We start from the raw sequence: 57,286 nt of genomic DNA, 5'->3' as shown, positions 1-57,286 counted from the left end.
GCTGCCTGACGATGCAATACTCGTCAACTCAGCTCGTGGCGCTCTTGTTGATGAAGACGCGCTGCTGCAAGCCATTGAAAGTGGAAAGCTGGCTGCCGCAGGGCTTGATTGCTTTAAGACAGAACCGGGCGGAAATCCAAAGTTCGCAGCGCACGAAAACATCTTCATGTTGCCGCATATAGGTAGCGCCACGACTAAAACCCGGGACGCCATGGGCTTTCGCGCATTGGACAACTTAGACGCATTCTTTGCCGGACAAACACCGCGCGACCTTTTATAGACTAGGAAACTGTAATGGCAAAAATTGCTTTTCTCGGCCTGGGTGTGATGGGCGATCCAATGGTGGGTTAAGATGCGGTTCACCCCGGTATTGCGCGGCGATATTTCTCAATTGGCGAAACACTGCGCCACTAGGCGGGTTTTCGCGCCTGGATCAGCCACGGGTTGGAGAGAGGTTGAGCAGACCCTACATGCCCAGAAACAAGCGTCTAAGACATACGCGTGAACGTAAGGAAACCGACATGAAGAAGACAGCAGTAGTATGCCTGCTTGGTGGCACGTTGCTCTTGGCAGCATGTGGAGCCCCGACAACACCAACTCAGGCTCAAGCACAAAACGACGCCCGATGTGCCGCTGGGATATTGGGGGGTGCAGCCTTGGGTGGCGTCTTAGGCAATCAGGTTGGTTCGGGCACAGGCCAGACCCTTGCAACGGCGGCTGGTGCCGGACTTGGAATGTATGCAGGCCAGTCGGCTTGTAACTGACGAATAGGCACAGAAAGTGGGGTGCTGGTCTTACCTTTGCCTTATCGTGCGCTGAAACATTGCGTCTGAGTGTCGAAAGAAGTCGCTCCGGATTGCTGCCCGCATCGTGGCTTAAGGTGAACTAGAAAGTGACAAATCCAATAATCAAGCCAACGTCTTCTGACGACATTCCGGGTCTCAAAGCCGTGCTGGACAATACAGGGCTTTTCCCAAGCGAGATGCTTCCGGATATGCTGGCACCTACATTGTCAGGGGAAACAGAAGCTCTCTGGCTTACGTGCCACTCAGACGACGAAGCCGTCGGCTTGTGCTACATCGTTCCAGAAGACCTTGCTGACGGAACCTGGAATATGCTCGCGCTCGCGGTGCGCCCAGATTTGCAAGGCAAACGTCTGGGCGCGGCCTTGGTCAAGGCCGCGGAACAGTATTTGAAAGACAAAGGGCAACGTATCTTAATCGTAGACACATCTGGCACTGACAACTTTGCACTCGCGCGCAAGTTCTATGCTCAGAATGGCTATGAGGAAGAAGCGCGCATCCGCGATTTCTGGGCGGAGGGCGATGACAAGATTATCTTCCGAAAGGCCCTGTGACGCAATAGGCCCTCTGCCGCTGATATGGCAAAGGGTACCACAAGAAAGCTAGCAGCTTACGCGCCGTGCAACTTCTTCATGGTCACAGCTTGATGGATAGCACTGCTCCGAATGTGGCCAGTGATCTTAAAGTTGTTTGGCGCCCATTGAAGTCATCGGAACCTAACGCCTGGGGGCGGCCTAATCGGTTGGCTTATTCAATCCGTCAAATCGTGGGTCTGGTGTCGTAGTTTGCCCAGTCACTGCTGGCATCGGCTGCAACTGCACAGCCTGGCGAGTGTATTTTAACACTTTGATCCGATGTGGTCGAAACGCTTGAAGGGTGGATTCCATTAGGTCGAGTTCTCAGGTAATACGTATGGATGGATATCGTCGTCATTACGACCATCATCACTTCTCTTTTTGTTGTAATCGGGGTGGCGGAACCACTGGCCGCGCGATTGCGCTTGCCCTACAGCGTTATCCTCGCTGTTCTTGGGATAGTGATTGGGCTTGGCGCGGCATTCTTTCTTAACACCGACCTGACGGATGCGCTGAACCCGGGCGCGCAAGCGATTATTGACCTGCCGATCCGGTCTAACGTCTTTCTCTATGTTTTCCTGCCAACATTGCTCTTTCAGGCGACGCTTGGCATGAACCTGCGCAGGATGCTGGACGATTGGATGCCCATCCTGATGATGGCGGTTGTCGCGGTGATCGTGGCGACACTTTCCATTGGCTATGCGCTGAGTTGGGTAAGTACGCTGCCACTGGCCGCCTGTCTGTTGATCGGTGCAATTGTGTCGACAACTGACCCTTCGGCGGTTGTCAGCATTTTTCGATCAATCTCCGCGCCGCGCAGGCTGTCGCGAATTATCGAAGGCGAAAGCCTCCTTAACGATGCCGCTGCCATTGCTCTTTTCGGACTATTCATGAGCTTTGTCATGCTCGGAAGGCCCGACCCATTGCTAAGTGAAGCTGTAGGGCAATTTCCGCTGCTAATCGCAGGAGGTGCTTTCACCGGTTGGCTCATGGCGCGCATGGCTGTTTGGGTGATGGCGTTCGTCGACCGCTGGGATATGGCACAAATTTCTATTTCCGTTGCACTGCCTTATCTCGCGTATATCGTTGCGGAACAAAGCATCGGGGCTTCTGGCGTTATCGCCGTGGTGGCCGCAGGTCTTACGCTTAACCTTACGGGTCCCGGTCGTTTGTCACCGGCCGGTTGGACAAATCTTCAAGAAGTATGGGACCTGCTGGCACATTGGGCGGGCGCGCTGATCTTTATTCTTGCGGCATTGCTGATTCCGAGACTGTTGGAAGGGGTGCAGCCGTCTGACTTCGGCCTGTTGGCCGTGGTGGTTCTTGCTGCAGTATTTGCACGGGCGGCGGTGCTGTTCGGCTTGTTGCCATTGCTCACGACAATCGGTCTGTCGCCAGCTGTTGATCGCCCCTATCGCACCGCGATGCTGTGGGGTGGATTGCGGGGTGCCGTGACACTGGCGCTGGCGCTGGCAGTCACCGAAAGCACGCATATCCCGCTGGAGACCAAGCGACTGGTCGGCATCCTGGCCACTGGCTTTACGCTGTTTACACTGATTGTGCAGGGAACAACCTTGCGCGCAGTGATCACAAAACTGGGGCTCGATAGGCTCTCTCCGCTTGATACGGCACTGTCACGCCAAGTGGTCGCCGTCGCCTTGCAATCGGTGCGCGAGGACGTGTCCCGCATTGCAGAAAACTACGACTTGACCCACGATATCGTCAGAAACGAAGCCAAACAGTTCAGTGAACGCCTCGACGAGGCCGTAAACGCTGCTGAAGACAGCGCGCAGATCCTTGATCGTGATCGGATCACACTTGGCCTTATTGCGCTGGCTGGGGCAGAGCGGGATTCCGTGTTGGCCCGGATGCGAGAGCGCACCATGTCATCTGTGCTGAGTGAGAAGATTCTGTCCGACGCGGATCGCCTCATTGAAGGCGCACGGACCGGAGGGCGGCTCGGCTATCAGCGCGCGTCAAACCGGTCCGTCGTTTACGGCAGGTCTTTCCGGATCGCCGTTTTTTTGCACAACCGGCTTCGAATCTCGTTTCCACTCACGCGTATTACAACGGATCGGTTTGAAAGACTGCTCATGCAACGCCTGATCCTGCGGGACCTTGATGGGTTCGTCCGTGGGCGCATACGTCGAATCCACGGCCGCCGGGTTGCGGAATTGCTTGACGACCTGTTGGCGCGTCGATCCGAGGCGGTTGAGGCAGCGCTTGACGGATTGCGGCTCCAATATCCAGGCTACGCCGAAAAGCTGGAACGGCGGTTCATCCGGCGAACGGCGCTGCGGCTGGAAGAGCGTGAATACGCGGTCATGCGCGAGGACGGCCTTGTGGGTGAAGAGCTCTATTCGGTGTTGATGCAGGAAGTGGCGGCGCGACGTGCTTTGTCTGAAGGGCGTCCGGTACTGGACATTGCCCTTAAAGGACGGGATCTGGTCCGGCAGTTTCCACTATTTTCTGATCTCGACAAAGCGTCACTGAGGAAACTCAGCAGAGCATTGCGAACCCGATATGCCAACGCGGGTGACACGATCATATCCAAAGACGAATTCGCGGGGAGTGTATTCTTTATCGCTTCTGGGGCAGTCGAAGTGGAACTCGGCAGACATACTACGCGGTTAGGTCGTGGTGAAATGTTTGGGCAATTGGCCATGCTGTTGAAAAGGCCCCGTCGCGTAAACGTGCGGGCATTGGCCCCCTCGACACTGCTCATGCTCGACGAAGCGCGTTTCCGGCGATTGCTCCGGCGCAGTGAGGCAATGCGGAATTCTGTCAAGATAAGCGCAAACAAACGCATGATCGACCCCGCAGTGTTGGATCTGGATGAGCCCGTAGGATCTTCTGAACAAGAGCACAATTCCTGATAGTCCATCAATGAAAAGAGATTGCGACCCATTCTAGCCGCTTGTAGCAAGTTATTTTTTGCTGGGTTGCGGACGGTAAAACTAGCTATTCGCCGCGTGCGTAAAAAAAGGCTGCACGGACACAAACTGCGCGACTGCCGTTAAAAAATCTGCACAAATACCTAACGAAAACAAAAAGCTTCAGCTTCGGCCATTTCATGCGGATATCTGAGGTTCAACTGACAGATTTTTCAGCAATTAGCTTCAATGCATCACTCACATCGGTCGTATGCTCACCTCCTGTGATCCTCTCTAAAACGGCACTTAGATCAAAGGCGGCAATCTGCGCTTGTTCAAAACGATTGCATTGCTTGATGTAATCTACCGAGACGCGTAGCTCGAGCATTCCTGCCTTTTGCCGCCTCGCAGATTTCAAAGCCTCACGAAACTCTTGTTCGGCCACTTCATTCTCGCACCGCGCAAGCGCATAGACCCGATCCGTCTCAGATTGGGCCCATCCCTCATTGGTTTGAGTTTGGTATTCACGCGCCTGAGTCAAAAAGCTCAATGCACCTTCCCGATCACCGGTTTTGAGTGCGAGTTCGGCAATCAGAGTAAGAAAGAACGGCTTATAGTTTCCCGCCCCGCTTGCCCACCAAGCTTCTGAAGCTTTCAGTAACGAAAGGATCGTTTCCCGGTTTGGCGAAAGATACGCATTCACCCAGCATCGCCAGAGGGTCGCAGTCAAGGACATGAACGTGAATGAGTGTTTGACTGAAAGCGCCTCAAGCTTTTCAACAGCCCCGAGTACGTTATCAGGTTCACGTCTCAGGAGGTAAAGCATGCACAGATAGGTCAGCGACTGCGCAATGCTGTGGGCATGCTCAAGTTCTTCTGCGCCCGCCACCGCTTGCGTCTGAACTTCAAGAGCGTTGTCTGGATCCCCGCGCATCCACATGGCCAAACTTAAAAAGCACGAAGTGATGGCCGCATGGTCCGACCCGTAAATGTACGCAAGGTGGCCATCACGTTTCCGGCTGTAGAGTTCTAACGCCTTGTTCAAATGCTCGTATGCTGAACCCAATTCCCCGATATGAAACAACACGGCGCCCATGGCGCGATGTGCCACCATTTGGTGCTGCGTCTCGCGTGTTGTAGTCGCCAATTCCAGCAATTGCGTGGCAACGTTCTTGGCCAAATCATACTCGGCGCGCACCAAATGAAAGGAATACAAACCGTTCAGAACCGGGAACAGATGATCGGTTTCTTCAACGCGTTCGCACAGGTCGCGAATCCTTGCGTAGACCGAGCCGGTCTCATCCGCTGCAATCCCAGCGGTTGATCGTAGAACGCCTGCTTTCAGAACCTGAATCTCAATTTCCTTGCGGTCTCGCTCAGTGCTTTGTTCCAGTTCACTCAACTGTTCGATCGCCAAGGAAAGCTGCGTGTTCGCCTCTGTATTCGCGGATCGTTGGACAGCACGCTGACCGGCAAGATACCGGTAATTGACGGCCTCCTTACGCATGCCAGCCATAGTGTAATGATGGGCCAGCACTTCTGGGCTGGCATCACCCGTGTGCGTCGAAGTGTCATCAAGTTGTTGCGCTACGCGAGAGTGCAGAACGCGACGTTCCCGCTTTAATAGGCTGTTGTAGGCAGTGTCACGAATGAGGGCATGACAGTAGCTGAAGGTTTCAAAATCTTCAGAGCGAGAAACGGTAACGATGCCTGCCTCTAGCAATAGTTCCAGATTCGCACGCAGCGCTTCATCGCCAATACCGGCCACTTTAGAGATCAAAGGATAGCTGAATTGCGGCCCGATTACGGCCCCTATCTGGGCCACCTCCTTGGCAGAACTCAAACGATCAAGGCGCGCCATAAGTGCATCATGTAACGTGCTGGGCACCGAGTTGGCCGGAGAGGCCCCACCCATCGTGTAAGTGTCTCGGCCTTTGGTTAGAATACCAGATTCAAGGAGATCTTTGGTCACTTCCTCTATGTATAGCGGCACTCCGTCAGATCTCGCCGCGACCGCGTCGTACATCTCGTCCGAGATCACCTCACCTTTGGCGACTTCGTCCACAATGCTCTTCACCTCTTGAAAATCCAACTGCTTCAAAACAACTTTCGTGAGGTTCGATTGCAGCGTCCAGCCCGGGTCGTACTCGGGCCTGAATGTCATGACGACCAGAACCGGAAGGTCGCGAATTCGGTCCACTATTCGGTCCAAAAGCAGCTTAGTCGTTGGATCAATCCAATGCGCATCTTCAAACAAGAATAGAACCGGCTGCTCCTTTGCTTCCGACGTGAGATTGCCTAGCAGCAGGTCTAATGACTGATCCATGAGCTGCTGAGGCGTCAGGTTCAGGGGGCCCAATTGATCCTCGAATGGGATGGACAGAAGGGACGCGGCCAGCTTCAATGCATCGTTGGAATGATCGTCCAGAACAGCGCGGATTTTTTCAAGCTTTGCCTCGTTCGAGTCTTCGGAACGGAGCTTGGCGACATTCTCAAGTTGTCGAATGACAGGATAGAACGCAGTCGCAAAATGGTAGGGAGAACACTGATATCGCATCTGGATGCCCGGCAGATCCGAAGAATTTTGCCTGAATTCTTCCACCAGCCGTGACTTGCCAATTCCAGGCTCGCCCGACACCAACACAACCTGTCCCTGACCACCGCCGGCAAGCGTCCATTTGTCATTGAGGGTCTCTAATTCTGCGGAGCGACCCACCAACGGCTTAAGCAACACATCATCTATTGCCAAAAAACGGCTGACGGTTTGCCGCTCACCCGTCACTTGCCAAGCTTCGACCTCTTTAGCAAAACCCTTGAGCTTGAACGCGCCTCGCAGAACGTATTCGAAGGTATCACCGGCCAACTGATGCGTGCTGGGGGCGACGATCATCGTTCCTGGATCCGCCATTGCCTGAAGGCGCGCGGCCAGGTTCGGTGTCTCACCCATCGCCGTCCCGTCCTCAAACATGTTTTCGCCACGCAGATCACCGACGACAACCAATCCGGTCGCAACTCCGATACGGACGTTAAGTTTCGCGTGGGTGCGAATTTTCGGCATTTCATTCATAATGCGCAGGCCCGCCCGAATTGCCCGCTCTGGATCATCTTCATGCGCGTGGGGAAATCCAAAAAAGACCATAATCCCATCGCCGTAATAGCTGGCAATATGGCCATCAAACGCAGCAACCGACGCAGCACATGTTTCTTTGAAAAGTCGAAGAACATCGGCCAGATCTTCCGGATCGACGCGTTGTGAAATTTCCGTTGATCCGACCAAATCGATGAACATGACGGTAAGCTGTCGCCGTTCCGCGATGATCTCGGGGCCAGTACCGGTGTTGTGTGGGTCTAGGCCTGGCTCTGCATCGAAGCGAACAGCCTTCATGAAACGCCGCCTTGGTCCGAGGGGGAGGCCGATTGTCACAAGGTCATCGTCTGTTAGCTCAGAAAGATCACCATGTTCGATTTCGTGTTCTGCAAAGGCAGCAGCATACTTGGACAAACCATGTTTTATTAGCCAAGACGCTATATCGGACATCTACATTTTTGCTTGCCGTTTCAGCAGAACTATCGCCTGCGCCCTACCAGCATGCTTCCCCTTGTTGGTTTGACCCGTCGTGCAAACGGTGTTTTCTGATCATGTTCTACTCAATGAAGAACTCTGATTCAAAGTAGGTCAAGGATTTCATTGGCGTATTGGACGTTAAGCCGTGTACGGCAACGATCGACTTAGATTGGCGGCCTTGGCAAAATCAACATCGCTTGATGCCATAGAACCCGATCTGTGCCCACACGACAGCGACAGATCTTTTCCGGTTCATGTTTCCCATGGTGGGGCTGCGCCAATCTCTGCGATCAGAAAGTCCATGAACACCCGCACTTTGGGGGATAGCACGTTGGACTTGGGATAGATCAACCACAAAACATTGTCCTCTGCGGCTTCAAAGTTCGGCAAAACCTGTGTCAGCCGGCCTGACTTCAGTTGCTCATGCACACTCCATAAAGCGTTCAAGGAAATACCGGCCCCTGCCAGCGTGGCGCAGACCTGGCTTTGGCCGTCGTCGATAATCAATTGACCTTTGGCAGATGCGGGGTCGAATACAGCACGTTCGCCTGCCGGGCCTGTCAGCGGGCGCGGTTGACGGTTTTGGAAGGCGATCAGATGGTGGTTTGCCAGTTCGGCGGGCGTATTGGGGGTTCCGTGCGTTTCAAGATAGTGCGGCGCGGCGCACAGGATGCGCCGGTCATCGGCCAATTTGCGGCCTTTCAAGCTGGTGTCCACAAGCGGCGCGTTCCTAAGTGCAAGGTCAAAGCTGCCTTCGATCAGGTCGAACTGAACATCAGAAAGGCGCAAGTCCAATGTGAGGTCAGGGTGCTGTTGAAGAAACGTCGGTAGGATCGGCGCGATGTAGAGTTGGGCAAAGCTGCTTGGCGCAGCAAAGCGCAATGTGCCCCGGATCGTTGTCGTCTGCTTGCCCAGGGCCGCAAGCGCGGCATCTTCCTGCGCGATGATCTCGCGGGCGAAAGGCAGGAAATCGGCCCCTTCGACAGACAGCGACACTTTGCGGGTCGTTCGGTGCAATAGTTCAGAGCGCAGGCTCTGTTCCAACTTGGCAAGCTTTGCGCTGGAGACAGCTGGGGCCATGCCCAACGTGCGCCCCGCAGCACTGATGTTGAGCATTTCTGCCGCCCTTACAAACAGTCGGAGCGCATCTGTATCAAGGCTCATTATATCCAAAACCCGAATTATAAATCCTGATATTGGCGGTTTATCTGCAATTTGATCGACATTAAATCCCTTTCGTAGACGCAAAAGGGCCTAGGCAGGAGGCGCAGATGACACGGACAGCCACAGTCAACTACCATGTTCACAAGCCCTATCGGCAAGCTTTTGAACTTGATTCAGGTGGGGTTGCGGGCAACCTGATTTCCCCAGAACTGGCTCCAACGACTGTTGCGCTGGCGGATACCCGCACGAAGGCAACGTCAGTCACATTTGCATCTGATGCCGCAGAATTCACATTGCTGAAATCGCAGGTCCGGGATTTTACCGGGGACTCCTGGAAACAGACATATGATGCGGAACTGACCGGGATGCTTCTGGACAGGCTGAGTGCGCAAGAGGTTGTGATTTTTGATCACACCGTTCGGGTCGACGATCCCGGTGCCACGCGCAAGCCCGCGCGCAACGTCCACAGTGACTACAGCAAGGACGGGGCTGAGCAGCGCCTTGTCGATCTGCTGGGGGCCGAGACCGCAGCTGAATGGGCGCAAGGTCACTTTGCCTTTGTCAATGTGTGGCGTCCTGTTGAACATCCGATTAATTCCGCCCCGCTGGGCTTTGTTCGCCCGTCTTCAGTTGACCCGTCTGACTGGATTCTGCTGGACCTGATCTATCCCGACCGCAAAGGGCAAATCATGGGGTTGGTGGGAAACCCTGACCATGAATGGGTCTATCTTTCCAAGATGACGCCGGACGAGGTTGCGTTTTTCAACATCTACGACAGTCAAGGGCTACCGTCGGTGGCACATAGCGCGCTTGATATGATCGAGGATCCAAACGTCACCACCATTCGCAAGAGCATCGAGAGCCGCACCTTGGTGCGCTATTAAAGGGGTCCCGAGATGTTGGATAAAATGCAGCCTAACGAGTTTGCCCAGATCAATGTGGCCTACAACCGGGTGTTTCGTCCGGGCCGGCTGAGTGTCGGCCTTGTGTTGCCGCTTGAATCCTACGCGGTCGGCGCAGAGCCGACGATGCAGGGCCACTTAGAGGCCGCGCGGAGGGCAGAGGACCTTGGGTTTGCAGCACTTTGGCTGCGCGACGTGCCTTTCAATGTTCCAAGTTTTGGTGATGCCGGACAGGTTTTCGATCCCTTTGTCTATTTGGGTGCGCTGGCAACGTTGACAGACCGGATTGCGTTAGGAACGTCGAGTGTGATCCTGCCTCTGCGTCACCCAGCCCATGTGGCCAAGGCGGCGGCGACCGCGGACGTGCTATCGGGTGGTCGGTTGCTCTTGGGTGTTGCTTCTGGTGACCGGCCCGAGGAGTACCCGGCGATGAGCCAGGGCTTTGACGATCGGGGGGCACGTTTCCGCGATAGTGTTGAGTACATCCGCGCAGTCGGATTGGACTATCCCACGCATGAAAGCGGGCAGGGCACACTGTCTGGCGACATTGATCTGTTGCCAAAGCCGCATGGCACGCGTTTGCCGTTGCTTATCACTGGCGGCAGCCAGCAAACCTCCGATTGGGTGGCACAGAACGGGGACGGTTGGATAACCTATCCACGCAACGCCGCAGCCCAAGGGCGGGTCATCGCGGAATACCGAACACGCACGAAGGCGGCAGGGCAACCGGACAAGCCGGTTATGCAATCGCTCTATGTCGATGTCGTTGCCGATCCCGCTGCACCTCCGCGCCCGATCCACCTTGGGTTTCAGTCCGGAACTGATTTCCTGTGCAACTATCTGCGCGAGATTGAAACCCTTGGCGTCAATCACGTCGCGCTGAACCTCAGGTTCAATCAAGCACCCATCGACACAACACTTGAACGTCTGGCAGACGTTGTGCTGCCAGGCTTTTCCTAAAGGATAAAACTGATGACCAAGACTGTTTTTATCACCGGTTCAACTGACGGCATTGGCTTGCTGACAGCAAAGAAACTGGCCGCTGACGGGCACCAAGTGCTTTTGCACGGGCGCAGCGCATCCAAATTGGAGAGCGCCGCCGCCGAAGTCGGTAGCAATGTCGAAACCTATACCGCTGATCTAAGCGATCTGTCCGGGGTTCGAAAACTAGCCGAATCCATACGCGCCAAACATGACCAACTGGATGTGTTGATCAATAACGCGGGTGTGTTGAAAGCCCCGCAAACGGTGCTTGAGAATGGGCAGGACATCCGCTTTGTCGTGAACACGCTTGCACCCTATCTGCTGACCGAATTGTTGTTGCCGATCATTCCCTCCGACGGGCGCGTTGTGAACTTGTCATCGGCGGCGCAGGCCCCGGTAAACGTCAAGGCCATGCAGGGCAATGTGCCGCTGACAGATATGGAGGCCTATGCCCAAAGCAAGCTGGCTATCACGATCTGGAGCAGGGAATGGGCCAAATTACAACCCGATGGGCCGGTGATGGTGGCAGTGAATCCCGGATCGCTTTTGGCCTCGAAGATGGTGAAAGAGGGCTTTGGCGTTTCTGGGAACGATATGAGCATTGGCGCTGATATACTGATGGATGCGGCCCTGGGCGGGCGGTTTGCTGACGCGTCAGGTGCCTATTTTGACAATGACAGTGGGGCCTTCGCTGATCCACATGCCGCAGCGCTCGACAAAGATCACGCGACCGACGTCATGAACAAAGTCAAGGGCTTGATCGGAAAGACAGGCTGATCCGGGCGGCGCGGCCGCCCCAAACACACATCCACCTTTACCTCCTATCACCCCTCACGCGTGCCGCGTCGAGGCCCAAGAAAGGACTGCCTGATGAAATACGAAAACTTCCAAACTTTTGAGGTTGCCGTTGAAAAAGGTATCGCCACGGTGACATTCAATTTCGGTTCCGTGAACGTGCAAGGCCAGGAAATGTTGGCCGACCTCAACAGCCTGGCCATGCGGCTAGAGCGCGACCGCGACACCAAAGTAGTGATCTTCCAATCCGCCAACCCAGAAATCTGGGTTTGCCATTACGACACCGATCTTCTCAAAGACATGTCGACCGAGGCGGTATCCCGCGAGGATGCACAGCTGTTGGACCTGCAAGCGGTTTGCGAACGGATCAGCAAGGTGCCGCAGGCCACTATTGCCAAGCTGGAAGGGTTCGCACGCGGTGGCGGGCACGAATTGGCACTGGCGCTCGACATGCGTTTTGCCGCGCGGGGAAAGTACAAGTTCATGCAGATGGAGGTCGGTATGGGCATCCTGCCCTGCGGCGGTGGCGCGTCGCGGATGGCACGCCAAACCGGCCTTGGCAAAGCGCTTGAGATCATCCTGAGCGCGCAGGATTATGACGCGGATGATGCAGAGCGTCTGGGCACGATCAACAAGGCTTTGGAGCCGGATGAGATTGGCCCATATGTGACCGCGCTGGCCGAACGGATCGCGCAGTTTCCGGCAGAGTCGATCAACGCCTGCAAGCAGATGGTCTATGAATCCATCGACAAACCCATTCAGGAGGCACTGAAGGCCGAAGCCTATTGGCTTTATCAGGCCACCAGCAAAACCCCGGCTGTCAAACGGTTTGCCATCGCGGATGAACAAGGTTTGGAACACGACATCGAAAATCAGCGTAAGTGGGGCGACCTGGTTATGCAGGTGCAAGATATCAACTGAACCCCCATCAAAATAACTACGTCCAGGCGCCCGATATCTCGATGCGCGCCCCAGCGTGGTGCTAGAAAAGGAATTTCCCAATGAAAGCAATGGTTCTGAATACCTATGGACCCGACGCACAGTTTGAGCCCGCAGAAATGCCAGACCCGGTTGCAGCACCCGGACATGTGGTGGTCCAGGTGGCGGCCACCAGCGTCAACACAGTCGACACGATGATCCGAAGCATGGGGGCAGAACTGCCCCTGTCCCCCGCACTGCCTGCCGTACTTGGCATGGATTTTGCAGGCACAGTTGTTGCATTGGGCGACGGAGTGACAAACTTTGCCCTAGGTGATGAGGTGTACGGTTGCGCCGGTGGTCTGATGGACCTTCCTGGCACTCTGGCCGAGTACATGAACGCAGACGCCCGCCTGATTGCACACAAACCCAAATCGCTGAGTATGCGGGAAGCCGCAGCGCTGCCCCTCGTCGGTATCACCGCCTACGAAGGGTTGACCCGTGCCGGTGTAGGCGATGGGCAGACCGTGCTGGTACAGGGCGGCGCCGGAGGCGTTGGCCATGTCGCAGTGCAAATTGCCCGTAACCTTGGTGCAACCGTGTCCGCAACAGGTCGCGGCGCGGATCAGATGGCTCTGATTGAGGGGTTGAGTGCGCGTCCTTTGGATTTCACAACGCAAAAGGTTGAAGACTACGTGGCTGCGCACACTGATGGCGTGGGCTTTGATGTGGTGTTCGACAGCGTTGGTGGGCCGAACATGACAAACTCGTTCGCAGCGGCCAAGCTCAACGGCCATGTCGCCTCAACCGTTGCGATGGTCGAGATTGATTTGACGCCCGCGCATTTCAAAGGTCTGTCCCTGCACGTCGTCTTCATGCTGATCCCGATGATGCATGATGTCGGGCGGCAAACCCATGGTGACATCCTCAAGACATTGGCGAATCTGGCAGATGCAGGGGGGCTCAAACCTATTGTTGACGAACACAAGTTTGGGTGGGCCGATGTCGGCGCAGCCTATGCGCACCTGACGAGCGGAGCTGCGATCGGGAAAGTGGTTGTAGAGTTGTAATCCGCACCTGTTGAGTTTGGTGCGCACAGGATGATCGTGCGCACCAATCTTAGGTAGATTCCGGACAAGCGTGAAAAACACGATTGTCCTTTTGACCCCTTCAATCGATGTCCAACATCGGCTTTGTGTGCCGACAACTTACCATCTTTGCTGGTGATCTAACGCGCTTGCGAAATCCTTAGCCCTCCGCCTTTCACAAGGAGGTCCACAATTGCGTCGACCCCTTTTCTGCGACGAAGAGACGAGAACAAAAACGGCCGTCCTTTGCGCATTCTTTGCGCATCACGTTCCATAACTTCTAACGAAGCACCAACATGCGGCGCCAAGTCGGTTTTGTTGATGACCAGAATGTCCGATTTCGTAATCGCCGGCCCGCCTTTGCGTGGAATTTCCTCTCCGGCGGCGACGTCAATCACATAGATTGTAAGGTCTGCGAGTTCCGGACTGAACGTAGCCGATAAATTGTCCCCGCCGCTTTCGATCAGAACCACATCAAGATCGGGATGGCGGTCTTGCATTTCGGCGACCGCAGCCAAGTTAATCGAGGCGTCTTCGCGGATCGCTGTGTGTGGGCACCCACCGGTTTCCACGCCAATGATCCTGTCTTGCGGCAGGATCTGCATGCGCATCAGCGCTTCGGCATCCTCCTGCGTGTAAATGTCATTGGTGATAACGCCCACTGAGCAGAAATCGCGCAGGGCTTCGGATAACGCTGCGGTCAAAGTGGTCTTTCCGGCGCCCACCGGACCACCGATGCCAACGCGAAGGGGGCCGTTCATACTGCTCATGTTCGGAACATCCTTGAATACTGTGTTTCGTGTTTCATCGACGCGATGTCTGTCAGGAACGCGGTCGAGTTCAAATCATCCAGGCTGGCCTTTTGCGCCGTTTCGGCAATACGGGCGCATAGCGGTGTCAATTCTCGGATCACTTTCTGAGACGCGGTCTGGCCCAACGGCACAAGGCGTGTTGCGCAAGAGGCCAGGTTGCTTGCAAAGGCTTGCAGAAACATCTTTGTCGTCAGCAAAAGGGGAAGGCCTTGCAAACGCGCGGCCTGGCCTAGTGAGACGGGATAGGAGTACTTTCGAAGGTCTAAATCCCAGACATTTCCAGTCACCGTCCCGAATGCCTGTCCTAGGAACTCGGTTTCTATTTTTCTTTCGGAGGACGCGCAAAAGGCCCGTGCAGTAACGTCGATGCCGATAAGTTCATCTTTATCCGGCGCGTTGTATGCCGAAACAACGAACAGAGCGTCGTTCCAACCAGAACCATGTTCCAGCACATCTGAAATCCAGGCTTGGGTGCATCGTGAATCGGTGACGGTCCCTTCGTCAATTGCGGTCTCTAGCCCGTGAGAATAGGCAAAGCCCCCTACAGGGTAAGCGGGCGACAACCATTGCGTCAGCGTCAGGATGTCGGCGTCAGTGGGCGTGGCCATGAGTCCTGCCATGGCCATAGGCCCCGCCTTCGGGGGTGAACGGTTCATGCACTTCCCGCACCGAAGCCCCGATTTTCAAAAGCATGTCTTGGATGACGTGATCGACTTGGATCAGCAGATGATCCTTTTCGATCTGACAAGGCGTGTGGCGGTTGCCGATATGCCAAGCGACGCGCGTCAGATCCGGGGCGGTTATTTCCAGCAACGCTTCGGGTGCAGCTTGTATTTCTACTTCGCGGCCATCATCCAGAACCAAAGCGCCGCCGTGGTTCAACGACGTCGTTTGCGCCAGATCGACAAGAATCTGTTCGCCACTTTCGCAGGTCAGAACCTTGCGGCGCAAAAAACGGTCATCATAGGTCAGTGACAGGGCGTCCGCAGGCTCGCCGTGTAAATGATCAGAATATTGCCGTGCTGTACAAAGGAGGATGGTCATGCCAACGCCCCCTCTGTGGAACGGGCAGCTGTTACCAGATAGAACCCGCGAAAACGTGTTGTACGATACGGTCGCGGGACAGGCCGCGTTTGCGCAGTTCTTCGTCGCTCAGCGATTGCAGGAACTGGATTTGATCGGTGCGCGATCGTGCTTCGGCCAATCGAGCAAGAGCCGAATAGATCGACGAACCAATCGTCGAGAACAGACCGAATACGGAAAAACCGGAATGCGGTTGATTTTCTGTGTGTGCCATTGGGACCCTCGTATGCTTGCGAGACGTTGGTCCTCCCTTGCGTGATAGTATCCGTCATATTGCACTCGCTTAGTAGTGGGCAATTGGTCATGCCCGGGATGCGCTTGCTGCAATGCAGCGAAGTTTTTAATCAGAACATGAAGTATCGCTGTGCCATCGGTAGAACTTCGGCTGGCTGACAGGTTAGCAATTCACCATCCGCACGGACCTCGTAGGTTTCCGGGTCGACATCGATCTGGGGTGTTGCATTGTTCAGCAACAGATCGCGTTTGCCGATATTCCGCGTGTTGTGCACGGCGACAGTTTGCTTCGCCAAGCCCAGTGAATCACCAATCCCGTCGGTCTGTGCGGCCTCAGAGACAAATGTGATCGCCGAATGCTCGACCGAGCGGCCATAGGCCCCGAACATCGGACGGCTATAGACAGGCTGCGGTGTCGGGATTGAGGCATTGGGATCGCCCATCTGCGCGCAGGCAATCGTGCCGCCCAGCAAAACCATTTCGGGTTTCACGCCGAAAAACGCCGGGTTCCACAGCACCAGATCAGCGCGTTTGCCTTCTTCGATACTGCCGATCTGATGGCTGAGCCCATGGGCGATAGCCGGGTTGATGGTGTATTTCGCGATGTACCGGCGGACGCGCAGGTTGTCGTTGTCCCCGGTTTCCTCGGGCAGCCGGCCCCGTTGTTTCTTCATCTTATCAGCCGTTTGCCATGTACGGATCAGCACCTCGCCCACACGGCCCATGGCCTGACTGTCGGAGGCGATGATGCTGAACGCGCCCATGTCGTGCAGGATATCTTCTGCGGCAATGGTCTCGCGCCGGATGCGGCTTTCGGCAAAGGCCACGTCCTCGGGGATCGATTTGTCGAGGTGATGGCAGACCATCAGCATATCCAGATGCTCTTCGACCGTATTCACGGTGAACGGTCGCGTCGGGTTGGTCGAGGACGGCAGAACATGGTTCTCACCGCAGATTTTGATGATATCTGGGGCGTGACCACCACCTGCGCCTTCGGTGTGGAAGGCGTGGATGGTGCGACCTTTCATGGCAGCCACGGTATTCTCGACAAATCCGGATTCGTTCAGCGTATCGGTGTGGATCATCACCTGAACATCCATCGCATCGGCCACTGACAGGCAGCAGTCGATGGCGGCAGGGGTCGTTCCCCAATCCTCGTGCAGTTTCAGCGCGCAGGCCCCGGCCTTGACCTGTTCCTCCAGCGCCGAGGGTAGTGAGGCATTGCCTTTGCCCGCAAAGGCAAGGTTCATCGGAAAGGCATCCGCAGCTTGCAACATCCGACCGATATGCCAAGGGCCGGGGGTGCAAGTGGTCGCCAAAGTACCATGTGCCGGGCCGGTACCACCGCCAAGCATTGTCGTTAGGCCGGAATGCAAGGCGTCTTCGATCTGTTGTGGGCAGATAAAGTGGATATGGCTGTCGAACCCGCCCGCCGTCAGGATGCGGCCCTCGCCTGCAATTGCCTCGGTTCCTGGGCCAATGATAATGTCCACGCCAGGCTGCGTATCCGGGTTTCCGGCTTTGCCGATCTTGGCGATACGCCCGTCCTTCAGCCCTACATCCGCTTTGTAAATTCCGGAATGATCTACAATCAGTGCGTTGGTGATGACCGTGTCAACGGCCCCCTCGGCGCGTGTGGCCTGAGATTGGCCCATCCCGTCGCGAATGACTTTGCCACCGCCGAACTTGACCTCTTCTCCATACACATCTTCGCGGTGTCCGGTTTCGCTGAACCGTGCAGCTGTTGCGCGTTCCACGATCAGATCTTTTTCAACCTCTATGATCAGATCGGTATCCGCCAATCGTACTTTGTCGCCGACCGTTGGGCCGAACATAGAGGCATAATCACCCCGACTGATCTTGCCCGGCATCTTTCAAAGCCCCCATGATGTGCATATTGAAACCGTAGATGTGCCGGCGCCCCTCAAATGGCACCAACATAACTTCGCGAATTTGGCCCGGTTCAAAACGCACAGCGGTGCCTGCGGGGATGTCCAGCCGCATCCCCAAGGCCGCGTAGCGATCAAAATCCAAGGCAGAGTTTGCTTCGGCAAAGTGGTAGTGGCTACCGACCTGAACTGGCCGATCACCAGTATTGGCGACAACAACAAGACGGCTGCTGCGACCGGCGTTGAGCGTCAGTGACCCTTCGGCAGGTATGATCTCACCTGGGATCATTTCGGCAGCTTCAAGATCACGGTGATGGCGATGACGGCGATCAAGGCCAACCCAGCTGCCAACGCGGCGTAATCGCTGCCGTGTGCATGAACATGAGTGTCCGTGTGGGCCATGGCCGGACCAGCCAGAATAAGAGCGGGAAAGAGCATGCGGTTCATTTGTATCTCCTTTGGTAATCAGCGAATGGGGTTGTGGACTGTTACAAGCTTGGTGCCATCCGGGAAGGTGGCTTCGACCTGTACCTCGTGGATCATCTCGGGCACGCCTTCCATGCATTGGCCTCGGGTGATCACTTCGGCCCCGGCTTGCATCATATCGGCGACCGAACGACCATCGCGCGCGCCCTCGACCACGGCATCGGTGATCAGGGCGATAGCCTCGGGGTGGTTCAGCTTGACGCCGCGGACCAACCGTTTTCGGGCGACCTCGGCTGCCATGGCAACCAGCAGTTTGTCTTTTTCACGAGGGGTCAGGTTCATGTCAGAGCATCCAGCATCGGGGTAACGTGTCTTTGTTCAGTCTGCGCAAAAGCGGCATCAACGCGCTCCGAAGGGCAAAGCTGCTTTTGGCCAGAACACGGATAACCAGCAGGTCGTCCCGGATAAGGGTTGCACCGGCGGTTTCGGGCAGCATTTCGCGAACAGGGTCCAACTGACCTGCGGCGGACCTTGAGGCAAAGACGATCAGCGCCATCGCCCCTGCGCCATTTGCGGTATGCGGCTTGGACATATGCGCGTGCCAATCGCCAGAGAACCGGATTGCATCCAGAAACACCGGCACCCCTTCGCGCCGTATCTCGATCCGATCGTTTAGGCGGATATCGGTCAATGTTTCGCCCATGGCCGCGCGCCCAAAGACCAGCGGCTCTACCATCAGCGTCTCGGCATCCGGGCACAGGTCGATCCTGAGGCGTCGGTCCAAAGTGCAGCCATTGAACAGAATGGTTTCTTGCGGCAACCAGTTCAGCCGGGCGCCTGTCTCGACTGTCAGATGGTTGGTGATCTGGCCGCATTCTTCGGGCTGAGCCTTGTAAGCGCGTTCGCAGGCTTGTGTTGTCAATGTCAGCGCCGTGCCTTCCGCTGCCTTGCCGGAAAACCGGAATGTGTCGCCTCCGGTCACGCCACCTGCTGTGTTCAATAGAACGGCATCAAGATCAGGCGTCGTGGTTCTGGGAAACAGGCACTTAAAGGACCCCGACTGGCGAAACTTGTCCAGAACCGTTCTGTCGCCCAATTTCTTGGTGCTCAAACTGACGGTGCCAGCAGCACGCGGCGGCACCGCACTGTGCGTGGGTAATATGGCTGAAACTTGGGTAATAAGGCACCTTTAGCGCGTGGTTTGGTGCCTCTTGTTTCTCTGTTGAAGGGTCAAAACACTAACTTGCAGTGTCGGAAACTGCTTATTTCCACATCGTGCGTCTAATTTTTAGACAGTGACCTTAGTCTTGGATGAAAAATTGGGCGCTTCTGGCTGATTCCGTAAATTGAGTTAGAGGCAAGTTGCCAATCTTGCTGCAATGCAGAAACCGTATAGGTGCCACCGCGGAGATGACCCGGGGGTGTGTGACGGCTGCGCGAATTGGACCTCGAACACAACCGCCACACGTAAACGCAACAACAGTTGCGGGGATCAGGTAGAAGAGAAACGTGCCTTTGCGCAAGCCCTCTCTCCCGGCCCCGCCAGGAGGATTACATGAAACCGCTCAAATCCACGCTCGCCGGATCGGTTGTCTTTGCGGCCATAGCTACTGCTGCATTGTCGGCCGAAGATACGATCAAGGTCGGAGTGCTGCATTCGCTTTCGGGCACGATGGCAATCTCGGAAACGACACTGAAAGACACCATGCTCATGCTGATCGATCAGCAAAACGCCAAGGGCGGTCTGTTGGGTAAACAGCTTGAAGCGGTCGTCGTGGACCCCGCATCGGACTGGCCCTTGTTCGCGGAAAAAGCGCGTGAGTTGCTGACTGTTCACGAGGTGGATGTGATCTTTGGCAACTGGACATCGGTCAGTCGCAAGTCGGTTCTGCCGGTGATCGAAGAACTCAACGGTCTTTTGTTTTACCCGGTTCAGTACGAGGGAGAAGAAAGCTCGAAAAACGTGTTCTACACCGGTGCCGCGCCAAACCAACAGGCAATCCCTGCGACCGACTATTTCCTGGATGAACTGGGAGTCGAGAAATTTGCGTTTCTTGGCACCGACTATGTCTATCCCAGAACCACGAACAATATTTTGGAAAGCTATCTGAAGCAGAAGGGGATCGCGGATGACGATATCTTCGTCAATTACACGCCCTTCGGCCATTCCGACTGGTCCAAGATCGTGGCTGACGTGATTGCGCTGGGCGCAGATGGCAAGAAGGTTGGCGTGATCTCGACCATCAATGGTGATGCAAATATCGGCTTTTACAAGGAACTGGCCGCGTCCGGCGTATCGGCGGATGACATCCCGGTTGTGGCCTTCTCGGTCGGGGAAGAGGAATTGTCGGGTCTCGATACCGCCAACCTTGTCGGCCATCTAGCGGCTTGGAACTACTTTCAGTCGGCCGACACCGATGAGAACGCCGAATTCGTTGACACCTGGAAATCCACCATGGGTGACGGGCGCGTGACGAACGATCCGATGGAGGCGCATTACATCGGCTTTAACATGTGGGTGAACGCCGCGACCGCAGCCGGTTCAACCGAAGTCGACGCTGTGCGCGCCGCGATGTACGGGCAGGAATTCCCGAACTTGACCGGTGGTACTGCTGTCATGCTGCCGAACCACCACCTCGCCAAGCCGGTTCTGATTGGCGAGATTCAGGAAGACGGCCAGTTCGACATCATTAGCGAGACAGATGTTGTGCCAGGCGACGCCTGGACCGATTACCTGCCGGAATCGGCGGTCCTGAAATCGGATTGGAAAGATCTTGGTTGCGGTATGTACAACACCGAAACCAAGACGTGCGTTCAGACCCTGTCGAACTACTAATCTGCAAGCAAGGCGGGTGTAATCGCCCGCCTTGCCGCCAAGACACACGGGTTTCACCACATGTTTCGACTATTCCTTGCGAGCCTCGCAATTCTGTTTGCCTGCCTGCCCGCCAACGCGCAAGAGGCTGGCCTGGAGCCGATCTTGCAAAGCCATCAGGAGATCATCGCCAAAAGCTCGCGCAAGACGATCAAACCGGCGATTGATGCGATTACGGCCAGTGGGTTACCACAAGCGCAGGTGATGCTTGAAACATGGGCCGCCAAGGACATGTGGATGCGCAAATCCGATGGTTTGTTCTTTGCGGGAAAAAGGGTTGAAGGGCGGTCATACGAGCTGACCGATTTCGACACAGGCGAGGTAATCGGCACCTACGAGAAATCCGATCTGAAACAATTGAAACCCAACAGCGGCGTCCGCGCCATGATCGGGACCGCTTTGGTGCAGTACCAACTGACCGATCAGGATCGAAAAAGACGCCTGGCCGCTCTGCAATCTATTCAACGTGACCCCGAAGGCGCTCTGCTTGAACCTTTGCGCGCCTCGATCGAGGATGAAACGGATGCAGATTTGAAGGCGCAGAAACAGCGGCTCGAACGATTGCTGACCATTGGGTACGACGCAGACACCACGGCTCGCGTGGCTGCGGTTGAGGAAATGTCAAACGACTTGGGTGTCGACGTGCGCGCGGCGCTGAACCCTTTGGTGGTGACCACACGAATGGTCGCGCCGAATCTGCCGACGGATGAGAATATCGCTGTCGTTCTGGAACCCGGATCAGAGGCCTTGTCGCGGGACGAAGCATATGACTTGCTGGTCGCCAGTAACCTTGCGACTCCGCGTGTGTCTCAGGACGACATCCGCACGGCTTTGTCAGCGAATATCGACCGAGGCCGCGTCGGTGGCGTCCCGGTTGCACAATTGAACAACGAACCCGCTCGCACTCAAGCATATGCCGCCTTGGCTGAAACGGGGGCGGTTTCCGCGTTGGTAACAGAGGCGGATATCGATGACGCGCTGGGCAAACATGTCTTCTTTGAAACCTATCGCGAGGCCTCGCCTGCGGTAACTGCCGCTGCCGAGAAGGCTTTGGATCATATTGAATTCAAGGTCGGGTTGAACCAGACACTCGACCTGTTGCTGGACGCGATCTCACTGGCATCAATCTATTTTCTGGCGGCCATCGGTTTGGCCATCACTTTTGGGGTGATGGGCGTGATCAATATGGCCCATGGCGAATTCATCATGATGGGTGCCTATACGGGCTATGTCGTTCAGCAATTCATCCCCGACCACACGCTGTCGATTATCGTAGCGATCCCGATGGCCTTTGCCGTCACCTTCGCCATGGGTGTCGCGATGGAGCGGTTGGTGATCCGCTGGCTCTATGCCCGCCCGCTCGAGACGCTTCTTGCGACATTCGGCATCTCAATTGCCCTGCAACAACTGGCCAAGAACATTTTTGGCACGCAGGCCCGTCCACTGACAGCGCCGGGTTGGCTGGATGGGGCGTGGGTGCTGAATGATGTGGTTTCGATCAGCTATATCCGCATCGCGATCTTCGTGCTGGCTCTGATCTTTCTGGGGCTGTTCCTGTACATCATGAAACGCACACGGCTGGGTCTTGAGATGCGCGCGGTTACGCAGAACCCACGCATGGCTGGATCAATGGGGATCAATCCCGGGCGGGTGAATATGCTGACCTTTGGCTTGGGTTCCGGCATCGCCGGGATTGCAGGGGTCGCCATTGGCCTTTTTGCCAAGGTCACGTCGGATCTGGGCAGCGACTATATTGTTCAAAGCTTCATGACCGTGGTCGTAGGCGGCGTTGGCAACATCTGGGGGGCACTGGCCGGGGCGGGGATGATCGGCTTCCTGCAAAAAGGGATCGAGTGGATGAACCCCTCGAACACCCTTGCGGCACAAACCTACATGATCGTCTTCATCATTGTTTTCATCCAGTTCCGACCAAGGGGCATCATCGCCCTCAAAGGTCGCGCGGCGGGGGATTGAGACATGGAACGCAGCTTCGTCGCCAAGAACCCGTCCGTGCTGGTCTTTCTGGCCATCCTGTCATTGTTCACATTGGGCGTGACCATCCTGTCCGAAGGGTTCGGGATCGGAGTAATCTCAACCAGTTTCGTCAAAACATTGGGCAAGACCCTATGCCTGTGCCTGATCGCAGTGGCGATGGATCTGGTCTGGGGTTTCACCGGTATCCTGTCGCTGGGCCACTTCGCCTTCTTCGGGCTGGGCGGCTACATGATCGGCATGTGGCTGATGTACGAACGCACCCGCCTGATCGTGGTCGAGTCGTTGTCGCAGGCCGACATCCCGCCAACACCGTCCGAGGTCGTGGACGCCATCGGGACGCAGATTTTCGGCGTCGTCGGATCATCGGAATTCCCGCTGATCTGGGCATTTTCGCACAGTTTGGTTCTGCAGTTGGCGCTGATCGTGCTGGTGCCCGGTCTTCTGGCGCTGATTTTTGGCTGGTTGGCTTTCCGCAGTCGCGTTACTGGTGTGTACCTGTCGATCCTAACTCAGGCGATGACATTGGCCTTGGCGCTGTATCTGTTCCAAAACGACAGCGGTTTGCGTGGTAACAATGGGCTGTCGGGCTTGCAGAACTTGCCCGGCGTGACCGCCTCGCAGGACGTGGTGTCGATCTGGTTCCTCTGGGCTTCGGCATTGGCGCTGGGACTGGGTTACATGCTGGCGGCGTGGATCGTTTCGGGTAAGTTTGGCTCGGTCATCCGCGGCATCCGCGATAACGAGGCGCGGGTGCGGTTTCTTGGATATTCGGTCGAGGTTTACAAGCTGACCGTCTTCACCCTGACCGCCTGCATAGCCGCCATCGCGGGTGCGCTTTATTACCCGCAGGCAGGCATCATCAACCCCGAGGAGATGGCCCCCATCGCGTCTATCTATCTGGCCGTCTGGGTCGCCATCGGTGGGCGCGGGCGTCTCTATGGTGCCGTGATCGGTGCGGCCTTTGTAAGCCTGCTCAGCACCTGGTTCACCGGCGGGCAAGCGCCCAACATTCCGTTGGGTTTCTACACCGTCAAATGGGTCGACTGGTGGCAGGTGCTGCTGGGCGTCTCGTTCGTGCTGGTCACTCTGTTCGCTCCGCAAGGGATAGGCGGGTTATTCGACTTATGGAGCGACCGGCGACACCCGGATCGCCACGGTGCCAACCTGGGCCCCGATGACGGAGCGTTGCGTGAAAAGGAGGCCATTGAATGAGTACTCTGCTAGAGGTGAGCGGCGTCTCGGTCACTTTTGACGGTTTCCGCGCGATCAATAACTTGTCGTTCCAAATTGGTGATGCCGAATTGCGCGCTGTAATCGGCCCTAACGGTGCAGGCAAGACCACGTTCATGGACATCATCACAGGTAAGACACGACCTGATGAGGGGCGGGTTATCTGGGGAAAGAAGTCCATTTCTTTGTTGGACATGACCGAGGCAAAAATCGCGCAGGCAGGGATCGGGCGGAAGTTTCAGAAACCAACCGTCTTCGAAGATCAGACCGTACAGGAAAACCTGCTGATGGCACTTAAAAACAAACGTGGTTGGCTGGGTGTGTTACTTTATCGCCCTTCGGTAAATGATCTGCAGAAAGTTAAAGATCTGGCCGCCGAAATTGGTTTGCATCAGGAACTAAGCCGCAAATCCGGTGAACTGAGCCATGGGCAGAAACAGTGGTTGGAAATTGGTATGCTGCTTGCACAAGATCCACGTCTGCTATTGGTTGACGAACCCGCCGCGGGCATGACACCGCAAGAGCGTGAACACACTACAGACTTGCTTGTTCAGGCTGCAAAAACCCGCGCTGTTGTGGTGGTTGAGCATGACATGGAGTTTGTGCGGCGTCTGAACTGCAAGGTCACGGTTTTGCACGAAGGATCTGTTTTGGCCGAGGGCGGTCTTGATCACGTGACATCTAATCAGGACGTCATCGATGTCTACCTGGGGCGCTAAACAATGCTGAAGCTGACCGATCTGACTTTGCACTATGGGCACTCGCAAATTCTTAACGGGATTTCCATGGAAGCCAGGCAAGGTGAAGTGACCTGCGTCATGGGGACCAACGGTGTCGGGAAAACCAGCCTGATGAAGGCAATCTCGGGCACGCATCCGCGTTCCGGTGGAAATCTGGAGCTTAACGGGGAACAATTGGGTGTCTTACCTGCGCATCGGATGGCCTGGAAAGGTGTGGCCTATGTCCCGCAAGGGCGCGAGATATTCCCTTTGCTGACAGTTCGCGAGAATCTGGAAACGGGGTTCTCTTGCCTGCCTGTCAGTGAGCATTTCGTCCCGGATGAGATATTCGACCTTTTCCCGGTCCTCAAACAGATGCAGAACCGGCGCGGCGGTGACCTTTCCGGCGGCCAGCAGCAACAGCTGGCCATCGCGCGGGCGCTGATCACAAAGCCGAACCTGTTGCTGCTTGACGAGCCAACCGAAGGCATTCAACCGAACATCATCCAACAGATTGGCGAAGTGATCCGGCACCTCAGATCGACAAGTAGAATGGCAATTGTTCTGGTCGAGCAGTATTTCGACTTTGCCTATGACCTTGCTGACCGGCTTGTCGTGTTACGGCGTGGCGAAGTCATGATCAAAGGCACAAGAGATAACCTTACGCGTGATCAGGTGTTGCAGGCCGTATCCGTCTAGGGGGAATTTGATGAAACCCGTAGGTCAAATCGACAAAAGCCATTTCTTGAAAATTCTCACCGAGACTCGATCCTGATCGCTGGGTCGACAGACAAAGTAGAGCCCGCGATCCAGCGGAACATGGCTTTCGTCCAGACGGATCAGACGACCAATTTCCAAGTCTCTCGCCGCCAATAGGTGTCTTGCCAATGCCACGCCCTGTCCGTCAATCGCGGCCTCCAAAAGCACAGCACTATCCACGTATTTGATGCTCTGCGAGTTGATCTGATCCGCGTTCAGACCAACTTGCGCGGCCCAGCTTTCCCAGCCGATGTTGAAGGCATCGTGCAACAGTGGAAGATCGGTGATGTCAGTGGCACGCATTGGCAGCTGTGTATTCTCGACAAGCGATGGCGCGGCTACGACGACCAGCTCCTCTTGTCTTATTTGCTCGTGATAAAGCCCGTCCCAACCCGGTTCTCCAAATCGCAGGGCTACATCAACCTCGGACGTATCGAAATCGGCAAAGGCATCATTTGTGTCCAGCAATAGCGCGATACCCGGATGTTCTTGTTGAAACGAACTTAGTAACGGCACAAGCCATTTGAGCGCCAATGATGTGGATAAAGACACTGTAATCGACTGGCGGTGATGTAATCGCTTCACCTCCATCACGCCCAACTGCAATGCAGAAAACGCCCCGCGTGTTGATTGGTGCAGGCGTTCGCCGGCTTTGGTCAATTCAACGCCGTTGGGGCGGCGATGAAAGAGTGTCACCCCAAGGTGCAGTTCCAGCAACTTTAATTGTCGGCTGATCGCTCCGTGGGTGACGTTCAGCACACCCGCTGCCTTGGTCAGGCTGGAATGGGTTGCAGTTTCGTCAAACGCCTGAAGGGCACGAAGGTGTCTGAGATTTTCCATCATGTGAGAAAATCTAACAGTAACGTGCCAAAAATTCGATAGCTGCTCCTAAATATAAGAAGTTAGACTGATCTAAACACAAAAAATCTCACACTTTGCTTGCCTAAAGAAGGGAATTCCCATGCCCGAATCCAAAGTCGCGCTGATGACAGGTACAGGCCAAGGCATTGGCCGGGGCTGTGCGGTCGAAATGGCAAAAGCAGGCTACAAGGTTTCGCTGATGTCCCCGTCGAACCGCTCGGTCGAACTGGCCGAGGAGCTTGGGGGCATCGGCCGCCGCGGTTCTGTGCTGGATGTCGATGATCTGCAAGCAATGATCGACGACACCATGAGCGAATATGGGCGGATTGATGCAATCGTCAGCAACATGGGCCACGGCGGAACGGTGCCCGAAGCCATCAAAACGGTGGGATTCGACCCCGACTTTGACGGACCGCTTTTGGAGCTGAGCGATGAGTTGTGGCACGAAAGTCTGGACATGTATGTGCTGAACGTCGTCAAGATTGCTCGTATCGTCACGCCTATCTTGATTGAACAAGGCGGGGGCGCTTTCGTAAATATTTCGTCCATGAACACAATCGAACCACGTGCGCCCTATCCCATGAGCATGCTGCGCGGCGCTTTGCACAGTTTCTCAAAGCTCTATGGGGATCGCTATGCACGTTACAATATTCGAATGAATAACCTGCTGCCCGGCTTCTGCGAGAACGTAAACCTGTCCGAACGGGCCCGCCGTGAAATTCCCGCTCAGCGGTCAGCAACTTTTGAAGAGATTGGACAGGCTTGTGTCTTTCTTGCCAGCGAGGGAGCCCGGTATATTAACGGTCAGAGTATATTGTCCGACGGCGGGATGAACCGCGCGGTTCGGTAGCAACGAGGCAGAAATATGATTGTTAGGGCACTCAATGAAATCCTAGGTACAGATCGGGATGTTTCCGGTCCGGGTTGGAACAGCAGACGATTGTTGTTGGCATCTGATGGCATGGGTTTTTCGCTTACGGATACGATCATCAAAAAGGGTGAAATGCTTGAGCTTGAATACACCCATCATCTAGAGGCGTGTTACTGTATCGAAGGCAAAGGGCAGATAAAGACCTCAGGCGATGAAACCTGGCATTCGCTTGAGCCATTTACTCTTTATGCATTGGATCAACATGACCGGCACCTCGTTCGCGCAACAGACGCTGATTTGCGGCTTGTCTGCGTCTTCAATCCGCCACTCAGCGGGCGCGAAGTGCATCGCAAAGACGGAAGCTATGCGCCGACTGAATCCTGATGAGGGCAGGGACGAACCACCGTAGGACGCCTATTGCTGTAGGCAATCTTATGTATGGAAACCTGGCGCGTTCAGTCAGTCTTGTGACTGCAACACAAGAAGGAGAGCGCAAACCTTGTCGGGTATCCCAAGCTAAAGTGGCCAGACAGGCACTGTGTCGCAAGCTTCATTGACATAACCGGGCGCCACTAAGGTCGAAATGTTTGGGGAACATTGCCCTCAGGAACCGAAAGACAATTCGCATTGCTTCGTCGCGATCAAAGGAATCCGGGTGAAGCAAGTAGTCAGTCCACATGCCTTCCAACATGGCGAGCGTGCCGTGGGTGGCGTCGCGCGCAACTTGATTTGGGTGTTCGATTTCAGTCTCTTTCGCTATGCGGGCGAACGCGTTGAAGATCAGTTTCCGAAGCTTTGCATCGCGGGTATCTGAAAACGCAGCGATTGCCGCTCTGTTCCTGGCCTCACCTCGAAACGCGTACCAAATTGCGACGTTTTTCTTATTGAGAATGGCTTCGCTCAAGTCACCCCGAACGATCATCTCAATATGTTCCTGGCCTGTTTGTCCGGTCGTTTCCAGCATGGCATAAATGCCATTGTAATATTGCTCGGACGAATAGCGCGCAGCTTCGTCGACAAGGTTGTCCTTACCCCCGAAATGAAGGTGAATCATGCCGCGGGATAAATCGGCGCGTTGAATGATTTCGCTGACCGACGTCTCGGAAATCCCCTTTTCTGCGACCGAGTCGAGTACCGCCTCGATCAGTGATAGGCGGTTTCGTTCTCGAATTTCTTGTCGTCTTCCAGTCATCTGATCAGGTGGTTTTGTTTGTTTTCAGTCTCTTGCGGGTCCTTCTAATGACCTTTGGGAAATTGGCCAGCCCCGTTTGTGAAAATATCAGTTGACACAGCTAGCCCTAAAATTCCAGATTTAAATGGACGATTGTCCATTTTGTGATCGATATTGTCGCGCCACCGAAAGCAAAGTTCAGCAGGGAAGCATGGCTGGAGTCATACGAAGTGAAACGGGCAAGGGCCTGGCACTGAGCGCGCCTGCGACGCTCTATGTCGGTCTGCTTGTGGCCGTGCCCCTGTGCATTCTTGTCGCCTACAGCTTTTGGACCCAGACCTATGTCGAGATTGACCGCACGCTGACATGGGCGAATTACCAAGAGGCGTTCACCGATCCGCTGGTCCGGCATCTTATGATCCGATCGGTTGCGATTGCGGGGGCGGTGACGCTGGCAACAGTCGGTCTGGCCTATCCGATTGCCTACTTCATCGCATTTCGGACGCAGAAAAAGACCCTCTGGCTATTGCTGATCACCATTCCTTTTTGGAGCAGCTACCTGCTGCGGGTGTTCAGTTGGAAACTGATCCTAGGCTTTAATGGGGTGATGAATTCAGCCCTTATTTCGCTGGGGCTGATACAGGAACCACTGACCTTCCTGCTCTACAATGAATTCGCCGTTGTCCTTACACTTGCACATGCATGGGCGCCGTTTGCGATCCTGCCGATTTATGTGTCGCTGCAAAAGATCGACCGCAGCTTATTAGAGGCCGCAACCGATCTCGGTTGCAGCAAGCTGGAACGGTTTGTGCGCGTGACTTTGCCCCTGACGGTGCCGGGGATCATCGCCGCCTGCTTGATCATCTTCATCCCCACGGTGGGCGACTACGTCACGCCGGCCCTGGTCGGTGGCTCGCAGGGGAAAATGGTGGCTAATTTGATCCAGGTGCAGTTTGGCGCGGCCAATAATTGGCCCTTGGGTGCAACCCTGTCTCTGCTTGCCATGCTTTCGGTCGGCTGCGTTGCAATCCTGTTCGTGGTGGTCGTCACCGCTCTGGGGCGGAGGATCAGATGACCAAGGCCATTCGCATCCCATGGTTGCTTGTTTACGCGATCGCCTACCTGGTGTTTCTCTACCTGCCGGTTCTGCTTTTGCCGTTGTTTTCGTTCAATGACGGAACCATCGTGGCCTTCCCTTTAAAGGGTTTTACGCTGAAATGGTACGCGCAGTTGGGTCAGCAGGACACACTGCTTCAAGCGATGGTGAACTCGCTGATCGTTGGCAGCGTGACTGCCTTGATGGCGACGTCTCTGGGCCTTTTCGCTGCGCGCGCCTATGTCCGGTACCGGTTCAAGGGGCGGGAATTCTCCGAAGGTCTGGTCATGCTCCCGCTGGTCGTTCCCGGCATTATCGTTGCCAGTTCCATGCTGGTGCTGTTCATCAGCGTCGGGCTGAAGCCATCGCTGACGACAGTGATCCTTGGCCATGTCTTTGTGGCCTTGCCCTTTGCCGTGTCGATCATGAAATCGGCCTTTGACGATTTCGACCAGTCGTTGGAAGAGGCCGCGTTTGATCTGGGCGAAAGCGTTGTGGGAACCTTTCGGCGTGTCACCCTACCAATCGTTGCACCGGGCATCATCGCCAGTCTTTTGGTCACGTTCACCGTGTCATTCGACGAGTTTGTTCTGGCCTTCTTCCTGTCCGGCAACAGCCCGACATTGCCGGTCTATATCTGGAGCCAGATCCGCTTTCCGGCAAAGCTGCCTAATACACTGGCGCTGGGGTCGCTGCTTTTGCTGTCCTCGGTTCTGCTGCTGTTGATTGCCGAATATTTCCGCCGCCGTTCCATCCAATCCTCAGATTGAAACCTAAGGAAACCAACCTGATGAGCGAAAAGAACATCATCGAAATACAGGGCGTCGAAAAACGCTTTGGTTCCTTTGTGGCCGTGTCCGACCTGAACCTGACCTTGAAAGAGGGCGAGTTCTTTTCGCTGCTTGGGCCTTCGGGCTGCGGAAAGACAACGGCCTTGCGCATCATCGCGGGTTTTCAGGATCACGAAGAGGGCGAGATCCGGATTGACGGACGGACGATGGGCGAGGTGCCCGCCAACAAGCGGCCCACCAACATGGTGTTCCAAAGCTATGCGATCTTTCCGCACCTGAATGTGGGTGACAATGTCGGGTTCGGCTTGCGAAAGACAAAGCTGTCGCGAAATGAAATCAAGGAACGCGTTGCCGAGGCGCTTGAGATGGTGGAACTCGGCGGCTTGCAGGATCGCAAGGCCAATGAGTTGTCAGGCGGGCAACGGCAGCGTGTGGCGCTGGCCCGCGCATTGGTCATGCGGCCCAAGGTGTTGCTGCTGGATGAACCATTATCCGCGCTGGACAAAAACCTGCGCGAAGCGATGCAATTGGAAATGCGCCGCCTGCAGCAAAAGCTTGGCATTACCTTCGTCATGGTCACGCATGACCAGTATGAGGCGATGACCATGTCCGACCGGATCGGGGTCATGTTTGCTGGGCAGCTCAAGCAAGTCGACAAGCCCGAGGTTCTGTATTCCCAACCTTGCAACCGAGAAGTGGCCTCTTTCATCGGCGGGATGAACTTTCTGAATGCCGAAGTGACTGCTGAGAACGCCGACACGCTGGACGTGAATGTTCAAGGGTTTGGCTCGATGACTATCGGGGTGAACCCCAACGTTCAGGTGCATGACATGGATCTATTGGTCGGCGTTCGCCCCGAGCAATTGGAGATCAGCGCGGAAAAACCGGATGGGTACGACGCGCATGTTCAGGGCAAGGTGTCGGACGTCGCCTTCTATGGCGAAAGCGTCCACTATTATGTGCGCGTCGACGGGTTGCCGGAAAGCATCGCCGTTGCAGTGCCAAACTACTTTCACACAGTTGATCACAGCCGCGACGATACCGTCTGGCTTGGAGTTCAAAGCGCCTCGGTGATCGACTTGGGCAAACGTGAATCTTTGGGAGGAAACACATGAATAAAACAGCATCACTTACGGCAGCAGTGGTTGCCACCTTCACGGCAAGCCAAGCATTGGCCGACGCGGCTGATCTGACCGTTTTCGACTGGTCCGGATATGAGGATCAGGGATTCTTTGGTGATTACGTCGAAAAATACGGCGGGCCGCCCAGCTACACTTATTTCGGCAGCGTGGAAGAGGCTTTCACCAAACTTCAATCCGGGTTTGAGGCCGATCTGGCCCATCCGTGTACGGACGCCCTGAGAAAATGGGTCGCAGCGGATATGATCAAGCCGATTGACACCAGCAAGCTGGAAAACTGGGACAAACTGATGCCCAAGATCAAAGAGGTCGATGGTATCACGATCGACGGGCAGACCTATATGGTACCCTTCGAATGGGGGAACACTGGCCTGATCTACCGCACCGACATGATTTCGGCTGATGATGTTTCGCTGCAATTGTTGTTAGACCCGGCCTATCAGGGCAAGGTTGCCGTTCCGGATGCAGCCTCCAGCGCGTTCGCCATGGCTGCACTGGCAACTGGTGCCTCAAGCTATTCCGATATGAGCGAAGAGGAGTTCCAGAAGGCGGCGGATTACCTGCGGGCAATTCATCCCAATGTACGTTTCTACTGGTCTGATGCAGGTCAACTGGATCAAGCCATTGCCAGTGGTGAGGTGACCCTGGGTTGGGGCTGGAACCAATCGGAGTTGAACCTGATTTGGAACGAAACCCCGGCAGTCATGATGCGTGATGTGGACAAAGGCATCGCCACCTGGGTCTGTGGTTACGTGCATCTGAAGTCTGCCAAACAGTCCGATGAACAGGTCTACGACATGCTCAACGCGCTCAGCTCGGCCGCCAGCGGTAAGTATATCATCGAAAGCTGGGGTTATGCCCATGCCAATGAAGACGCATTTGCGCAAGCTGATCCAGAGTTGATTGAGACCTACGGGTTCTCGGACGTGGACAGCTTCTTTGACGGCAGCCTGTTCTTCGACGCGGTCAATCCTGAGATTGAAGCGAAGATGTTGAAGGAGTTCGAGCGCATCAAAGCGGGCTTTTAGAACCATCTAACTACACAATTGGGATTGGCGGTGCCTTAGAAAGCCCGCCGATCCCACAGAACCATTTCCAATTCTTCTGGAGGAAGCGCGGCAATGTCAGGCGCTGACGGATATTCTGTTCTCTTTGAACCGGTTCAGATCGGGCCAGTGACGGCCAAAAACCGGTTTTATCAGGTGCCCCACTGCAATGGTATGGGACATCTGCGACCGCAGGCCGAAGCTGCCATGCGGGCAATGAAGGCCGAGGGTGGTTGGGCCGTAGTGTCCAATCAGGAGACGGAAATTCATCCCACTTCAGATTTGTCCCCATATGCGGAAAACCGACTATGGGACGAACGGGATATTCCAGCGCTGCGCCTGATGACTGATGCAGTTCATGCCAAGGGTTCGTTGGCGGCCATTGAATTGGCACATAACGGCCACCATGCGCAGAACCACCTGAGCCGCGCGCCTTTGCTAGGCCCGTCAGAACTTGCCTTGCAAACAGCGTATCCCAAACAGGCTCGGGCGATGGATAAGTCGGACATTCGCGAGTTTCGCAAGTGGCACCGCGCGGCGGCGCGGCGGTCGCGCGAGGCGGGCTTTGACATCGTGTATGTTTATGCCGGTCATCACATGACCCTGCCGCATCATTTTCTGCTGCCTCAGTTCAATGACCGAACGGATGAATACGGAGGCTCGTTGGAGAACCGGGTGCGCTTAACCCGAGAGCTTCTGGAAGAAACCAGAGAAGAGGTCGGGGATGAGTGTGCTATCGCCTTGCGTTTCGCAGTTGATGAAATGCTGGGATCAGACGGGATGCAGGCGCAGGAAGAAGGCCGTGCCGTAGTCGAATTGCTGGCAGACCTGCCAGACCTATGGGACGTCAACGTCGCGGACTGGAGCAATGACTCGGCGACGACACGTTTTGAGCCCCGCGACGGTTTTCAAACCTCATACATTGAATTCGTCAAACAGGTGACGTCCAAGCCTGTTGTGGGTGTCGGGCGTTTCACGTCTCCGGACTTGATGGTGTCACTTGTCAGGAAAGGTATCCTTGATTTCATCGGCGCAGCGCGACCATCCATTGCCGACCCGTTTCTTCCCAACAAAATAAAGGAAGGTCGGATCGAGGAAATTCGCGAGTGTATTGGCTGCAATATCTGTGTGTCCTCCGACGCGCTGGGCGTTCCTATCCGATGTACTCAAAACCCGACGATGGGGGAGGAGTGGCGCCGGAAATGGCATCCTGAAATCATAGAGAGCCGAGGAAAAGAAGAAGCCGCGCTTGTTGTCGGCAGCGGTCCCGCCGGGCTTGAATGCGCCATGCAATTGGCGCGTCGGGGCTATGACGTAACCTTGGCCGAAGCCAAGCAAGAGCTTGGGGGGCGCGTGTTGCAGGAATCCGGTCTGGCCGGGCTATCCGCATGGAGGCGCGTGACAGATCACAGGATCTATGACTTGCAGCAACGCGGGAACGTGCAACTGTTCACCGACAGTTCCTTGTCAGCAAGCGAGGTTATCGAGTTGGGCATTCCGAATGTCTTTCTGGCAACTGGCGCGTCATGGCGGCGAGACGGTCGCGGGAAGTCTGCGTTCCGGGGCGTATCGATAGAGGTAGGTTCACAAGTATTCACTCCGGACGACATCATGTCAGGGGTAATGCCGGGGGATGGCCCGATTATGGTCTACGATGATGATCAGGCCTATCTCGGTGGTGTGTTGGCGGATCATCTGGCGCAGGCCGGGCGAGAGGTCGTCTTTGTAACCCCGGCCTCGATGGTTTCACCTTTCACTGAATTGACCTTGGAACAGGTCAAAGTGCAACGCGGCTTGTTGGAAAAAGGTGTTCGGCTGGTGTTGTCCCAGACCCTGGTCGAAATCACGCCCGGAATGGCGAAAGTTCAATGCGCCTATACCGGACGCGAACAAAGCGTCGAGTGCGCATCAGTTGTTTTGGTCACGCAGCGCGCGCGAGAGACTGCCCTTTATGAGGAACTGCGAAATTTGCCCGACAAGCCACTGACAAGTCTGGAACTGATCGGTGATGCGGCAAACCCCGGTTTGATCGCTGACGCTGTATATTCGGGCCACATGGCAGCCAGGAATTTTGAACGCGACGCGGGCGACATCGACCGTGAATTTTTCCGTCGGGAAATCGTTTCCCTTGAATCTGCATGAGGTGCGCTATGCCAAAAGATGACTTGCAAGTAATGCGCGACTTGATGGAAGCGCAGCGGGAAGGGTTCGCCTTGCCGCGCCATTTCTATACGTCTCAGGCAGTATACGAAAACGATATCAGCACGTTCTGGAATCGCAACTGGATCTGGGTCGGACATATCAGCCAGATTGCCGAGCCGGGCGACTATTTCCTGTTCGACTACGGACCTGAATCCATCATCATCGTTCGGGATCGCGAGGGTGAGGTGCGCGCGCATCAAAATGTTTGCCGCCACCGGGGATCGCGCGTTTGCATTGAACAGAAAGGCAAGGCGCGAAACTTCATCTGTCCCTATCACGCGTGGACCTTTGACCTGAACGGTAAGCTCAGAAACGGGCGGTCAATGGGGGCGGATTTTGACCCGGGCCAGTACGGTTTGTTTCCGGTTCAGGTAAAGATATTTCAGGGTCTGATTTTTGTTTGCCCGTCCGAAGACGCGCCGCCGCTGGACGCCGCTTTGGATAGGCTGGCCCCGCTGTCAAAGCCGTTCGGTTTTGAGAATCTGAAGATTGCCCATGAGGCCTCATACCCGGTTCCGGCGAACTGGAAGCTTGCTCTGGAGAATTACTTGGAATGTTATCACTGCGCGCCATCTCATCAGGACTATTCGCGCAGTCATTCCTTGAAAGATCCGGCCCAGGTTCTTGAGTTCAGCGGGGCCCTGCACGAGCGGATGAAAGAAGCCGGGGTTCCCCTCGAGGAGCTTGATCTGACTGGAGAAAACGCAGTCGCACCGGGCGCAGATGTCTATTGGCGGCGTTACCCACTGTTCCCCGGCTACTTGACCGGCAGCAAGGATGGCGCGCCCTTGGCGCCGCCATTGGGTGAGCTGAAATCCCAAGACGGCGGGGCCACCGATCTGGGGATCGGTACGCTAAACTATTTCCTCGTTTATGCCGATCACGTGGTCGGGTATCGGTTCGTGCCGCGTGCTCTGCAAGACACCGATATTCAGATCGTCTGGTACGTACGCGGCGACGCCGAAGAGGGGCGCGACTATGACAAGGATACCCTGACATGGCTGTGGCATGTCACGTCGCTCGATGACGAACGGATCATCCGGCACAATCAGGAAGGCGTGAACTCGCACCATTTCGTCCCCGGGCCATTGTCCGAGATGGAATGGAGCATTTCGGGCTTCTATCGCAACTACTTCAGCATGATCTGAGACGCGCAAAATTCGGAGAAAGAACATGACAGAGCTAACGCAGCGCAGATCAAGACGGCGCGGGGGCGGGCGTGAGGCACGCGCAGCCGTGCGAACCAGCAACGCAGCCTCGCAAGCAATCTGGCCGGGTATTTCGGGTGGGCGATACAAGCCCCTGTCAGACGCGGACATGTCGCGCATTCACGAGGCCGCGCTTAGCATTCTGGAACGCACAGGCGTGGGGGACCCAACGCAGGAAGTTCTCGATCTTGTGGTGCCAAAAGGGGCGACATTGAACGCGCACGGCAGGTTGTGCTTTCCTCGCGCCTTGATGGAAGATCTGTTGGCCAAAGCCGCCAGTGAATTCTTTGTCCATGCACGCGGATCGCGGGCTGGTAAGGACGACATGCACTGCACCAAGGACAAGGTGTATTACGCAAATTCCGGCACGGCGGTGACAACCTTTGATGCCGAGACTCGCAGTTACAGGCCATCAACGCTTAAGGATATTTACGACTTCACCCGCTTGGTCGACCGGCTCGATAATATTCACATGACCGGTGACACGGTTTTGGCGACGGATGTGCCACAGGATTATGAGCATGACATGAGCATGCTCTACGCCATTCTGGCAGGCAGCGAAAAACCTTCCTGCCTGACCTTCAGAACCCGCGAGCACATTCAGGATGCGATCCATCTGTTCGATCTGGCATCGGGTGGCGAGGGCAAGTTCCTTGAAAAGCCCTCGGTCATCTTTGGAGGCTGTCCCATCGTATCCCCGCTTAGGTTCGGGCGCGAAAATCTGGAGATCTTGATCGATACGGCGAAGATGGGGCTGGTGTGCGATCTTGCCGTTCCCCCACAGGCCGGGGCGACTTCGCCGGCGCCTTTGGCAGGAACCTTAGCGCAAGCGGTTGCTGAGACCTTGTCTTGCGTCGCTATTGCGAACCTCATCAATCCGGGCACTCCGGTCGTTTTTGCAGCTTGGCCTTTCATCACCGACTTGCGTACTGGGTCCTTTACTGGCGGCAGTGGCGAACAGGCGTTAATTTCAGCTGCGGCCATCCAGATGGGCAATTTCTATAACCTGCCGACCAGTGTTGGGTGTGGTATGACGGATTCTAAAATCCCGGATGCGCAATACGGTTTGGAAAAGGCACTGACCTTTGCTTTGGCGGCGCATGCCGGTGCCAACAGGCTCTGCGAATTTGGCGGTATGCTTGGCAGTCTGATGGGCTGCAGCTTTGAGTCTATGGTCATCGACAACGAGGCTGCGGGCATGATCTCGCGAACGCTGCGCGGGATCGAGGTGAGCGACGACACGCTTTCGGTCGACGTTATCCATGAATGCGCAATTGATCCGGGTCATTTCCTTGGTAACGCGCAGACCCTGCAATATATGGAGACGGAATATGTCTACCCGACCCTGCTGGATCGGGAACTGACCGATACTTGGGAAAAGGCAGGTCGACAGGACATGTTTGAGCGGAGTCGGTCGGTGGTCAACGACATCCTATCCAATCACTATCCGAACTACTTTGGCAGCAAGGCTGATGCAGAGGTGCGGGCCAAGTTTCCGATTAAATTACCGCCTGAGGCGATGCAGGCGGGTTGAGGACAGCGGAAGGCGATGCGGCATTGAAACTTGTAAAATAGTGATGCCGCATCAAGACGGCTTCTAAGCCTTAAACGCACCCTGCTGTGTCAGGTCTTCAGTCGCCAACCGAATACCTTTCTCAAGGATATCGAACATCCGGTTCAACTCGCCTTCCGTGATGATCAGCGGTGGGGAAAACACGCACATGTTGATGATCGGTCGCAGGATCAACCCGTTTTCCTGGCAATGCTGGTCAATCAATGCGCCAACAGACTTATCAAGGTCCAAAAGATTATCAGCATTAGCATCGGCAACGCATTCGACGCAGCCAACCAGCCCCATACCTCGGGCGTCACCCACAAGTGGCAAGGCCGCCAGAGCCTGAAGGCGTTCTTCGAACAGCGGCGTAAGCGCGCGGACATGTTCCAGAATACCGTCGCGCTCCATGATTTCGATGGTTTTCAAACCAGCTGCCGCGCTTACCGGGTGGCCTGAATAGGTGAACCCGTTTGAAAACGTAGCCTCCTGCGCGTTCCCACCACTGACATCTGCGATCAGTCGATCAGAGATAATGCAGGCCCCCATGGGGACATAGCCAGACGTCATACCTTTGGCGCAGGTGATGATATCTGGTTGAATGCCAAAGACGTCTTCGGATGCAAACCAATGCCCAAGCCGCCCAAATCCAGTCACAACCTCATCTGAAATATACAGGACATCGTATTTCCGGCAGATGTCCAAGCAGCGCTGATGATACCCCTGCGGAGGCACGATGACCCCACCAGAACATAGGATTGGTTCAGCGATGAACGCCGCGACTTTGTCAGGGTCGGTTTCCAGGATCATGTTCTCTAGATCAGCGATTTTTTCGTCTAGAAAATCTTCAACCGTTTGATCGGCGCGGCGCGTGTATGGGTTCACATTCGGCAGGAAACGCGTCAGGTGAGAGGCCTGGTCCAACCACCCTTTGTCGCGCTCTTTTCCAGATACTGAGGCCGCCAAATAAGTCGAACCGTGATAGGCCTTTTGCCGCGATATCACGATCTTTTTTTCAGGTTTGCCAAGCAGGTTATTGCGGAACTGCACAAACCGCAGGGCGCTATCAACGGCTGTTGAGCCGCCGGTTGTAAAGAACACATGGTTCAGGTCACCCGGTGTTCTTTTGGCGATCTCATGTGCCAGCCGGGCTGGGGCCGAGTTGGCGTTGTTGAAGGGCGAAAAATACGCCATCTCTTTCGCTTGCTGGGCCATCGCATCGGCAATTTCAGCGTTCCCATAGCCCAATTGAACGCACCACATCCCCGCAGGCCCATCTATCAAGCGTTTTCCGTCCTCTGTCACGATGTGAACGCCTTGGCCACTTTCGGCAAAGGTTCGTTCATTTTGGCCAAGGAATGACATCCCTTCCCACGGATGCAGGAAGTGTTCGTTGTCCCAGTCACGTACGGGCTGAAAGTCGGAGTTGAACAGGGTCATGGGGCACCTTGATGTAACATATATCACAAATTGAACAAACATTCATTCAATGTCAATCCTTGAACTTTCGCTTCACTAGATGCGAGAAAGCAAAAGCGAGTAACCCAGCGAAGGAAAAACAAGATTAAACTCGAGGCCGATACTCCGACCAATGCCCGCGATCTGAGTAAGTTGCAGAACCGACAGCAGCTGATTCAGGCGGCTGCGGATGCCATCCATAAATACGGTATTCGGGGCACGACCTCGGCCAGAATCCAGGAGCTGTCAGGACTGTCGAGGGGGATGGTGAACCTGCACTTTGGTTCCAAAGAGAAATTGCTGCTTGCCGTGGCCGAGGAGTTGTCAGCGCGCTATGCCGGGCAGTGGAAAGCAATCGCGGACAGTCCGGAATTAGGCCCTGCGGACAAGTTAATCTCAATCCTCAAGGCGGATTTCGACCCTTTGGTCCTGAATGCACGGGACGTTGCGATCTGGTTTTCATTTCGGGCCGAAGCTCTCTCGAACCCCGACATATTTCCTTTCATCGACTCACGGGACAAAAGTTTCCGGGCAGTGATCCTTGAACTGTTGCAGCAAATCATAAGCGAAGGTGGGTACAAAGACGTAGACGCCAAACTTGCAACAGATGCATTGATTGCTTTGCTGGAAGGGCTCTGGACCGACTTCCATTTACACTCTGAGATTTTCAAACCCGAAGAGGCTTTGAAAATCTGCTTGTTTGTCTTGCAGTCGATGTTTCCAAGTCATTTTGATTTTAAATCGATATCTTAAATAGCGAGACGGCGCTTCTACGAGCCACCTCAGAATTGGGTTAGTGGAAAAACTGGCGGCCTTCCAGGTCCCATCTTGCGCATATTCGTACTGCATTGCAGTAAGCCGACGTCAGTTCAATCGACCGTAAAAGGTCATGCGGGCACTCTCTGACAGTTCCACATCAGGTTCCGAGTTATAGGCCAACACGGCGAGCATTCTTGTCTTGTCACTCTCATTCGGTGAGACCCGGTGAATGGAGTTTCTACCGCGAAACAGAACCAGCGTTCCTTGATCCATGTTCAGGATTTGTGGCTTCAATTCTTTGTCCAGAACGGCCCTGACACCTTCATAGTTCATGTCGCCTGCGCTCGCGTCCCGCAGGTCCTTTACATATTCGAAACGGCTACCGGCGTCGGGTTTCTGGATCAGCAATGTGATTGCGAACGAGGAATTGTCGAAATGCCAACCGAGTTCTTGCCCTCGGGTTGCGTAGTGAATGTTAATTGACGACAGCGGATCGACATAAGGGTGCAGTTCAGTCTCGCCCGTGAGCTGCTTGATGAAGCTGTGGAATAATGGGTCGTTATACAGAGTGCGCAGGGGCGATGTCGGTGACACCACGTCGTCGCAGATACATCCTTTGGATGACTCCACTTGCCGATTTGCCGGGTGTGATGCGTCAAACTCTGGATTTGGCGGCGTTAGGTAGACCGAGTGGCTTTGAGTGCAGAAATATGCCTGGTCTTGTCCCGTCAAAGCCTCGGCTTGCATCATTGCCAGTGCCTCGGGGCGGATAAATTCCTCAAGGACCAAGACACCGTTTTCATTCAGTGACGATCTTGCCTTCGTACCGAAATCTTCATTTCCCAGAGGGTAACGCCCAAAGTCGACGATGTCTGCAATATTCATGCCACTGACCCATTTAGCAAAAGCTTAGAACGGGTGGATTAAACCTTTTCTGACAGCGCGAGAAAAGCTGCATTTTCAGTGCGGCTTGTTTGCCTCCCAAGAACGAACCCAGGCGAATTCGGGTCGGGGGAACGTTTCAGCTTACTTGGAACGTCTCGGTACAGAATTGCCGCCCTTTGCCGCGGCAGCGCGTGCGCGGTTTTTCTTGCTGTTTGGCTTACCCTTGGGCGGCGGCGGGCCCTTTGGGCCGCGGTTTGGTTTTTTGCCTTTGCTGCTTAGGCTATCGCCATCGCGCTTGGGCTTAGTGTCGACTTTGGTTTTCTCAGGCGGCTTTGATGCCGTCTTTTTTCGCGCCTTCGCAGGCTGTGGATCGACAAGGCGAGGCGGTCTGCGCTCAGACTTTTGCGGGTCTCTCTTGCCTTTCACACCTCGTTTTGGGCCTGTCTTTGTCGGTTTCGAAAAGTCGGGGGCCGTGTCCAACCGCACGATGTCTTTTGTGCCCTCGACCTTCATCTCAGGTCCGATCGCGTCCAAAAATCCGGAAACGCTGCTCTCGCGAATTTCGATAAAGGTCACATCGTCAGCGATGCGGATCGCGCCGATATCGGATTTGGTGAGGTTCCCGGCCTTGCACACCATGGGAAGAACATAGCGCGGAGACGCGTTATCGTTGCGTCCTTCCGACAGCGAAAACCACACACTCGGGCCAAAAGGTGCCTCTGACTTTGTCCCTGTGGTTTTGACGTCGCTTAACTCTTCCGGAGCAGAATGCTGACGTTTGTATTGACGGACATAGGCCGCGGCGAGTTGTTCCGGCGAGAATCTGGCCACCAGTTCGTCGACCGATGTGCGCTCGCTCTCGACGAGATCCACCTGCCAGTCGTCCGAGCCGAACATCCGCTGTAGATCCTGTGCGTTGACTGCGTCTGCGGAAGGTGCCGGACCCCAATCAGCAGTCAGTTTGGCGAATTTCAACAGCCGTTGAGCCTTTTTGAACGAAGCCGGTGCGACGATCAGGGCGCTGACCCCTTTGCGCCCCGCGCGCCCGGTTCGACCTGAACGGTGCAGAAGAGTTTCGTGACTGTTGGGCAGTTCGGCATGGATCACCAGATCCAGATTCGGCAGGTCAATCCCGCGCGCGGCCACGTCGGTCGCCACACAGACGCGGGCACGCCCGTCGCGCATGGCCTGCAGGGCATTTGAGCGTTCGCTTTGGGTCAGTTCACCGGACAAAGCCACAACCGAGAACCCACGGTTCGACAAGCGGGCAGTCAGGCGTGCAACCATCGCACGTGTGTTGCAAAAGACGATGGCGTTCGGGGCCTCGTAATAACGCAGCACGTTGATGATTGCGTTTTCACCATCGCGCGGGGCCACATTCATTGCACGGTATTCGATATCGGCGTGTTGCGTCCGTTCACTGACGGTACTTACACGCTCGGCATCCCGTTGATACCGGGTGGCAAGGGTGGCAATGGCGCGCGGAACCGTGGCGGAAAACAACAGTGTTTGGCGGTCTGTGGGCGTTTCGTCGAGAATGAACTCCAGATCCTCGCGGAACCCAAGGTCAAGCATTTCGTCGGCTTCATCCAAAACCACAGCGCGCACGGCCGTCAGATCAATCGACCCGCGCATGATATGATCGCGCAAACGCCCCGGGGTCGCGACCACGATATGCGCCCCACGTGACAGAGCCCGGCGTTCGTCGCGCATATCCATTCCGCCAACGCACGAGGCAATGAACACCCCCGCGTCGGCGTAAAGCCATCCCAATTCGCGTTTGACCTGCATTGCCAGCTCTCGCGTTGGCGCAATCACCAGTGCCAAAGGCGCGTCTGCCGTGCCGAAAACCTGCGCATCGCCCAAAATGGTCGGCGCGATGGCCAGGCCGAACCCAATGGTTTTTCCCGATCCGGTTTGGGCCGACACAAGCAGGTCTTTTCCTTGCAACTCTGGAGCGGACACGGCCTCTTGGACCGGGGTCAGGGTGTCATATCCTTTGCGCTTCAGCGCATCTGCGATTGTCTGTTTCATAGCTCGGCTCTCTTGGGTGATGCGGTCACCCTCAGAGCGTCCAACACACGGATCATTGTCGAAGCACGCTCCTTACCGAGAGACGAACCGGATGTATAGAGTGGAAGATGAATGGCCGCTGAACCGGCGGATTTTTCGACCACAGTCGCGCGGTGTGGTACAAACAAGCCTGTGAATCCAGCGTATATTCCAGGTCAACGCCAGGGTGGTGGACTGTACCGTCCAACGTCATTTGCCCGGTAGGACAGGCAGCCGCACGGTCCTGCCTTACAAGCGCGTTAAGGGTTCGCCTATTTTTCTGTTTTCAGGGCAAAACCCCTGTTTGCGCTAAAATGGGCGAAAAAATTAACTGTGATTTCAACACTATCCGGGGGGCTACGGGAAACCCCCTATATCGAAATTCAGGCCGATTCGTTAACTGTGTTTTATCGAACGGGTCATATCGGACGATACCACTTTTCCCCTGTGAGGGGCTGGCTACTTACCCCCTCGGCCGGCCCCTCAGTCACTGGCCGCGACCCGTTTCGATCCCCCTCTAGAAATAGACTCTCAGGCGCTTTGCTCCAGAGATAGCAGTACTTGTGCAACCAGTTTGGGCAATTCAGAGGATCGGTCGTAGCTTGCTGTATGTGGAATGTCGGCAACCGGTGATTTTCGATAACCTTCGGTGAACAACAAAAACGGCACTTGTGCGCGTTGAGCGGTTTCGGCATCCACCTCGCTATCTCCGACAAACAACTGCGGACCGGCTGTGGTAACGGCGGCAAAGCTGGCCTCAAGATGGGCCGGGTCGGGTTTGCGGGTGTTCAGGCTGTCACCGCCAAGGACGGCATCGAAATGGGGTGCAAGCCCCATCGCCTCAAGCACATGGCGGGCAGGGGCTTCGGGTTTGTTGGTACAAACCCCCAGAACGCAGCCCATTTCACGCAAATGCTCCAGCGCCTGCAGCACACCGGGATAGACCACAGTTTTATCGCTGGAGGCGGCGTTGTAATGGGCAAGCGTCAACCGGGTCAGATCACCGTGCTGGGCCATCGGCAGGTCGCAATGCTCAATCACACGCTCGACCAGTTTGGGTAGCCCGTTGCCAACAAATTGTTTGATCTGGTCCTGTGATAAGGGCGCTACGCCGGCGTCACGCAACATATTGTTCGCGGCCGCGGCAAGATCAGGAAGACTGTCCACGAGCGTTCCATCCAGGTCAAACATGATAGTCGCGGCCATTGGCTGCCCCCTTGGTTTGATATTCTGAGAAAGTGGTACCCTGCCTGAATTTTTGGTGCAATCGTGCGAGGTTGGAGAATTTACCAGAACGGGCCTTGACATACCTGACTATTTTAATCAGATTATTATTCAAGTCCACAGCCAACCCCTGTCAGGGTCAGCCAGATCAAGTGAAACGCGAACAGATTAAGGCATTTCGCCCCAGCCCCCTCTGGAGTTGTCCTGATGAATATGCAGACCCCGAATCCCAGCCAATCCTATGCTGTATCCATGCTGCCATCGCATAAGGCCGAAGAACTGACCAATGGCGGTAACCTGGCCCATATCGAATTGGGCGACCAGCTGTATACGCTGCGCATCACCCGCGCAGGCAAATTGATCCTGACGAAATGAGCGCGAATTCCTCTCGGGGTGGGGCGGCTGTTGGCCGCTTAACTGACCTTGGCCCCGTCGAAGCCGGAGCCGTGATGTACTTGCGGCTTTGGGGTGATGGTGCCCAGGGCCGCGCAGATGCCGCCAGCGATTTTGAAATTGCGTTGGGCGCAGAATGCGGGCGCGCTGCGATGATGTCGCTTGACCGCCTGTGTTCGCTGTGCGCGCATCACGGGCGCCGCCCGTTGATCCGTCACGGATTGGGGTGTTCTTGTCTTGGCGCTGACGAAAATTGCTTTGCGCAGATGATCGCGGCGGCCTCTGAAGGTTCCCGTGAAGACGCGATGATGATGGCGTCCCTGATTGTGCGACCGGATTTTGCCCCCGCTCTGGCCTCATTATCAGAAGAACTTGGACTGGCGCTGCGTCGTATGACCGCGTCGATTCCGCTGCCCACAACCGGGCACCAACCCCCCGCAGCCCTGCTGCATTGAGCAGCAGCGTGGCGCAGAACCCCGGCCCTCCCTAGGCCGGGGTTTATTTCTCAGCAGCACCCGCACCCAGCATGGTGATGCCCCTGATCGCAGGCTGGGGCAGGGGTGAAATCACCCACTCCGGTCAAAACGTCCCGCAAAGCCCAGAGGATCATGTCGGCGTCCTCGGCCTCGATCGTCAGCGGTGGGCGGATTTTCAGGATGTTGTCCTTGGGCCCTTCGCTGCCGATCAGAATACGATGATCGCGCATTCGGTTTTTGACGTATTTGCAGATTTCGGTGCCCTCGGACCCATCCGGGTTGATCAGCTCAACCCCAAGAAACAGGCCCATTCCTCGCACATCGCCAACGCATCCGAAATCGGACTCAATCTGACGCAGACCATCCATCAGGCGCGCGCCCATATCGCGGGCGTTGTCCTGCAGGCCTTCGTCATCGACGATGTCCAGCACCTCTTTGCCAATCCGGCATGACAGGGTCGAGCCGCCAAAGGTTGAAAAGAACTCGATCCCGTTGTCAAAGCTCTGGGCGATTTCCTTGGTCGTAACCAGTACGCCCAGCGGATGGCCGTTACCGATAGGTTTGCCCATGACGACGATGTCCGGCAGCGCGCCTTGATGTTCAAAGCCGAAATAGTACTCACCCAATCGCCCAAGCCCGGTTTGTACTTCATCGGCAATGCACACACCGCCCGCAGCGCGGATTCTCTCATATACCGCTGGCAGGTAACCTTTGGGCGGAATGATTTGGCCGCCGACCGAGGGGAAGGTCTCGGCAATAAATCCTGCGACCCCGTGCCCCTTGTCTTGCAGAGCAGCGATTGCAGGGTCTACAAAATTCGCGAATTTTGTAGCGCGGTCCGGGTCGTCACGCTTGAATGACCCGCGATAGTCGTCGGCAACCTCAACCAACTCGACCCAGTCGGCCTGACCGACACCGCCGGGTTTGTTGAACTTATAGGCCGAGATCGCAACAGCCGCGTTGGTGTTGCCATGATAGCCGTGATCCGGGGTGACAATGCCCTTGGCGCCGGTATGGGCGCGGGCCAGACGCAAGGCCAACTCGTTCGCCTCGGTGCCTGAATTGACAAAAAAGCAGACCTCGAAATGATCCGGCAGTTTCGAGAGAATCTTGTCGGCAAAGGTCGTTTGGGCAGGGTGCAGATAGCGCGTATTTGAATTCATTCGCTTCAGCTGATCCGCCGCCACCGCCTGAATTCGCGGATGCGCATGGCCCACATGGGGGACGTTGTTATAGGCGTCCAGATAGGGCCGTCCCCATTCGTCAAACAGATGATGTTTCCAACCGCGCACCAGCATGACCGGATCGTCATAGGTCAGGCTGAGGTTGCCGCCGAAATGATCGTGCCGCCCCTGCAGGATCGCTTGCTTGTCGGTGGGGCGATAGAACACTTTCTCATCCGGTAGATTCAACAGCGCCGCGGGGTTGGGGCAGACGGCGTGCCACAGCTCCATCTCATCGGGATCGCCGACACCGGGCCAGTCGGTCTGCATCCCATCCGTGGTTAGCGCCAGTTGGAAATGCACATGTGGGGCCCAGCCGCCATTCTGACTAGCATCGCCCAGCCGGGCAAATGCCGCGCCTTGCGCCACCGGATCGCCCGGCTTCAGACGGTCACAAACTTCGGGGTCCAGATGACCATAAAGAGTATAGAAGGGATCACCTTCGGGCGTTTCGTGGTGAAGGATCACGACGCCGCCATAGTCCAAATGGGCGTCGCGGTTCTCGACCGCTTCGACCCGGCCGCTCATCGGCGCGTGCAGCACGGTGCCTGCCGGGGCAAACACATCCACCGCCAAATGCACGGTGCGCCGGTCCGAAGCCTTCCAGGGCCCCTTGCGGAACCCGGGCTCGGCATAGATCAGGCGGGGTTCGTTGTAATAGCCCAACCAAAGGCCTTGGCCAAATTCCTCACCCACACGCGCTGCCTCTTCCAGTGGCATGTAGAACGGGTTCTGCGGCCAGGTCGAGTTCTCAACCGACAGTGAGCCCATGGGCGCATCGCTCAGATCCTGATTGAACATCAGGGCGAACTGGCCGCGATGTTCGGACAGATAGGCGTGGATGCGTTCGGCCCCGTCAGTAACGGGCAAACCGCAGGCCGTTCGTAGCCGCGCCGCCATCAGGTCACCGTTCACGCCTGCATTCTCAAGGAACCGCCATGCGGGGGCCTGACTGATCGTCACATAAGGATCGTCCGGGTTCTCGATCGCCATAAGGGTCGAGTTTACAACGGACACCGCCAGCCGCATCCGCAGCAAGGGCCAGATCAAATCAATCTCATCGGGGCGCAGCCGATTAGCCGCGTGATAGCCCTGCACAAGAGCGGCAAGCGCGCGTTCCGGTTTAGGGTGATCCAGAACGATATAGGCCCCCGCAATCGCTAGATCACAGACACGCGGCGCAGCACACATATCGCCCAGATCAATCAGGCCCGAGATACTCTGACGCTGACCCAGTTCGCCCTCAACCAGAATGTTGTAGTCGTTGACGTCATTATGGATCGCCTGTTTCGGCAGTTCCGCCAACGGACCCGAGATCGCCGCGAACTGGTCACAAATCTCGGACAGCAAAACCCGACGAGCAGGATCAGTGATCGCATCCAGCCGATCGGCGATCCAACCGGCTTGCGTAAGGTCCCATTTGAAATCTGCACGATGCAGCCCGTCATGGGTAAACCGCTCCAACGCTTTGTCGGTGGCACCCAAAACACGCCCCAATTTTAAGATCAACGCCTCGGATTTAGGCGCGGCCTTGGCGTAACATTGCCCCGGCAGGCATTCCAGCAACCAGACCAGCCGCATCTGCCCTTGCTGATCGGCAATTTGCGGCAGCTGCGCCCCGGTAAGGGCGGGATAGACCTGAGGGAATGGCAGCCCCGGCGCCTCACCCGCGATATGGGCCAATGCCTTGACCTGCAGATCAACGAACTCTGCTTCGCATCCGGGGCGCATGACTTTCAGTACATAATCCTGACCATTGGTAGCCCGCACCATAAAGTTCAGATCATATTCGCCATCCAGCCGCGTCAGCTTGGCGTCCAGCCCCCAATGGGCGCGCAGGGCATCCGCCCAGAATACGGTCAAGTCGCTCATACGCTTCCCTGTCCAATTTTCACGAGGTTCCCCTTCATCTGGCCGAAAATATCCTCGGGGGTGAATTGGCCGAACGGTCCAAAAGGGGGCAGACAGCCCCCCAATGCCGTCAGTCCAACGCGCGCAACCGCTTGAACAGCGAAGATGTATCCCACCGTCCGCCGCCCAGCTTTTGCACATCTTTGTAGAATTGATCGACTAACGCCGTAACCGGCAGGGACGCCCCGGTTTCGTTTGCCGTCTCAAGGCAAATCCCCAGATCCTTGCGCATCCAGTCAACCGCAAAACCGTGTTCGAAATGATCATCCAGCATGGTTTCATAGCGGTTCGCCATCTGCCAGCTGCCCGCAGCGCCCTGGCTGATCACCTCAACAACGGATCGACCGTCCAATCCGGCTTTTTCAGCGAAATGTAGCGCTTCGCTGAGACCCTGAACCAGACCGGCAATGGCGATCTGGTTGCTCATCTTGGTCATCTGCCCTGCGCCGCTGTCGCCGATCCGACGGCAGATCTTGGAATAGACCTGCATGATCGGTTCAGCCGCATCATAGGCGGCCTGATCACCACCGCACATGATCGACAAGACGCCATTCTCGGCTCCCGCCTGACCGCCCGAGATCGGGGCGTCCACAAATGCGATACCCTTGCTTTGGCCCGCCGCATAAAGCTCACGGGTCACCTTGGCGGAAACGGTGGTGTGATCAATGAAAGTTGTGCCGTCGGCCATTCCGTCAAAGGCACCATTTTCACCCGTGCAAACCATCCGCAGGTCATCATCGTTGCCGACGCAGGCCATGACGAACTCCGCGCCCTGGGCGGCTTCTTTCGGGGTGGTCGCCATCGCGCCACCATGTTGGGCAACCCAGGCTTCGGCCTTTGCGGCAGTGCGATTGTATACGGTTACTTCATGGCCCGCCGCCTGCAGGTGACCAGCCATTGGATAGCCCATGACGCCCAAACCCAGAAACGCAACTTTTGCCATATTGTGATCCTCTCTGTTGTCCGGGCCATTTCATTTGGCGGGCCGGATTGCCAGGCAGAGACAAAGCAAAGCCACGCGCAAAGAGCAACCCCGTGTCAGGGTTTGCCACCCAAATCCTGCAGGATCGGACAATCAGGCCGGTCATCTCCGGCACAGGCGTCGATCAGGTGGCCCAGCGTATAGCGCATCGCGTTGAGGTCGGCGATCTTGGTTTCGATCTGCGCCAGATGCGCGCGGGCAACCTTTTTGACATCGGCACTGGCGCGGGTTTCATCCTCATAAAGGGCCATCAGAGTGCGGCAATCCTCGATCGTGAACCCCAGCGCGCGGGCGCGGCCTAGAAAGTTCAGCTTATGCACGTCCTGTTCGCGGAACCGGCGATAGCCGTTGTCGTCCCGCATAGGTTTGATCAGGCCGATATCCTCGTAATACCGGATCGTCTTGGCGGGCAGGCCGGTTTGGGTTGCAACGTCTCCGATATTCATGGCGTCACCGTTTGGGATGTGTGGTCTTGGGATGTTTCGGGCAGTGCAGCCCGGACACGGCGCAGGCGCAGCGCGTTGGCGACCACGAAGACGCTGGACAACGCCATTGCCCCGGCAGCGAGGGCAGGGGATAGCAGATGCCCGCTGAACGGGAACAGCACCCCAGCGGCCACCGGGATCAGCAGGATGTTGTAACCAAAGGCCCAGCCCAGGTTCTGGCGAATGTTGCGCATGGTGCGGCGGCTGATCTCGACCGCATTGGCCACACCGCGCAGATCACCCGACATCAACACCACATCCGCCGTTTCAATCGCCACGTCAGTGCCGGTTCCGATGGCCACGCCGATATCCGCCGCCGCCAACGCTGGGGCGTCGTTAATACCGTCGCCGACAAACGCCAATGTGCCGAATTGTTCACGCAGCGCGGTAATCGCGGTCAGTTTACCGTCCGGCAAAACCTCGGCCGTGACATGGTCGATGCCCAGCCTGTCGGCCAGCGCTTGTGCAGTGCGGGCATTGTCGCCGGTCACCATCGCCAGTTTCAGGCCCATCGCGTGCAATCGTTCTAACGCGTCCTGCGTGCCGGGTTTCACCGGGTCCGAGACCGCCAATAGAGCCGCCGCCTGACCGTCAATGGCGACGAACAGAGGTGTGGCACCTTCGCTGGCGCGCAGATCGGCCTCGGCAGTCAGGGTGGTTAAGTCCACCCCGTTCTGCGCCATCAGCCGCGGCGACCCGATCAACAGATCGTGTCCGTCGACCGTCGCTTGAACGCCTAGCCCGGTTAGGGATTTAAATGCGGATATTGCGGGCAGATCGTCCGGGCCCGCGCGGGTGATTGCGGTGGCGATGGGGTGTTCTGACTGCGCCTCTACCGCTGCGGCCAACCGCAGAACGGTGTCGCGATCAAAGCCGTTCGTGGTGGTGACGCTTTCCAGTTCGGGCCGCCCCTGCGTCAGGGTTCCGGTCTTGTCCAGCGCGATGACCTTAGCCTGCTGCAATTGCTGCAGCGCATCGCCTTTGCGGAACAAAACCCCCAGTTCAGCTGCGCGCCCGGTGCCGACCATAATCGAGGTTGGCGTCGCCAGACCCATCGCGCAGGGGCAGGCAATGATCAGGACCGAGACCCCGGTGACCAGTGCCATCGGCAGCGCAGGCGCAGGGCCAAAGATCAGCCAGACGACAATCGTCAGCAGCGCGACGGCGATGACCACCGGCACGAACCATGCGGTGATCCGGTCGACCAGCCCCTGAATCGGCAGCTTGGCCCCTTGCGCCTGTTCGACCATCCGAATGACCTGCGCCAGAACCGTATCAGCCCCGACCCGCGTGGCGCGCAGGCGCAGCGCGCCGGTGCCGTTTACCGTTCCGCCAACAACCTGATCGGTTGGGGATTTGCCCACAGGAACGGGCTCGCCCGTGATCATGCTTTCATCCACGTAGGAGGTGCCCTCAAGCACCTCTGCGTCCACAGGAACCCTCTCACCTGGGCGGATTTGCAGGATGTCCCCAACAGTAATGTCGGCGATCGGACGGTCGATGAAGCGACCGTCCATTTCGATCCGCGCGGTTTTGGGTTGCAAGCCTACCAGTTTGCGGATTGCGGCCCCGGTGCGGCCCTTAGCGCGGGCTTCCATCACGCGACCCAGCAAGATCAAAACGACGATGACCGAGGCGGCCTCGAAATACACGTTTGCGCTGCCCTGCGGTAGGATTTGCGGCGCAAAGGTGGCCGTGGCCGAGAACAAGTACGCCGCGCCCGTGCCCAAAGCCACAAGCGCATTCATATCCGGCGATCCGCGCAGCAGCGAGGGGATGCCCTTTGCGTAGAAAACCCGCCCGGGCCCCAGCAAAATCACTGAGGTCAGCGCGAATTGGATCAGATGGCTGGTTTGCGTGCCGATGCTTGCCTGCACCCAGTGATGGAAAGCCGGGATCATATGCCCGCCCATCTCTAATACGAACACGGGCAAGGCCAGGATGGCGGCAAACAGGGTGGCGCGGGTCAGCGCATGGGCCTCTTCGGTTTTGCGCCCATCGGTCTGGGGGTCGGCGGCGTCCGCCACGCGCGCCGGATACCCGACCTCTTCGCAGCGTTTCGCCAGCATCTGTGGATCGGTTACACCGTCGACATAGGTGATTTGCGCGCTTTCCGTGGCCAGATTGACCTGAGCGTCCACCACTGCCGGATCAGCTTTCAACGCGCGCTCGATTTTAGAGACGCACGAGGCACAGCTCATACCGGCGATCTTCAGGGTCGTTTGCCGGGTCGCAGCGGGATATCCGGCATGTGACAGTGCGTTGATCAAACCGCCGAACTGACCGTCATAGGTAACCTGCGCGGTTTCCGTCGCAAAGTTGACCGATGCGTCAGACACACCCGGCACATCCAGCAAGGCGCTTTCCACCCGACCGACGCAAGAGGCACATCCCATGCCAGAGATTTTCAACTGAGTTGTCTGTGGCGCAGCCATCCGACTCATCCTATCGTCACTTTTACCCTCCAGATGAGGGTTCCAGTCACGGGAAGGTCAAGGGGTCATGTCAGATTTCCGTAGAATTCCGCAGCGCAGATCAATTGTTCGATAGCTGATCAAGCAAAAGGGAATCGTGCGAAAAGGGAAGAGGGGAACGCACGGATTCAGGCGAGGCAAAAAACGCCAACGCAAGGCCCATAGCCAGCAACAGTGCCCCAATCAGGCCGAGATGAACAACATTCAAGGCAAAGCGTAGCATGGTTGTGGACCCTATTATCTGATTTAGTTTGCGAATTTTGGGTGCAACGGGGTCAGGACCGTTGCGCTAGTTGTTGTCTAAGTTTTTCGTTCTCGGCCTGTAACTGAGCCAGTTGCTGGCCCAGCGTGTTAAGATGCGGGCGCAACTCGGCTTCGGTAAAGCGGGGTGTAATGTTGCTGGGGCAGTTCCAGTCCAGCGCCTCGACCCGAATTCGGACGGCGCGTTCGGCGGGGGCTTTTGCATCTTCGGGATAAAGGTCGGCGGCGGCGGCCGCGCCCTCAGTAAACTCCACCCGACCCAAAATCTTGAGGCGCCTCTGGTTGGCATAATCCATCAGGATCAGGGCGATCCGGTCGTTTCCATCCAGGTTCCCGCGCGAAATATACTGTTTATTCCCTGTGAAATCGGCGTATCCGATGGTCTGTGGGTCCAGAACCTTTAGAAACCCAATCGGTCCGCCGCGATATTGAACGTAAGGCCAGCCGGTCTCGGAAACGGTGGACTGATAGAATCCATCGCGCGCTTCGATAAAGGCCTTTTCAACCGGTCCGATCTGATGGCCTTGCTGCGGACCGCCGTCAACAAACTTGGCGTAAGTCTTGGCTGAGCCCATCCTTTCCTGATGCGCACGGACGGCTGGTGTAAATGTCAGTTCGGAAAAGGCACGCGGCATGTTTTTACCCCTTTACAACCCCAGGTCAGACAGCCCGGCGTGATCATCGGGACGGGGCCCTTGTGGCCAATGAAACAGGCGATCGCCCTCGGAAATTGGTAAGTCGTTTAATGAGGTATAGCGTTTGGCCATCCGTCCATCTTGTGCAAATTCCCAGTTCTCGTTGCCATAGGACCGAAACCACTGTCCGCTGTCGTCCCGCCATTCGTATGCATAGCGCACGGCGATACGGTTGCCGGAAAAGGCCCACAGTTCCTTTATTAAACGATAGTCCAGTTCCGTGCTCCACTTTCGGGTCAAAAAGGCGTGGATTTCGGCGTGACCGTTTAGGAACTCTGCCCTGTTTCGCCACTGGCTGTCATCAGTATAGGCCGGAGTGACCACATCCGGGTCGCGGCTGTTCCAAGCGTTTTCCGCCATTCGGACTTTCTGTTTGGCGGTTTCCAAACTGAACGGGGGCAGCGGGGGTCGGCTCATTGCGTGGTCTTTCATGTCAGTATGGCTGCAAGCATCGCCAAGGTTAAAACAACCGGGACGTACTGGGGTGGGAAAAGGCTGGCATGGTGTCTCATCTGAACGCTCCATGATTTACTGATCGGTACATCATGTTGGCAATGTGTACCGATCTGTAAACTTTTGCAAGTCTTATTTTGAAATTTCACCGCAGCGCACTCTACGGTTGCCGTGAGGACAGTGCGGTATTATGTACTGATCTGTACATGTAGGAGGTGACACATGCGCCCAAACAAACGCGATGAACTGGTCCGCAAGTCTTTGCAGGTCTTTTATCGTGACGGATTTCACGCCACCGGAATGGACAAGCTGGTGGTGGAAACGGGCGTGTCAAAAACCTCGATGTACAAACACTTTCGCACCAAGGAAGAGCTGATTCTGGCTGCCTTGCAGTTGCGGGATGAGAACTTCCGAAAAGAGTTCTTTTCTCGGATCGAGGAGCTCGCAGATACCCCTGCCGGCCAGTTGCTCGCCAGTTTCGATGCGCTGGGCGAGTGGTTTGATGAGAAAGAATACCGCGGCTGCATGTTCATCAAAGCAGGGGCGGAGTATCAGGAAATTGACCACCCGATCCACAAGCAATCCGCCGAGCACAAGCGCATATTGCTCGATCATTTTATCGATCTGGCGCGGAAGGCCGGTGCCCGTGATCCAGAACATCTGGCCTGCCAGATTGTTCTATTGCAGGAAGGCGCGATTGTGACGGCTGTGTTCTTGAAAACCTGTGACCCGGCGGGGGATGCTAAGGCGGCTGCCCGGGTCTTGCTGGACGCGGCGCTGGCCTGACCAGACCCGAACATTCAAAAGAACGTTACGTTCCAACGCGTTGGATGGATTGGATTGCAATGCCTCCAAAGCTACCTTGATCAACGGAAGATTTGGGGAGGATACCGCATGCAGCTATTTACCACGACCGCCAGTTGGGTAACCGAAGAACACCGGATGTTTGCCGAAATGGCGGATCGGTTCATGGATGATGAGCTGATCCCCAACATCGAACGCTGGATCGAAAATGGTGTCGTGGATCGCGATATGTGGCGCAAGGCTGGCGACATAGGGCTAATGGCAGGCGCGATCCCCGAGGTTTACGGCGGTGTAGGTGGTGGCATCGGATTTGATGCAGTTACGATGTACGCGCAATCCTCGCACGGGGATTCAGGATGGGGTTATGCGATCCAATCCATCGTCATTCACTACATCAACGCCTATGGCAGCGAGGATCAAAAGCAAAACTGGTTACCGAAACTGGCGTCGGGCGAGATGGTCGGCGCGCTTGCCATGACCGAACCCGGGACTGGCTCGGATGTGCAGGCCATTCGCACGACGGCCGACAAGGATGGAAATTCCTACCGTTTGAACGGATCCAAGATATTCATCACCAACGGGCAATCGGCAGACTTGATCCTTGTGGCGTGCAAGACGGACAAGGCGCTGGGCTCAAAAGGGGTTTCACTGATTGGGGTTGAGACCGAGAGCGCCGAGGGCTTTCGCAAGGGGCGCAACCTCAAGAAGCTGGGGATGAAGGCCAATGACACGGCTGAGCTGTTCTTTGAAGACGTTAAGGTGCCTATGACCAACCTTCTGGGCGCGGAAGAGGGGCAGGGGTTCTACCAAATGATGAACCAATTGCCCTGGGAACGCCTGACGATTGGCATCGGTGCGCTGGGCGCAATTGATTTCGCCATCGCTGAGACGGTGAAGTACACGCAAGAACGCAAGGCATTTGGTCAACGGGTGATGGATTTCCAGAACACCCGCTTCAAGCTGGCCGAGTGCAAGACCAAGGCCGAGGTTTTGCGCAGCTTCGTCAATGATTGCATCGCACGGCTTGAAGCTGGCACGCTGGATGCGGCGACCGCTTCGATGGTGAAATACTGGGGGTCGGAAGTTCAAAACGAAATCATGCACGAATGCTTGCAGCTGTTCGGTGGGTATGGGTTCATGATGGAATACCCGATTGCCCGCCTTTACGCGGATGCCCGCGTTCAGATGATCTATGGCGGCACCAATGAGATTATGAAGGAACTCATTGCCCGATCTTTGGATACTTAATCAGACCGGTTACTCCCGCCCGTCATCAATGTTTCTGGCGAAACATCTCCTCCCGTTGGGCCAGGCAGGCGCGGGCTATGCGTGCGCCTGCCTGGCCCCTCCTAATTCCGCAGGACGCAAGGCCGAAGGCGGCGCAGAACCGCATTGCACCTCTGGCTTACGTGTTGGGGGCCTGATCAATCTGACCTTGCAGCCACGCTCGGAATGATTTGAGTGGTTCGGATTCCGCCCGCGATTGTGGCCAGACCAGATAGAAATTCCCAAGGCTGACACCCGGACCGTGCCACGCTGGGACAAGCCGCCCCGCTGCCAGATCAGCCTCGATCAAGTAACTTGGGAGCAATGCCACGCCCAGCCCGTGGATAGTGGCCTGTCCCATGGTCGAGAATTGATCGAATAGCATTCCCTGTATCCCAGAAACCTCGCGGCCTTGTGCGGCGAACCATTTCTCCCAGGCTTCGGGGCGTGTTTCCAAATGCAACAGGGGCGCTTTGATCAACCACTCAATGTCATCGCTGTCGTCGGGCAGCATATCGGGTGCGCAAACGGGCACTACATCTTCGCGCATAATGGGCAGGTAATTCACGCCGGCCCAGTCGCGTTGACCAAAGTGGATCGCGGCGTCGAATTGTTCTGTGTCGAAATCAAAGGGCCGCAGCCGCGTATTCAGATTTACGGTGACTTCTGGATGGCGGCGGGCGAAATCCTGCAGGCGTGGCGCCAGCCAGTGCATGCCGAATGCAGGCAGGATCGACAGGTTTAGCGACCCTCCGGTCGGGTTGGCCTTGAGCTTCAGCGACGCCTGCGCCAGTTGGTTCAGCGCTTTGCGGGCGACCTGGACATATTCCTTTGCCGCAGGCGTCAGATGCAACCGCATCTGGCTGCGCTGGATAAGGGCGACGCCAAGCTGTTCCTCCATCGTCTTGAGCTGACGGCTGATCGCGCTTTGCGTCAGTGACAGCTCTTCGGCGGCGGCAGAAGCGCTGCCAAGGCGATCAACGGCCTCAAGCGCCAGCAAAGAGGGGATCGAGGGCAAAAAGCGGCGCGGGGCGATCATATGACAAATCCTCATACCTTTCGAAAGGAATATCACTGGCTTTTGCCGCGCGCCAGCCCGATACAAATGCAGGTATTTCTTCAGGGTATGTGCGTGTAAGCCTGTGCATCGGATCGGGTGTTTAGTTCCGGGGTGCTTGCGACTTTCTTTTGCCTCTGCCCTCGAATGCCTGCAAGAAAGGGGGGGTGCTGCTGCGGCAACACTCCGGATTAAGTCACACAGGATCAGGGAACCGGCCATGGATCGCGCTCAGATCGTTCACGAGAATTTCCTGACCCGAGTCGCACAGCGCGATTTACCCGACGGGGCCGCCCCCAGACCGGGTCTGAGCAACCCCGATGCGGTGTCATTGTTTCGATCGCAAGTCCTCAGCCGCGCGCTGGATCGCACTAGCCGTGCGATGCAGAAGGCGGGGCAGGGCTTCTATACGATAGGCTCTTCGGGGCACGAGGGGATGGCAGCCGTCGCCCATGCGCTGCGCCCGACCGACATTGCCTTTCTGCATTATCGCGATGCGGCGTTTCAGATTGCCCGGGCCGAACAGGTGCCGGGCCAGCAGATCGCCTGGGACATGTTGCTGAGCTTTGCGTGTTCCAAGGATGACCCGACCTCGGGCGGGCGACACAAGGTGCTGGGGTCAAAGGCGCTGACGATCCCGCCGCAGACCTCGACCATTGCCAGCCACCTGCCCAAAGCGGTGGGCGCGGCCTATAGCCTGGGCGCGGCGCGGCGGCATGATCCGGAACACCGCGAGTTGCCCTTGGACGGGATTGCTGTTTGTTCTTTTGGGGATGCTTCGGCCAACCATTCGACCGCGCAG

The 57,286-nt window shown here is 56.2% G+C and carries 53 protein-coding genes and 1 pseudogene (2 of these 54 running past the window's edge); 29 read left to right on the top strand and 25 right to left on the bottom strand.

Translation table 11 applies throughout. From position 1 onward, the window contains the following. The 4 genes from ACR0AJ_RS17635 to ACR0AJ_RS17620 form a co-directional block, all read left to right on the top strand. Positions 1–280: the 3' portion of a 2-hydroxyacid dehydrogenase gene (locus ACR0AJ_RS17635; protein WP_480741486.1), read on the top strand. 683 nt of this gene lie to the left of the window's left edge; the window shows 280 of its 963 coding nt (coding positions 684–963); its start codon lies off the left edge, out of view; its stop codon occupies positions 278–280. Positions 281–470: 190 nt separating this feature from the next. Next, on the top strand, positions 471–764 hold the full coding sequence (locus tag ACR0AJ_RS17630; RefSeq protein WP_480741484.1) for a glycine zipper 2TM domain-containing protein: 294 nt from the start codon (positions 471–473) through the stop codon (positions 762–764). A 128-nt stretch (positions 765–892) separates the two neighbouring features. Next, positions 893–1,357, top strand: a complete 465-nt coding sequence (locus ACR0AJ_RS17625) for a GNAT family N-acetyltransferase (RefSeq protein ID WP_480638889.1) — start codon at positions 893–895, stop codon at positions 1,355–1,357. 362 nt (positions 1,358–1,719) lie between these two features. Beyond that, positions 1,720–4,254, top strand: a complete 2,535-nt coding sequence (locus ACR0AJ_RS17620; RefSeq protein ID WP_480741482.1) for a cation:proton antiporter — start codon at positions 1,720–1,722, stop codon at positions 4,252–4,254. A 214-nt stretch (positions 4,255–4,468) separates the two neighbouring features. Here ACR0AJ_RS17620 and ACR0AJ_RS17615 read toward each other — a convergent pair whose 3' ends face one another. Beyond that, on the bottom strand, positions 4,469–7,789 hold the full coding sequence (locus ACR0AJ_RS17615; protein WP_480741480.1) for an ATP-binding protein: 3,321 nt from the start codon (positions 7,787–7,789) through the stop codon (positions 4,469–4,471). Between the two features lie 279 nt (positions 7,790–8,068). Continuing rightward, positions 8,069–8,980, bottom strand: coding sequence for a LysR family transcriptional regulator (locus tag ACR0AJ_RS17610; RefSeq protein WP_170350806.1), 912 nt, complete (start codon positions 8,978–8,980; stop codon positions 8,069–8,071). A gap of 107 nt (positions 8,981–9,087) precedes the next feature. On the opposite strand from ACR0AJ_RS17610, the gene ACR0AJ_RS17605 reads away from it, so the two are divergent. The 5 genes from ACR0AJ_RS17605 (at position 9,088) to ACR0AJ_RS17585 (ending at position 13,649) form a co-directional block, all read left to right on the top strand. Next, positions 9,088–9,864, top strand: a complete 777-nt coding sequence (locus ACR0AJ_RS17605; protein WP_170350807.1) for a CmcJ/NvfI family oxidoreductase — start codon at positions 9,088–9,090, stop codon at positions 9,862–9,864. 12 nt (positions 9,865–9,876) lie between these two features. Beyond that, entirely contained in the window at positions 9,877–10,842 is a 966-nt protein-coding gene (locus ACR0AJ_RS17600) for an LLM class oxidoreductase (RefSeq protein WP_480741478.1), read from the top strand. Positions 10,843–10,854: 12 nt separating this feature from the next. Next, positions 10,855–11,643 (top strand): SDR family NAD(P)-dependent oxidoreductase, encoded by a 789-nt coding sequence (locus ACR0AJ_RS17595; protein WP_480741477.1) that lies wholly within the window; start codon positions 10,855–10,857, stop codon positions 11,641–11,643. 93 nt (positions 11,644–11,736) lie between these two features. Beyond that, positions 11,737–12,582 carry an enoyl-CoA hydratase/isomerase family protein gene (locus ACR0AJ_RS17590; protein WP_480741475.1) on the top strand — a complete coding sequence of 282 codons (846 nt, stop codon included), beginning with the start codon at positions 11,737–11,739 and terminating at the stop codon, positions 12,580–12,582. An 80-nt stretch (positions 12,583–12,662) separates the two neighbouring features. After that, on the top strand, positions 12,663–13,649 hold the full coding sequence (locus ACR0AJ_RS17585) for a zinc-dependent alcohol dehydrogenase family protein (RefSeq protein WP_480741474.1): 987 nt from the start codon (positions 12,663–12,665) through the stop codon (positions 13,647–13,649). Positions 13,650–13,807: 158 nt separating this feature from the next. Here the strand turns inward: ACR0AJ_RS17585 and ureG are convergent, their stop codons facing one another. From ureG to ACR0AJ_RS17540, 9 genes are all read right to left on the bottom strand, one after another. Further along, positions 13,808–14,437, bottom strand: a complete 630-nt coding sequence (ureG, locus tag ACR0AJ_RS17580; RefSeq protein ID WP_480741472.1) for an urease accessory protein UreG — start codon at positions 14,435–14,437, stop codon at positions 13,808–13,810. After that, positions 14,434–15,099 carry an urease accessory protein UreF gene (locus ACR0AJ_RS17575; RefSeq protein WP_480741470.1) on the bottom strand — a complete coding sequence of 222 codons (666 nt, stop codon included), beginning with the start codon at positions 15,097–15,099 and terminating at the stop codon, positions 14,434–14,436. Before ACR0AJ_RS17575 ends, ureG begins: the two co-directional genes overlap by 4 nt. Then, positions 15,071–15,523, bottom strand: coding sequence for an urease accessory protein UreE (locus tag ACR0AJ_RS17570; protein WP_170350814.1), 453 nt, complete (start codon positions 15,521–15,523; stop codon positions 15,071–15,073). Before ACR0AJ_RS17570 ends, ACR0AJ_RS17575 begins: the two co-directional genes overlap by 29 nt. Positions 15,524–15,554: 31 nt before the next feature. Continuing rightward, entirely contained in the window at positions 15,555–15,776 is a 222-nt protein-coding gene (locus ACR0AJ_RS17565; RefSeq protein WP_170350815.1) for a DUF1127 domain-containing protein, read from the bottom strand. A gap of 130 nt (positions 15,777–15,906) precedes the next feature. Further along, positions 15,907–17,667, bottom strand: coding sequence for an urease subunit alpha (gene ureC, locus ACR0AJ_RS17560; protein WP_170362031.1), 1,761 nt, complete (start codon positions 17,665–17,667; stop codon positions 15,907–15,909). Beyond that, positions 17,642–17,974, bottom strand: coding sequence for an urease subunit beta (locus ACR0AJ_RS17555; RefSeq protein WP_170350817.1), 333 nt, complete (start codon positions 17,972–17,974; stop codon positions 17,642–17,644). Before ACR0AJ_RS17555 ends, ureC begins: the two co-directional genes overlap by 26 nt. Then, positions 17,971–18,132 carry a hypothetical protein gene (locus ACR0AJ_RS17550; RefSeq protein ID WP_170350818.1) on the bottom strand — a complete coding sequence of 54 codons (162 nt, stop codon included), beginning with the start codon at positions 18,130–18,132 and terminating at the stop codon, positions 17,971–17,973. The genes ACR0AJ_RS17555 and ACR0AJ_RS17550 overlap by 4 nt, the downstream gene beginning before the upstream one ends. A gap of 18 nt (positions 18,133–18,150) precedes the next feature. After that, on the bottom strand, positions 18,151–18,453 hold the full coding sequence (locus ACR0AJ_RS17545) for an urease subunit gamma (protein ID WP_480648588.1): 303 nt from the start codon (positions 18,451–18,453) through the stop codon (positions 18,151–18,153). 1 nt (position 18,454) lies between these two features. Continuing rightward, complete coding sequence (locus ACR0AJ_RS17540; RefSeq protein ID WP_480648586.1) at positions 18,455–19,222, bottom strand: urease accessory protein UreD; 768 nt, start codon at positions 19,220–19,222, stop codon at positions 18,455–18,457. Positions 19,223–19,666: 444 nt separating this feature from the next. On the opposite strand from ACR0AJ_RS17540, the gene urtA reads away from it, so the two are divergent. From urtA to urtE, 5 genes are read left to right on the top strand one after another with little or no spacing between them, the layout of a single operon-like run. Next, positions 19,667–20,947, top strand: coding sequence for an urea ABC transporter substrate-binding protein (urtA, locus tag ACR0AJ_RS17535; protein WP_480741467.1), 1,281 nt, complete (start codon positions 19,667–19,669; stop codon positions 20,945–20,947). Positions 20,948–21,007: 60 nt separating this feature from the next. Next, complete coding sequence (gene urtB / locus ACR0AJ_RS17530) at positions 21,008–22,960, top strand: urea ABC transporter permease subunit UrtB (protein ID WP_170350822.1); 1,953 nt, start codon at positions 21,008–21,010, stop codon at positions 22,958–22,960. Between the two features lie 3 nt (positions 22,961–22,963). Then, positions 22,964–24,193 (top strand): urea ABC transporter permease subunit UrtC, encoded by a 1,230-nt coding sequence (urtC, locus tag ACR0AJ_RS17525; RefSeq protein ID WP_480648583.1) that lies wholly within the window; start codon positions 22,964–22,966, stop codon positions 24,191–24,193. Continuing rightward, on the top strand, positions 24,190–24,930 hold the full coding sequence (gene urtD, locus ACR0AJ_RS17520) for an urea ABC transporter ATP-binding protein UrtD (RefSeq protein WP_480706413.1): 741 nt from the start codon (positions 24,190–24,192) through the stop codon (positions 24,928–24,930). The genes urtC and urtD overlap by 4 nt, the downstream gene beginning before the upstream one ends. 3 nt (positions 24,931–24,933) lie before the next feature. After that, the gene (gene urtE, locus ACR0AJ_RS17515) at positions 24,934–25,629 is read left to right on the top strand and encodes an urea ABC transporter ATP-binding subunit UrtE (RefSeq protein ID WP_170413617.1); all 696 of its coding nucleotides are present in this window, start codon (positions 24,934–24,936) and stop codon (positions 25,627–25,629) included. 24 nt (positions 25,630–25,653) lie between these two features. Here the strand turns inward: urtE and ACR0AJ_RS17510 are convergent, their stop codons facing one another. Beyond that, a complete protein-coding gene (locus ACR0AJ_RS17510; protein ID WP_480706410.1) occupies positions 25,654–26,532 on the bottom strand; it encodes a LysR substrate-binding domain-containing protein in 879 nt (292 codons plus the stop codon). Between the two features lie 118 nt (positions 26,533–26,650). Between ACR0AJ_RS17510 and ACR0AJ_RS17505 the strand changes: the two genes are divergently transcribed. Continuing rightward, entirely contained in the window at positions 26,651–27,400 is a 750-nt protein-coding gene (locus ACR0AJ_RS17505) for an SDR family oxidoreductase (RefSeq protein WP_170362040.1), read from the top strand. Positions 27,401–27,415: 15 nt separating this feature from the next. Beyond that, positions 27,416–27,805: an ectoine synthase gene (locus ACR0AJ_RS17500; protein ID WP_170350828.1), complete on the top strand. Its 390-nt coding sequence runs from the start codon at positions 27,416–27,418 to the stop codon at positions 27,803–27,805. Between the two features lie 166 nt (positions 27,806–27,971). Here the strand turns inward: ACR0AJ_RS17500 and ACR0AJ_RS17495 are convergent, their stop codons facing one another. Continuing rightward, complete coding sequence (locus ACR0AJ_RS17495; RefSeq protein ID WP_480741507.1) at positions 27,972–28,385, bottom strand: TetR family transcriptional regulator C-terminal domain-containing protein; 414 nt, start codon at positions 28,383–28,385, stop codon at positions 27,972–27,974. A gap of 54 nt (positions 28,386–28,439) precedes the next feature. Continuing rightward, positions 28,440–28,613 (bottom strand): annotated as a pseudogene (locus ACR0AJ_RS17490) (TetR family transcriptional regulator); the annotation flags it as partial. 190 nt (positions 28,614–28,803) lie between these two features. On the opposite strand from ACR0AJ_RS17490, the gene ACR0AJ_RS17485 reads away from it, so the two are divergent. The 7 genes from ACR0AJ_RS17485 to ACR0AJ_RS17455 all read left to right on the top strand — a co-directional run bounded on the left by ACR0AJ_RS17485 (position 28,804) and on the right by ACR0AJ_RS17455 (position 37,608). Beyond that, positions 28,804–29,667 carry an ABC transporter permease gene (locus ACR0AJ_RS17485; protein WP_170362042.1) on the top strand — a complete coding sequence of 288 codons (864 nt, stop codon included), beginning with the start codon at positions 28,804–28,806 and terminating at the stop codon, positions 29,665–29,667. Continuing rightward, a complete protein-coding gene (locus ACR0AJ_RS17480; protein ID WP_170350831.1) occupies positions 29,664–30,458 on the top strand; it encodes an ABC transporter permease in 795 nt (264 codons plus the stop codon). Before ACR0AJ_RS17485 ends, ACR0AJ_RS17480 begins: the two co-directional genes overlap by 4 nt. Positions 30,459–30,478: 20 nt before the next feature. Then, positions 30,479–31,594 (top strand): ABC transporter ATP-binding protein, encoded by a 1,116-nt coding sequence (locus tag ACR0AJ_RS17475; RefSeq protein WP_480741465.1) that lies wholly within the window; start codon positions 30,479–30,481, stop codon positions 31,592–31,594. Beyond that, complete coding sequence (locus ACR0AJ_RS17470) at positions 31,591–32,646, top strand: ABC transporter substrate-binding protein (protein WP_170413609.1); 1,056 nt, start codon at positions 31,591–31,593, stop codon at positions 32,644–32,646. The genes ACR0AJ_RS17475 and ACR0AJ_RS17470 overlap by 4 nt, the downstream gene beginning before the upstream one ends. Positions 32,647–32,739: 93 nt before the next feature. Continuing rightward, positions 32,740–34,806 carry an oxidoreductase gene (locus tag ACR0AJ_RS17465; RefSeq protein WP_480648573.1) on the top strand — a complete coding sequence of 689 codons (2,067 nt, stop codon included), beginning with the start codon at positions 32,740–32,742 and terminating at the stop codon, positions 34,804–34,806. A gap of 8 nt (positions 34,807–34,814) precedes the next feature. Beyond that, a complete protein-coding gene (locus ACR0AJ_RS17460; protein WP_170350835.1) occupies positions 34,815–36,014 on the top strand; it encodes an aromatic ring-hydroxylating oxygenase subunit alpha in 1,200 nt (399 codons plus the stop codon). A gap of 25 nt (positions 36,015–36,039) precedes the next feature. Further along, positions 36,040–37,608, top strand: coding sequence for a trimethylamine methyltransferase family protein (locus tag ACR0AJ_RS17455; protein WP_170350836.1), 1,569 nt, complete (start codon positions 36,040–36,042; stop codon positions 37,606–37,608). 63 nt (positions 37,609–37,671) lie between these two features. On the opposite strand, the gene ACR0AJ_RS17450 is transcribed toward ACR0AJ_RS17455, so the two are convergent. Then, positions 37,672–39,066: an aminotransferase gene (locus tag ACR0AJ_RS17450; protein ID WP_480741462.1), complete on the bottom strand. Its 1,395-nt coding sequence runs from the start codon at positions 39,064–39,066 to the stop codon at positions 37,672–37,674. Positions 39,067–39,237: 171 nt separating this feature from the next. Here ACR0AJ_RS17450 and ACR0AJ_RS17445 point away from each other — a divergent pair, with 171 nt between their 5' ends. Next, positions 39,238–39,837 carry a TetR/AcrR family transcriptional regulator gene (locus ACR0AJ_RS17445; RefSeq protein ID WP_170350838.1) on the top strand — a complete coding sequence of 200 codons (600 nt, stop codon included), beginning with the start codon at positions 39,238–39,240 and terminating at the stop codon, positions 39,835–39,837. Between the two features lie 111 nt (positions 39,838–39,948). Here ACR0AJ_RS17445 and ACR0AJ_RS17440 read toward each other — a convergent pair whose 3' ends face one another. From ACR0AJ_RS17440 to gph, 3 genes are all read right to left on the bottom strand, one after another. Continuing rightward, complete coding sequence (locus tag ACR0AJ_RS17440) at positions 39,949–40,728, bottom strand: HalD/BesD family halogenase (protein WP_170350839.1); 780 nt, start codon at positions 40,726–40,728, stop codon at positions 39,949–39,951. Between the two features lie 141 nt (positions 40,729–40,869). Continuing rightward, positions 40,870–42,762 (bottom strand): DEAD/DEAH box helicase, encoded by a 1,893-nt coding sequence (locus ACR0AJ_RS17435; RefSeq protein WP_170350840.1) that lies wholly within the window; start codon positions 42,760–42,762, stop codon positions 40,870–40,872. 549 nt (positions 42,763–43,311) lie between these two features. Continuing rightward, positions 43,312–43,986: a phosphoglycolate phosphatase gene (gph, locus tag ACR0AJ_RS17430; RefSeq protein WP_480663749.1), complete on the bottom strand. Its 675-nt coding sequence runs from the start codon at positions 43,984–43,986 to the stop codon at positions 43,312–43,314. A 225-nt stretch (positions 43,987–44,211) separates the two neighbouring features. Between gph and hemP the strand changes: the two genes are divergently transcribed. Next, the gene (gene hemP, locus ACR0AJ_RS17425; RefSeq protein WP_170350842.1) at positions 44,212–44,379 is read left to right on the top strand and encodes a hemin uptake protein HemP; all 168 of its coding nucleotides are present in this window, start codon (positions 44,212–44,214) and stop codon (positions 44,377–44,379) included. Continuing rightward, positions 44,376–44,852: a hypothetical protein gene (locus ACR0AJ_RS17420; protein ID WP_170350843.1), complete on the top strand. Its 477-nt coding sequence runs from the start codon at positions 44,376–44,378 to the stop codon at positions 44,850–44,852. The genes hemP and ACR0AJ_RS17420 overlap by 4 nt, the downstream gene beginning before the upstream one ends. Positions 44,853–44,902: 50 nt before the next feature. Here ACR0AJ_RS17420 and ACR0AJ_RS17415 read toward each other — a convergent pair whose 3' ends face one another. From ACR0AJ_RS17415 to ACR0AJ_RS17390, 6 genes are all read right to left on the bottom strand, one after another. Further along, the gene (locus ACR0AJ_RS17415; RefSeq protein ID WP_480741460.1) at positions 44,903–47,968 is read right to left on the bottom strand and encodes an aminotransferase class III-fold pyridoxal phosphate-dependent enzyme; all 3,066 of its coding nucleotides are present in this window, start codon (positions 47,966–47,968) and stop codon (positions 44,903–44,905) included. A gap of 109 nt (positions 47,969–48,077) precedes the next feature. Next, on the bottom strand, positions 48,078–48,950 hold the full coding sequence (locus ACR0AJ_RS17410; RefSeq protein ID WP_480648560.1) for an NAD(P)-dependent oxidoreductase: 873 nt from the start codon (positions 48,948–48,950) through the stop codon (positions 48,078–48,080). A 95-nt stretch (positions 48,951–49,045) separates the two neighbouring features. Next, entirely contained in the window at positions 49,046–49,435 is a 390-nt protein-coding gene (gene cueR, locus ACR0AJ_RS17405) for a Cu(I)-responsive transcriptional regulator (RefSeq protein WP_170350846.1), read from the bottom strand. Beyond that, complete coding sequence (locus tag ACR0AJ_RS17400; RefSeq protein WP_480741459.1) at positions 49,432–51,909, bottom strand: heavy metal translocating P-type ATPase; 2,478 nt, start codon at positions 51,907–51,909, stop codon at positions 49,432–49,434. The genes cueR and ACR0AJ_RS17400 overlap by 4 nt, the downstream gene beginning before the upstream one ends. Positions 51,910–52,223: 314 nt before the next feature. Then, entirely contained in the window at positions 52,224–52,844 is a 621-nt protein-coding gene (locus ACR0AJ_RS17395; protein ID WP_480663743.1) for a pyridoxamine 5'-phosphate oxidase family protein, read from the bottom strand. A 12-nt stretch (positions 52,845–52,856) separates the two neighbouring features. Then, positions 52,857–53,321, bottom strand: a complete 465-nt coding sequence (locus tag ACR0AJ_RS17390; RefSeq protein WP_480741457.1) for a nuclear transport factor 2 family protein — start codon at positions 53,319–53,321, stop codon at positions 52,857–52,859. 258 nt (positions 53,322–53,579) lie between these two features. Here ACR0AJ_RS17390 and ACR0AJ_RS17385 point away from each other — a divergent pair, with 258 nt between their 5' ends. Next, positions 53,580–54,143, top strand: a complete 564-nt coding sequence (locus ACR0AJ_RS17385) for a TetR/AcrR family transcriptional regulator (protein WP_170552853.1) — start codon at positions 53,580–53,582, stop codon at positions 54,141–54,143. A gap of 108 nt (positions 54,144–54,251) precedes the next feature. Then, entirely contained in the window at positions 54,252–55,409 is a 1,158-nt protein-coding gene (locus tag ACR0AJ_RS17380) for an acyl-CoA dehydrogenase family protein (protein ID WP_480648554.1), read from the top strand. A gap of 157 nt (positions 55,410–55,566) precedes the next feature. Here ACR0AJ_RS17380 and ACR0AJ_RS17375 read toward each other — a convergent pair whose 3' ends face one another. Next, positions 55,567–56,466 (bottom strand): LysR substrate-binding domain-containing protein, encoded by a 900-nt coding sequence (locus ACR0AJ_RS17375; RefSeq protein WP_170362059.1) that lies wholly within the window; start codon positions 56,464–56,466, stop codon positions 55,567–55,569. 238 nt (positions 56,467–56,704) lie between these two features. On the opposite strand from ACR0AJ_RS17375, the gene ACR0AJ_RS17370 reads away from it, so the two are divergent. Further along, positions 56,705–57,286 carry the beginning of a dehydrogenase E1 component subunit alpha/beta gene (locus ACR0AJ_RS17370; RefSeq protein WP_480741455.1) on the top strand. 1,611 nt of this gene lie beyond the right edge of the window, so only the first 582 of its 2,193 coding nucleotides appear in the window; its start codon is at positions 56,705–56,707; its stop codon lies beyond the right edge, outside the window.

It is taken from the genome of Ruegeria sp. CJ9, assembly GCF_056536625.1.
This window is presented reverse-complemented; position numbering and strand designations above follow the sequence as displayed.

Coding starts and splice junctions, on each gene's coding strand:
- ACR0AJ_RS17630 (WP_480741484.1), top strand. CDS start 471: ATGCCCAGAAACAAGCGTCTAAGACATACGCGTGAACGTAAGGAAACC.
- ACR0AJ_RS17620 (WP_480741482.1), top strand. CDS start 1,720: ATGGATATCGTCGTCATTACGACCATCATCACTTCTCTTTTTGTTGTA.
- ACR0AJ_RS17615 (WP_480741480.1), bottom strand. CDS start 7,789: ATGTCCGATATAGCGTCTTGGCTAATAAAACATGGTTTGTCCAAGTAT.
- ACR0AJ_RS17610 (WP_170350806.1), bottom strand. CDS start 8,980: ATGAGCCTTGATACAGATGCGCTCCGACTGTTTGTAAGGGCGGCAGAA.
- ACR0AJ_RS17605 (WP_170350807.1), top strand. CDS start 9,088: ATGACACGGACAGCCACAGTCAACTACCATGTTCACAAGCCCTATCGG.
- ACR0AJ_RS17600 (WP_480741478.1), top strand. CDS start 9,877: ATGTTGGATAAAATGCAGCCTAACGAGTTTGCCCAGATCAATGTGGCC.
- ACR0AJ_RS17595 (WP_480741477.1), top strand. CDS start 10,855: ATGACCAAGACTGTTTTTATCACCGGTTCAACTGACGGCATTGGCTTG.
- ACR0AJ_RS17590 (WP_480741475.1), top strand. CDS start 11,737: ATGAAATACGAAAACTTCCAAACTTTTGAGGTTGCCGTTGAAAAAGGT.
- ACR0AJ_RS17585 (WP_480741474.1), top strand. CDS start 12,663: ATGAAAGCAATGGTTCTGAATACCTATGGACCCGACGCACAGTTTGAG.
- ureG (WP_480741472.1), bottom strand. CDS start 14,437: ATGAGCAGTATGAACGGCCCCCTTCGCGTTGGCATCGGTGGTCCGGTG.
- ACR0AJ_RS17575 (WP_480741470.1), bottom strand. CDS start 15,099: ATGGCAGGACTCATGGCCACGCCCACTGACGCCGACATCCTGACGCTG.
- ACR0AJ_RS17570 (WP_170350814.1), bottom strand. CDS start 15,523: ATGACCATCCTCCTTTGTACAGCACGGCAATATTCTGATCATTTACAC.
- ACR0AJ_RS17565 (WP_170350815.1), bottom strand. CDS start 15,776: ATGGCACACACAGAAAATCAACCGCATTCCGGTTTTTCCGTATTCGGT.
- ureC (WP_170362031.1), bottom strand. CDS start 17,667: ATGCCGGGCAAGATCAGTCGGGGTGATTATGCCTCTATGTTCGGCCCA.
- ACR0AJ_RS17555 (WP_170350817.1), bottom strand. CDS start 17,974: ATGATCCCAGGTGAGATCATACCTGCCGAAGGGTCACTGACGCTCAAC.
- ACR0AJ_RS17550 (WP_170350818.1), bottom strand. CDS start 18,132: ATGAACCGCATGCTCTTTCCCGCTCTTATTCTGGCTGGTCCGGCCATG.
- ACR0AJ_RS17545 (WP_480648588.1), bottom strand. CDS start 18,453: ATGAACCTGACCCCTCGTGAAAAAGACAAACTGCTGGTTGCCATGGCA.
- urtA (WP_480741467.1), top strand. CDS start 19,667: ATGAAACCGCTCAAATCCACGCTCGCCGGATCGGTTGTCTTTGCGGCC.
- urtB (WP_170350822.1), top strand. CDS start 21,008: ATGTTTCGACTATTCCTTGCGAGCCTCGCAATTCTGTTTGCCTGCCTG.
- urtC (WP_480648583.1), top strand. CDS start 22,964: ATGGAACGCAGCTTCGTCGCCAAGAACCCGTCCGTGCTGGTCTTTCTG.
- urtD (WP_480706413.1), top strand. CDS start 24,190: ATGAGTACTCTGCTAGAGGTGAGCGGCGTCTCGGTCACTTTTGACGGT.
- urtE (WP_170413617.1), top strand. CDS start 24,934: ATGCTGAAGCTGACCGATCTGACTTTGCACTATGGGCACTCGCAAATT.
- ACR0AJ_RS17510 (WP_480706410.1), bottom strand. CDS start 26,532: ATGATGGAAAATCTCAGACACCTTCGTGCCCTTCAGGCGTTTGACGAA.
- ACR0AJ_RS17505 (WP_170362040.1), top strand. CDS start 26,651: ATGCCCGAATCCAAAGTCGCGCTGATGACAGGTACAGGCCAAGGCATT.
- ACR0AJ_RS17500 (WP_170350828.1), top strand. CDS start 27,416: ATGATTGTTAGGGCACTCAATGAAATCCTAGGTACAGATCGGGATGTT.
- ACR0AJ_RS17495 (WP_480741507.1), bottom strand. CDS start 28,385: ATGCTGGAAACGACCGGACAAACAGGCCAGGAACATATTGAGATGATC.
- ACR0AJ_RS17485 (WP_170362042.1), top strand. CDS start 28,804: ATGGCTGGAGTCATACGAAGTGAAACGGGCAAGGGCCTGGCACTGAGC.
- ACR0AJ_RS17480 (WP_170350831.1), top strand. CDS start 29,664: ATGACCAAGGCCATTCGCATCCCATGGTTGCTTGTTTACGCGATCGCC.
- ACR0AJ_RS17475 (WP_480741465.1), top strand. CDS start 30,479: ATGAGCGAAAAGAACATCATCGAAATACAGGGCGTCGAAAAACGCTTT.
- ACR0AJ_RS17470 (WP_170413609.1), top strand. CDS start 31,591: ATGAATAAAACAGCATCACTTACGGCAGCAGTGGTTGCCACCTTCACG.
- ACR0AJ_RS17465 (WP_480648573.1), top strand. CDS start 32,740: ATGTCAGGCGCTGACGGATATTCTGTTCTCTTTGAACCGGTTCAGATC.
- ACR0AJ_RS17460 (WP_170350835.1), top strand. CDS start 34,815: ATGCCAAAAGATGACTTGCAAGTAATGCGCGACTTGATGGAAGCGCAG.
- ACR0AJ_RS17455 (WP_170350836.1), top strand. CDS start 36,040: ATGACAGAGCTAACGCAGCGCAGATCAAGACGGCGCGGGGGCGGGCGT.
- ACR0AJ_RS17450 (WP_480741462.1), bottom strand. CDS start 39,066: ATGACCCTGTTCAACTCCGACTTTCAGCCCGTACGTGACTGGGACAAC.
- ACR0AJ_RS17440 (WP_170350839.1), bottom strand. CDS start 40,728: ATGAATATTGCAGACATCGTCGACTTTGGGCGTTACCCTCTGGGAAAT.
- ACR0AJ_RS17435 (WP_170350840.1), bottom strand. CDS start 42,762: ATGAAACAGACAATCGCAGATGCGCTGAAGCGCAAAGGATATGACACC.
- gph (WP_480663749.1), bottom strand. CDS start 43,986: ATGGCCGCGACTATCATGTTTGACCTGGATGGAACGCTCGTGGACAGT.
- hemP (WP_170350842.1), top strand. CDS start 44,212: ATGAATATGCAGACCCCGAATCCCAGCCAATCCTATGCTGTATCCATG.
- ACR0AJ_RS17420 (WP_170350843.1), top strand. CDS start 44,376: ATGAGCGCGAATTCCTCTCGGGGTGGGGCGGCTGTTGGCCGCTTAACT.
- ACR0AJ_RS17415 (WP_480741460.1), bottom strand. CDS start 47,968: ATGAGCGACTTGACCGTATTCTGGGCGGATGCCCTGCGCGCCCATTGG.
- ACR0AJ_RS17410 (WP_480648560.1), bottom strand. CDS start 48,950: ATGGCAAAAGTTGCGTTTCTGGGTTTGGGCGTCATGGGCTATCCAATG.
- cueR (WP_170350846.1), bottom strand. CDS start 49,435: ATGAATATCGGAGACGTTGCAACCCAAACCGGCCTGCCCGCCAAGACG.
- ACR0AJ_RS17400 (WP_480741459.1), bottom strand. CDS start 51,909: ATGGCTGCGCCACAGACAACTCAGTTGAAAATCTCTGGCATGGGATGT.
- ACR0AJ_RS17395 (WP_480663743.1), bottom strand. CDS start 52,844: ATGCCGCGTGCCTTTTCCGAACTGACATTTACACCAGCCGTCCGTGCG.
- ACR0AJ_RS17390 (WP_480741457.1), bottom strand. CDS start 53,321: ATGAGCCGACCCCCGCTGCCCCCGTTCAGTTTGGAAACCGCCAAACAG.
- ACR0AJ_RS17385 (WP_170552853.1), top strand. CDS start 53,580: ATGCGCCCAAACAAACGCGATGAACTGGTCCGCAAGTCTTTGCAGGTC.
- ACR0AJ_RS17380 (WP_480648554.1), top strand. CDS start 54,252: ATGCAGCTATTTACCACGACCGCCAGTTGGGTAACCGAAGAACACCGG.
- ACR0AJ_RS17375 (WP_170362059.1), bottom strand. CDS start 56,466: ATGATCGCCCCGCGCCGCTTTTTGCCCTCGATCCCCTCTTTGCTGGCG.